47 protein-coding genes, 1 tRNA gene, 1 pseudogene and 2 riboswitches (1 of these 51 only partly in view) are annotated in these 56,253 nt (G+C 69.3%); of the genes and pseudogenes, 26 read left to right on the top strand and 23 right to left on the bottom strand.

What is annotated here, in order from left to right; translation table 11 throughout:
- On the top strand, positions 1–648 hold the 3' portion of the coding sequence (tolA, locus tag JJ685_RS27145; protein WP_201677516.1) for a cell envelope integrity protein TolA. 228 nt of this gene lie to the left of the window's left edge; the window shows 648 of its 876 coding nt (coding positions 229–876); its start codon lies beyond the left edge, outside the window; the stop codon is at positions 646–648.
- A 197-nt stretch (positions 649–845) separates the two neighbouring features.
- On the top strand, positions 846–1,565 hold the full coding sequence (locus JJ685_RS27140; protein WP_201677515.1) for a TauD/TfdA dioxygenase family protein: 720 nt from the start codon (positions 846–848) through the stop codon (positions 1,563–1,565).
- A gap of 143 nt (positions 1,566–1,708) precedes the next feature.
- On the opposite strand, the gene dnaE is transcribed toward JJ685_RS27140, so the two are convergent.
- The 4 genes from dnaE to JJ685_RS27120 all read right to left on the bottom strand — a co-directional run bounded on the left by dnaE (position 1,709) and on the right by JJ685_RS27120 (position 7,812).
- Positions 1,709–5,176, bottom strand: a complete 3,468-nt coding sequence (dnaE, locus tag JJ685_RS27135) for a DNA polymerase III subunit alpha (RefSeq protein WP_201677514.1) — start codon at positions 5,174–5,176, stop codon at positions 1,709–1,711.
- 499 nt (positions 5,177–5,675) lie between these two features.
- Positions 5,676–6,572 (bottom strand): pirin family protein, encoded by an 897-nt coding sequence (locus tag JJ685_RS27130; RefSeq protein ID WP_201677513.1) that lies wholly within the window; start codon positions 6,570–6,572, stop codon positions 5,676–5,678.
- Positions 6,573–6,608: 36 nt separating this feature from the next.
- The gene (locus JJ685_RS27125; RefSeq protein WP_201677617.1) at positions 6,609–7,037 is read right to left on the bottom strand and encodes a DoxX family protein; all 429 of its coding nucleotides are present in this window, start codon (positions 7,035–7,037) and stop codon (positions 6,609–6,611) included.
- 70 nt (positions 7,038–7,107) lie between these two features.
- Positions 7,108–7,812, bottom strand: coding sequence for a pirin family protein (locus JJ685_RS27120; RefSeq protein ID WP_201677512.1), 705 nt, complete (start codon positions 7,810–7,812; stop codon positions 7,108–7,110).
- Between the two features lie 106 nt (positions 7,813–7,918).
- On the opposite strand from JJ685_RS27120, the gene JJ685_RS27115 reads away from it, so the two are divergent.
- The 3 genes from JJ685_RS27115 to trmB are packed head-to-tail and all read left to right on the top strand — an operon-like array spanning position 7,919 to position 10,459.
- Positions 7,919–8,866, top strand: coding sequence for a LysR family transcriptional regulator (locus JJ685_RS27115; RefSeq protein ID WP_201677511.1), 948 nt, complete (start codon positions 7,919–7,921; stop codon positions 8,864–8,866).
- A gap of 7 nt (positions 8,867–8,873) precedes the next feature.
- Positions 8,874–9,743 carry a tRNA glutamyl-Q(34) synthetase GluQRS gene (gene gluQRS, locus JJ685_RS27110; RefSeq protein WP_201677510.1) on the top strand — a complete coding sequence of 290 codons (870 nt, stop codon included), beginning with the start codon at positions 8,874–8,876 and terminating at the stop codon, positions 9,741–9,743.
- A gap of 14 nt (positions 9,744–9,757) precedes the next feature.
- Positions 9,758–10,459: a tRNA (guanosine(46)-N7)-methyltransferase TrmB gene (trmB, locus tag JJ685_RS27105; RefSeq protein WP_201677509.1), complete on the top strand. Its 702-nt coding sequence runs from the start codon at positions 9,758–9,760 to the stop codon at positions 10,457–10,459.
- Positions 10,460–10,529: 70 nt separating this feature from the next.
- Here trmB and alaS read toward each other — a convergent pair whose 3' ends face one another.
- Positions 10,530–13,154 (bottom strand): alanine--tRNA ligase, encoded by a 2,625-nt coding sequence (alaS, locus tag JJ685_RS27100; protein WP_201677508.1) that lies wholly within the window; start codon positions 13,152–13,154, stop codon positions 10,530–10,532.
- A 141-nt stretch (positions 13,155–13,295) separates the two neighbouring features.
- Positions 13,296–14,702, bottom strand: a complete 1,407-nt coding sequence (locus tag JJ685_RS27095) for an aminotransferase-like domain-containing protein (RefSeq protein WP_201677507.1) — start codon at positions 14,700–14,702, stop codon at positions 13,296–13,298.
- Positions 14,703–14,837: 135 nt separating this feature from the next.
- Between JJ685_RS27095 and gabT the strand changes: the two genes are divergently transcribed.
- The 8 genes from gabT to pncB all read left to right on the top strand — a co-directional run bounded on the left by gabT (position 14,838) and on the right by pncB (position 24,209).
- Positions 14,838–16,136, top strand: coding sequence for a 4-aminobutyrate--2-oxoglutarate transaminase (gene gabT / locus JJ685_RS27090; protein ID WP_201677506.1), 1,299 nt, complete (start codon positions 14,838–14,840; stop codon positions 16,134–16,136).
- Positions 16,120–17,259, top strand: a complete 1,140-nt coding sequence (locus tag JJ685_RS27085) for an ABC transporter ATP-binding protein (protein ID WP_201677505.1) — start codon at positions 16,120–16,122, stop codon at positions 17,257–17,259. Before gabT ends, JJ685_RS27085 begins: the two co-directional genes overlap by 17 nt.
- Before the next feature lie 27 nt (positions 17,260–17,286).
- Positions 17,287–18,324, top strand: a complete 1,038-nt coding sequence (locus JJ685_RS27080) for an ABC transporter substrate-binding protein (protein WP_201677504.1) — start codon at positions 17,287–17,289, stop codon at positions 18,322–18,324.
- A 9-nt stretch (positions 18,325–18,333) separates the two neighbouring features.
- Entirely contained in the window at positions 18,334–19,590 is a 1,257-nt protein-coding gene (locus tag JJ685_RS27075; RefSeq protein ID WP_201677503.1) for an ABC transporter permease, read from the top strand.
- 5 nt (positions 19,591–19,595) lie between these two features.
- Positions 19,596–20,411: an ABC transporter permease gene (locus JJ685_RS27070; RefSeq protein ID WP_201677502.1), complete on the top strand. Its 816-nt coding sequence runs from the start codon at positions 19,596–19,598 to the stop codon at positions 20,409–20,411.
- 79 nt (positions 20,412–20,490) lie between these two features.
- Positions 20,491–21,969 carry an NAD-dependent succinate-semialdehyde dehydrogenase gene (locus JJ685_RS27065; protein ID WP_201677501.1) on the top strand — a complete coding sequence of 493 codons (1,479 nt, stop codon included), beginning with the start codon at positions 20,491–20,493 and terminating at the stop codon, positions 21,967–21,969.
- 145 nt (positions 21,970–22,114) lie between these two features.
- Positions 22,115–22,957: a mechanosensitive ion channel family protein gene (locus JJ685_RS27060; protein ID WP_201677500.1), complete on the top strand. Its 843-nt coding sequence runs from the start codon at positions 22,115–22,117 to the stop codon at positions 22,955–22,957.
- Positions 22,958–23,018: 61 nt separating this feature from the next.
- A complete protein-coding gene (gene pncB, locus JJ685_RS27055; protein WP_201677499.1) occupies positions 23,019–24,209 on the top strand; it encodes a nicotinate phosphoribosyltransferase in 1,191 nt (396 codons plus the stop codon).
- A 7-nt stretch (positions 24,210–24,216) separates the two neighbouring features.
- On the opposite strand, the gene JJ685_RS27050 is transcribed toward pncB, so the two are convergent.
- From JJ685_RS27050 to JJ685_RS27025, 6 genes are all read right to left on the bottom strand, one after another.
- Entirely contained in the window at positions 24,217–25,302 is a 1,086-nt protein-coding gene (locus tag JJ685_RS27050) for a histidine kinase (RefSeq protein ID WP_201677498.1), read from the bottom strand.
- Positions 25,303–25,453: 151 nt separating this feature from the next.
- A tRNA-Gly gene (locus tag JJ685_RS27045) sits at positions 25,454–25,527 on the bottom strand.
- Between the two features lie 98 nt (positions 25,528–25,625).
- On the bottom strand, positions 25,626–26,411 hold the full coding sequence (locus JJ685_RS27040; RefSeq protein WP_201677497.1) for a hypothetical protein: 786 nt from the start codon (positions 26,409–26,411) through the stop codon (positions 25,626–25,628).
- Between the two features lie 85 nt (positions 26,412–26,496).
- Entirely contained in the window at positions 26,497–26,982 is a 486-nt protein-coding gene (locus tag JJ685_RS27035) for an LEA type 2 family protein (RefSeq protein WP_236599325.1), read from the bottom strand.
- Positions 26,983–27,026: 44 nt separating this feature from the next.
- Positions 27,027–27,680 carry a 3-oxoacid CoA-transferase subunit B gene (locus JJ685_RS27030; RefSeq protein WP_201677496.1) on the bottom strand — a complete coding sequence of 218 codons (654 nt, stop codon included), beginning with the start codon at positions 27,678–27,680 and terminating at the stop codon, positions 27,027–27,029.
- Between the two features lie 2 nt (positions 27,681–27,682).
- Positions 27,683–28,330, bottom strand: coding sequence for a CoA transferase subunit A (locus JJ685_RS27025; RefSeq protein ID WP_201677495.1), 648 nt, complete (start codon positions 28,328–28,330; stop codon positions 27,683–27,685).
- A 239-nt stretch (positions 28,331–28,569) separates the two neighbouring features.
- Here JJ685_RS27025 and JJ685_RS27020 point away from each other — a divergent pair, with 239 nt between their 5' ends.
- Positions 28,570–29,640: a helix-turn-helix transcriptional regulator gene (locus JJ685_RS27020; protein WP_201677494.1), complete on the top strand. Its 1,071-nt coding sequence runs from the start codon at positions 28,570–28,572 to the stop codon at positions 29,638–29,640.
- A gap of 108 nt (positions 29,641–29,748) precedes the next feature.
- Here JJ685_RS27020 and JJ685_RS27015 read toward each other — a convergent pair whose 3' ends face one another.
- Genes JJ685_RS27015 through imuA form a run of 3 tightly spaced genes read right to left on the bottom strand, consistent with a single transcriptional unit; the run spans position 29,749 to position 34,988 of the window.
- Positions 29,749–32,955, bottom strand: coding sequence for an error-prone DNA polymerase (locus tag JJ685_RS27015; RefSeq protein ID WP_201677493.1), 3,207 nt, complete (start codon positions 32,953–32,955; stop codon positions 29,749–29,751).
- 10 nt (positions 32,956–32,965) lie between these two features.
- A complete protein-coding gene (locus tag JJ685_RS27010) occupies positions 32,966–34,285 on the bottom strand; it encodes a Y-family DNA polymerase (RefSeq protein ID WP_201677492.1) in 1,320 nt (439 codons plus the stop codon).
- Positions 34,251–34,988 (bottom strand): translesion DNA synthesis-associated protein ImuA, encoded by a 738-nt coding sequence (gene imuA, locus JJ685_RS27005; protein WP_201677491.1) that lies wholly within the window; start codon positions 34,986–34,988, stop codon positions 34,251–34,253. Before imuA ends, JJ685_RS27010 begins: the two co-directional genes overlap by 35 nt.
- Positions 34,989–35,116: 128 nt before the next feature.
- Between imuA and JJ685_RS27000 the strand changes: the two genes are divergently transcribed.
- Positions 35,117–36,970: an ABC transporter ATP-binding protein gene (locus JJ685_RS27000; RefSeq protein ID WP_201677490.1), complete on the top strand. Its 1,854-nt coding sequence runs from the start codon at positions 35,117–35,119 to the stop codon at positions 36,968–36,970.
- Positions 36,963–37,544 (top strand): DNA-3-methyladenine glycosylase, encoded by a 582-nt coding sequence (locus JJ685_RS26995; protein ID WP_201677489.1) that lies wholly within the window; start codon positions 36,963–36,965, stop codon positions 37,542–37,544. Before JJ685_RS27000 ends, JJ685_RS26995 begins: the two co-directional genes overlap by 8 nt.
- On the opposite strand, the gene JJ685_RS26990 is transcribed toward JJ685_RS26995, so the two are convergent.
- From JJ685_RS26990 to JJ685_RS26975, 4 genes are all read right to left on the bottom strand, one after another.
- A complete protein-coding gene (locus JJ685_RS26990; protein WP_201677488.1) occupies positions 37,531–38,136 on the bottom strand; it encodes a hypothetical protein in 606 nt (201 codons plus the stop codon). The two genes, JJ685_RS26995 and JJ685_RS26990, sit on opposite strands and share 14 nt — an antisense overlap.
- 131 nt (positions 38,137–38,267) lie before the next feature.
- Entirely contained in the window at positions 38,268–39,647 is a 1,380-nt protein-coding gene (locus JJ685_RS26985) for a CoA transferase (protein ID WP_201677487.1), read from the bottom strand.
- 1 nt (position 39,648) lies between these two features.
- Positions 39,649–40,287 (bottom strand): 3-oxoacid CoA-transferase subunit B, encoded by a 639-nt coding sequence (locus JJ685_RS26980; RefSeq protein WP_201677486.1) that lies wholly within the window; start codon positions 40,285–40,287, stop codon positions 39,649–39,651.
- A gap of 11 nt (positions 40,288–40,298) precedes the next feature.
- Positions 40,299–40,997, bottom strand: coding sequence for a CoA transferase subunit A (locus JJ685_RS26975; protein WP_201677485.1), 699 nt, complete (start codon positions 40,995–40,997; stop codon positions 40,299–40,301).
- A gap of 105 nt (positions 40,998–41,102) precedes the next feature.
- On the opposite strand from JJ685_RS26975, the gene JJ685_RS26970 reads away from it, so the two are divergent.
- Positions 41,103–41,648 carry a LuxR C-terminal-related transcriptional regulator gene (locus tag JJ685_RS26970; protein ID WP_201677484.1) on the top strand — a complete coding sequence of 182 codons (546 nt, stop codon included), beginning with the start codon at positions 41,103–41,105 and terminating at the stop codon, positions 41,646–41,648.
- Between the two features lie 3 nt (positions 41,649–41,651).
- On the opposite strand, the gene JJ685_RS26965 is transcribed toward JJ685_RS26970, so the two are convergent.
- Together JJ685_RS26965 and JJ685_RS26960 are read right to left on the bottom strand one after the other, a co-directional pair.
- Complete coding sequence (locus JJ685_RS26965; RefSeq protein ID WP_201677483.1) at positions 41,652–42,032, bottom strand: carboxymuconolactone decarboxylase family protein; 381 nt, start codon at positions 42,030–42,032, stop codon at positions 41,652–41,654.
- 37 nt (positions 42,033–42,069) lie between these two features.
- Positions 42,070–43,047 carry a lysozyme inhibitor LprI family protein gene (locus JJ685_RS26960; protein ID WP_201677482.1) on the bottom strand — a complete coding sequence of 326 codons (978 nt, stop codon included), beginning with the start codon at positions 43,045–43,047 and terminating at the stop codon, positions 42,070–42,072.
- 262 nt (positions 43,048–43,309) lie between these two features.
- Here JJ685_RS26960 and JJ685_RS26955 point away from each other — a divergent pair, with 262 nt between their 5' ends.
- Positions 43,310–43,891, top strand: a complete 582-nt coding sequence (locus tag JJ685_RS26955) for a peroxidase-related enzyme (RefSeq protein WP_201677481.1) — start codon at positions 43,310–43,312, stop codon at positions 43,889–43,891.
- Between the two features lie 19 nt (positions 43,892–43,910).
- Here JJ685_RS26955 and JJ685_RS26950 read toward each other — a convergent pair whose 3' ends face one another.
- Complete coding sequence (locus tag JJ685_RS26950) at positions 43,911–44,330, bottom strand: acyl-CoA thioesterase (protein ID WP_201677480.1); 420 nt, start codon at positions 44,328–44,330, stop codon at positions 43,911–43,913.
- 10 nt (positions 44,331–44,340) lie between these two features.
- The gene (locus JJ685_RS26945; protein WP_201677479.1) at positions 44,341–45,123 is read right to left on the bottom strand and encodes an SDR family oxidoreductase; all 783 of its coding nucleotides are present in this window, start codon (positions 45,121–45,123) and stop codon (positions 44,341–44,343) included.
- A 127-nt stretch (positions 45,124–45,250) separates the two neighbouring features.
- Here JJ685_RS26945 and JJ685_RS26940 point away from each other — a divergent pair, with 127 nt between their 5' ends.
- The 8 genes and pseudogenes from JJ685_RS26940 to JJ685_RS29970 form a co-directional block, all read left to right on the top strand.
- Positions 45,251–46,930 (top strand): electron transfer flavoprotein-ubiquinone oxidoreductase, encoded by a 1,680-nt coding sequence (locus JJ685_RS26940; RefSeq protein WP_201677478.1) that lies wholly within the window; start codon positions 45,251–45,253, stop codon positions 46,928–46,930.
- Positions 46,931–47,059: 129 nt separating this feature from the next.
- The gene (locus tag JJ685_RS26935) at positions 47,060–48,031 is read left to right on the top strand and encodes a TRAP transporter substrate-binding protein (RefSeq protein ID WP_201677477.1); all 972 of its coding nucleotides are present in this window, start codon (positions 47,060–47,062) and stop codon (positions 48,029–48,031) included.
- Between the two features lie 88 nt (positions 48,032–48,119).
- Positions 48,120–48,614, top strand: a complete 495-nt coding sequence (locus JJ685_RS26930) for a TRAP transporter small permease (protein ID WP_201677476.1) — start codon at positions 48,120–48,122, stop codon at positions 48,612–48,614.
- Positions 48,611–49,888: a TRAP transporter large permease gene (locus tag JJ685_RS26925; protein ID WP_201677475.1), complete on the top strand. Its 1,278-nt coding sequence runs from the start codon at positions 48,611–48,613 to the stop codon at positions 49,886–49,888. The genes JJ685_RS26930 and JJ685_RS26925 overlap by 4 nt, the downstream gene beginning before the upstream one ends.
- A gap of 147 nt (positions 49,889–50,035) precedes the next feature.
- Positions 50,036–50,120, top strand: a riboswitch (glycine riboswitch).
- Between the two features lie 11 nt (positions 50,121–50,131).
- Positions 50,132–50,237: riboswitch (glycine riboswitch) on the top strand.
- A 42-nt stretch (positions 50,238–50,279) separates the two neighbouring features.
- Positions 50,280–51,410 (top strand): glycine cleavage system aminomethyltransferase GcvT, encoded by a 1,131-nt coding sequence (gene gcvT, locus JJ685_RS26920; protein ID WP_408015503.1) that lies wholly within the window; start codon positions 50,280–50,282, stop codon positions 51,408–51,410.
- Between the two features lie 19 nt (positions 51,411–51,429).
- Positions 51,430–51,807, top strand: coding sequence for a glycine cleavage system protein GcvH (gene gcvH / locus JJ685_RS26915; protein ID WP_201677474.1), 378 nt, complete (start codon positions 51,430–51,432; stop codon positions 51,805–51,807).
- Positions 51,808–51,881: 74 nt separating this feature from the next.
- Positions 51,882–54,785 (top strand): aminomethyl-transferring glycine dehydrogenase, encoded by a 2,904-nt coding sequence (gene gcvP / locus JJ685_RS26910; RefSeq protein WP_201677473.1) that lies wholly within the window; start codon positions 51,882–51,884, stop codon positions 54,783–54,785.
- Positions 54,786–55,166: 381 nt separating this feature from the next.
- Positions 55,167–56,131, top strand: a pseudogene (locus JJ685_RS29970) (IS3 family transposase); the annotation flags it as partial.
- Positions 56,132–56,253 lie beyond the last annotated feature (122 nt).

The raw sequence follows: 56,253 nt of genomic DNA, 5'->3' as shown, positions 1-56,253 counted from the left end.
CAGCCCGTGGTGAAGCCGCCGCCGCCGCAACCGGACCCGCAGTTGCAGCGCGACGCGCAGATCGCGCGCGAGCGCGAGCTCAAGCGGGAGGTCGAAGAGAAGAAGCGGGCGGAGCTGGAACGCGAACGCGAGGAGCGCCGCAAGCTCGAGGCGAAGAAGAAGCGCGAGGAGGAGCTCGCGAAGAAGAAGGAAGAAGCCCGTCTCGCAGCCGAGGCGAAGCGCAAGGAAGAAGAGAAGAAGCACAAGGAGCAGGAAGCGAAGGAGGCTCGCGACGCGAAGAAGCTCGCGCAGCAGCGCGAGGACAACCTGCGGCGCATGCAGGCCCTGGCCGGCACCGGCGCGCCCGGCTCCACCGGCAGCGCCGCGAAGGCGTCCGGGCCTTCCGCGGGCTGGGGCGCGAAGGTCAACGCCCGGGTGCGCCCCAACATCACGTTCACCGACAACATCGACGGGAACCCGAAGGCGGAAGTCGAGGTCCGCACGTCGCCGGACGGCACGATCGTCTCGAGCAAGCTGGTGCGCTCCAGCGGCGTCAAGTCCTGGGACGACGCGGTGCTGCGGGCCCTGCAGAAGACCGAGTCCCTGCCCCGCGACGTGGACGGCCGCGTGCCCTCGCCGGTCGTCATCGAGTTCCGGCCCAAGGGCTGAGAGCCCGACCCCGTTGTGCCCGCGCACTGTCAGTTCTGACAGGGGCGGCGGGCATCGTGCCCCGATTCCCTGCATCCGCCGCTGGGCCTTGCCCTGCTATTTCTGACAGGGCCTGTTGCAAGCGTTGGTAAGGGGGCGCCGCCGGGCACTCGACCTGGCCAACACTCGCACTCAGAAGTGCAGATCAGAAGGGAGAAATGTCGATGGTCCAGGAACCCCTGGGGGCCGGTTTCGGAGCCCTGGTCGAAGACGTGGCGCTCGCCGATCTCGACGCGGCCGCCTTCCGCCAGCTCTATGCCCTGTGGCAGCGCCAGCACCTTCTGGTGTTCCGCGGCCACGGGCTGGATCGCGAGGGCCTGCTCGCCTTCGGCGCGCGCTTCGGCCAGGTCGATCCGCTGCCGGACCTGGGCGCCGGCGAAACGCGCTGGGGCGTGGACCTCGCCTGGACCGAGCGGCCGCCCTTCGGCTGCCTGCTGCATGCGCGCCAGGTGCCCGAAAGCGGCGGTGCGACCTGGTTCGCCTGCCTGCCCGCCGCGCTGCGCCTGATCGCGCCCGACCTCCAGGCACGGCTGCGCTGGCTGGCCGTGCAGCACGGCCCCAACGTGCATCCCATGGTGATCATGCAGCCCGAGACCGGCGAGCACTCGCTGTTCCTCGGCAGCCGCCGCGAGTCGCGCATCACGGACGTGCCGATCGCCGAATCCGAGCGGCTGCTGAACATCGCCTGGAGCTACGGCACGGCCGAAGCGGTGACCCTGTGCCACCCGTGGCAGCGCGGCGACATCGTGCTGTGGAACAACCTCACCGTGATGCACCGCCACGACGCCGCCCCGGCAGGCACGTCGCGCAAGCTGCAGCGCGCGCGGATCCAGGGGCGGTATACCTTGGCGGCGCCGATCGAGAAGGAGGCTGCGTAGGGGTTGGGGCTTAAACCAAAACAGCCGAACGCAGAGGGCGCAGAGGATTCGCAGAGGGCGCAGAAAATTCCTTAAGAGGTTTTTTCTGCGTCCTTTGCGTACCTCTGCGCCCTCTGCGTTCGGCTGTTTGGTTGAAAGACGGCCTAAGACTCGTACACCACCTGCGCCTGCCCCTGGTAGGCCTGGGCCATCCAGCTGGCCAGGGCGGCGTCGGTCGGGAAGAACCTGGCCTGCTCGCCGAGTTGCAGTTCCGCGCGGGCTTCGTCGCGCAGCACTTCCAGCCGCACGGGGAGGCCGCGCAGCAGTTCGCCCTGCTCCGTCATTTCCTTCTTCGGCGGGAATTCGCGCACCAGGCGCTGGATGTCCGGCGCGGTGCCGTTGACGGCCACCTTGAGGTACTTGCCGAAGCGGCAGCGCGCGGTGGCGAGGTCCCAGATCTGCTGCACGTTGAGGCGGAAGCCGCCGGAGAAGCGGTCCGGTTGCAGCTTCGCCTGCACCACGATCAGCTCGTCGTCCTTGAACCAGGCCGACTGCGGCTTGTACACCGACTCGTCGGCCGCGGCCTCGATCACGTCGCTCTTGTCGTCGAGCTTGAACAGCGCCAGCTTGCCGCGCTGGCCGTTGATCACGCGCAGGTCCGTCACGATGCCTGCCAGCAGCAGCGGCTCGCGGGTGTCCACCAGCTCCTCGATCTTGCGGCGGCAGAAGCGGCGCACCTCGCGCTCCACCTCGTCGAACAGGTGGCCCGAGAGGTAGAAGCCGATCGCCGTCTTCTCCTGCGACAGCCGCTCCTTCACGCCCCAGGGCGTGGCCTCCACCAGGTCCGGCTCCTGCGTGCTGGCGCCGTGAGAATCCTCTCCGCCCAGGTCGAACAGGCCGCCCTGGTTGGCGTTGGCCTCCTGCGCCGCCGCGAATTCGTAGGCGCGGTCGATGGTCGCCACCAGCGAAGCCCGATTGAGCTGCAGCGAATCGAAGGCGCCGGCCTTGATCAGCGCTTCCACCGTCCGCTTGTTGATGCGCGAGCGGTCCACGCGGCAGCAGAAGTCGTAGAGGCTCTTGAAGGCACCGCCCTCTTCGCGCGCGGCGACGATCGCCTCGATGGCCGACTGGCCGGTGCCCTTGATCGCGCCCAGGCCGTAGCGGATCACCTTGTCCGAGATCGGCTCGAAGCGCCAGGTGCCACGGTTGATGTCCGGCGCCTCGAAGCTCATGCCGAAGTTCTTGACCGCGTCCTCGTGCAACACCTTCAGCTTGTCGGTGTTGTCCATTTCGATGGTCATGTTGGCGCAGTAGAACTCCGCCGTGAAATGGACCTTCAACCAGCCCGTGTGGTAGGCCAGCAGCGAGTAGGCGGCGGCGTGCGACTTGTTGAAGCCGTAGCCGGCGAACTTCTCCATCAGGTCGAAGACCTCGTCGGCCTTGTCCTGGCTGAGGCCGTTCTTCGCCGCGCCCTCCCGGAAGATCGCGCGGTGCTGCGCCATCTCCTCGGCCTTCTTCTTGCCCATGGCCCGCCGCAGCAGGTCGGCGCCGCCGAGCGAATAGCCGCCCAGCACCTGCGCCGTCTGCATCACCTGCTCCTGGTAGACCATGATCCCGTAGGTCTCCGAGAGCACCTTCTCCACCATTGGGTGCGGGTACTCCACCTCCTCGCGGCCGTGCTTGCGGGCCACGAAGGTGGGAATCAGATCCATCGGGCCGGGCCGGTACAGCGCGTTCAGCGCGATCAGGTCCTCCAGCCGCGAGGGCCGCGCGTCGCGCAGCATGCCCTGCATGCCGCGGGATTCGAACTGGAACACCGCCTCGGTCTTGCCGTCGGTGAACAGCCGGTAGGTGGCCGCGTCGTCCAGCGGGATCGTCTCGAAGGCGAAGTCCTTGCGGCTTGGATGGCGGCGCACGATGAACTCGCGCGCCAGCTCCAGGATGGTCAGCGTGGCGAGGCCCAGGAAGTCGAACTTCACCAGGCCGGCCGCCTCCACGTCGTCCTTGTCGTACTGGCTCACCGCGGAATCGCTGCCCGGCTGCTGGTACAGCGGCGTGAAGTCGGTGAGCTTGCCCGGGGCGATCAGCACGCCGCCCGCGTGCATGCCGATGTTGCGGGTCATGCCTTCGAGCTTCTGCGCCAGGTCCAGCAGGGTGCGCACTTCCTCCTCGCGGTCGTAGCGCTCCTTGAGCATGGGCTCCTGCTCCAGCGCGTCCGCGATCGTGATGTGCGTGCCGGGCTTGTTCGGGATCAGCTTGCTGATGCCGTCGCAGAAGGTGTAGCTCATGTCGAGCACCCGGCCCACGTCGCGCACGGCGGCGCGCGCGGCCATCGTGCCGAAGGTCGCGATCTGCGACACGGCGTCGCGGCCGTACTTCTCCTTCACGTACTCGATCACGCGGTCGCGGTTGCCCTGGCAGAAGTCGATGTCGAAGTCGGGCATCGACACCCGTTCCGGGTTCAGGAAACGCTCGAACAGGAGGCTGTACTGCAGCGGGTCGAGATCGGTGATCTTCAGCGCGTAGGCCACGAGCGAGCCGGCGCCGGAGCCCCGGCCCGGGCCGACCGGGCAGCCGTGGTTCTTGGCCCAGTTGATGAAGTCGCCCACGATCAGGAAGTAGCCGGGGAACCCCATCTTCAGGATGATCCCGAGCTCGAACTCCAGCCGTTCCTCGTAGCGGGGGCGCACCTGCTCGCGCTCGGCCTCTTTCGGGAACAGGTGCAGCAGGCGCTCCTTCAGGCCCTCGTGCGAGGCGTAGCGGAAGTACTCCTCGGCCGGCATGCCGTTGGGCGTGGGGAAGTTGGGCAGGCGCGGCTTGCCCAGTTCCAGCACGAGGTTGCAGCGGCGCGCGATCTCCAGCGTGTTGGCGACGGCCGAGGGCAGATCCGCGAACAGCGCCTCCATCTGCGCCTGCGACTTGAAGTACTGCTCGCGCGTGAAGCGGCGCACCCGGCGCGGGTTGCCCAGGATCTCGCCTTCGGAAATGCAGACGCGGGCCTCGTGCGCCTCGTAGTCGTCTTCCTTCGTGAACTGCACCGGGTGGGTGGCCACCACCGGCAGGCTCAGCCGGGCGGCCAGTTGCACGGCGGCAGCCACGTGCGGCTCGTCGTCGGGCCGGCCGGCGCGCTGCAGCTCGATGTAGAAGCGGTGCGGGAACAGGCCGGCGAGCTGCAGCGCCAGTTCGGAGGCGCGGCCCTCGTCGCCCTGCAGCAGGGCCTGGCCGAGCGGGCCGGCCTGCGCCCCGGACAGCAGGATCAGCCCTTCGTTCAGTTCCTGCAGCCATTCGAGCCGGGCCACGCCCTGGGCCCGGACCACGTTCTTCGTCCAGGCCCGGGCAAGGATCTCGCAGAGGTTCAGGTAGCCCCGGTGGTTCTGCACCAGCAGCAGCACGCGGGTGACGACGGCCGGGTCGGCGCCCAGGCCCTGCAGCATCAGCTCGCAACCGATCACGGGCTTGACGCCCTTGCCGCGGCCTTCCTTGTAGAACTTGATGGCGCCAAAGAGGTTGTTCAGGTCCGACAGGCCCAGCGCCGGCTGGCCGTCCGCGGCCGCCGCCTTCATGACCTCGTCGATGCGGTTGGTGCCGTCGACGACGGAGAATTCGGAGTGCAGGCGGAGGTGGACGAACATGCCGTCATTCTAGAAAACGGATGTGGTGCGGCCGCCCTTGACAGCGACGGGAGCGGGGTGTCCGTGAAAAGTCCCTTTCCCCCGCTGTTGCGCCGCTTTGGACGCAGCCTTGCAGGCCGGTTGCCTCCGGGCCGGGCCGGAACGGGGCTGTCCGCCTCAGCGACTGTCCTCCGGCGCGGATGGGAGCCCCGGCCCGAACGAAGACCGCGCCCGCGCCTCCCCCTTTATGTCGCTGAGGCGGACAGCCCCGTCCCGGCCCTGCGACGCGCGGGCGCGACGTGCGATGCCTTCGGAACCGCTGTCAGTGGGCGCCCTTTCGCTGCCACTGCAAGGATCTGCGTCTACGCGGGCAGTGAACCCGCTTTCAGCCTCTGAGACTGCGGCGTGGAAGGCCAAGGCGTCCGACTCCGCGGAGCGCAGGACCGGGGCGGGCCCCGGAGGCAACAGGCCCTGACGACTGCGTCCAACTCGCAGCGGCGGATGCGCACTGCGAGGGCCGTCAAGACCGCGGTTCCGCCGGCGTCGGCGGCGTCGGCGGCAGCGGGATGAACTCCGGATCCCCCGGCACGCCCGCCATGCGCATCGCCTGCCAGTCGGCGCTCGCCTCCAGGATCCGCTCCCTCCGGCTGGACACGAAGTTCCACCACATGTGCCGCGGCGCATCGAGCGCATCGCCGCCGACCAGCACCAGCCGCGCGCCGGCAGGGGCCGCCAGCGCCACGGCCGTCCCCGGCTCCAGCACCGCCATGCGCCGGGTGGCCAGCGGCTCGCCGTCGACCTCCAGCGCGCCCTCGACTGCGTAGACCGCCTGCTGCTGCTCCAGGGCCGGCAGCTCCATGCGCCCGCCGGCGGGCAGCCGGATGTCGAGGTACAGCGTCCGCGACAAGGCCGGCACCGGCGAGCGCGCGCCGAAGGCCTCGCCCACCAGCACCCGCACCCCCGCGTCGCCCACGGCCACCTCCGGGATCGCGTCGGCCGGCGTGTGCGAGAACGCCGGCTCGGTTTCCTCGTGGGCCAGCGGCAGCGCGGTCCACAGCTGCAGCCCGTGGTTCACGTACGCCACCTCCCGCAGGTGCTCGGGCCGGCGCTCCGAATGCACGATCCCGCGGCCCGCCGTCATCCAGTTGATCGCGCCCGGCGCGATCAGCTGCGTGCTGCCGAGGCTGTCGCGATGCGTCATCGCGCCCTCGAACAGGTAGGTCACCGTGGCCAGGCCGATGTGCGGATGCGGCCGCACGTCGTGGTTCACCCCGGGCAGTTCCTGCGCCGGCCCGAAGTGGTCGAAGAAGATGAAGGGGCCGACGCTGCGCTGCCGCGCATCGGGCAGGAGCCGCCGCACGAGGAAACCTCCGCCGAGGTCCTTCTCGTGCCCGGAAAGCTGCAGGGCGATGCCCATGTCAGCGCCTCCCGCCAGCGGCGATGCCGGCCATCCTCAGGGCCTCTTGCGGCCGTCGACGCTCAAGGCGCCCGCCCCGAACGCGGCGACGACAAGCAGGCCGCCCACGATGGCCAGGTTCTTGTTGAAGGCCTGCTTCTGCATCATCACCTGCGCCTCGGGGGAGGCCCAGTAGTTGTGGAAGATCGGCGTGATCACCGCGACGAAGATGGCCAGGCCGATCGCCGCCCAGCGCGCCTTGAGGCCGACCAGCAGCGCCAGCCCGAGGCCGAGTTCCGCCGCGATCGCGATCGCGGCGCAGACCTCGGGCAGGGGCACGCCCTTGGACGCGATGTAGCCCACCGTGCCGCTGAATCCCATGATCTTGCCCCAGCCCGCGGGCACGAACAGCCAGGCCAGCAGCACGCGGCCGACCAAGGCCAGCGCGTTCTGCGCCGGCGAGAGCGGCGCCGTGTCGGCGTTCACCGCGAAACCGGAATGGGAGGGTGCGAGAGTTGCCACGAAAATCTCCTTTGCGGGTGGGGGTGGATGGAAATCACTGCCCGGTGAGCTCGAACACCAGGACCTCGGCGTCCTTGCCCTGGGCCAGGGCGAGCTGCGACTCGCGCCGCAGCCGGGCGGCGTCGCCCCCGGACAGCTTCGTGCCGTTGACGGACAGCTCGCCGCGCACGAGGTGCACGTAGACCGGCCGCGCGGGGTCGAGGGGGACGGTGGCGCTTTCCTCGCCGTCGAACAGGCCCGCGTACACCCGCGCGTCGGCGTGGATCCGCACCGAGCCCTCCGCGCCGTCCGGCGAGGCGACCAGGCGCAGCTTGCCGCGCTTGTCGGCCGCGTCGAAGCGCTTCTGCTCGTAGCTCGGCTCGATGCCCTGCACGTTCGGCTCGATCCAGATCTGCAGGAAGTGCGTGGTCTGGTCCTCCGCGTGGTTGAACTCGCTGTGCATCACGCCGCGGCCGGCGCTCATGCGCTGCACGTCGCCGGGCGGGATCGCCTTCACGTTGCCGAGCGTGTCGCGATGCGCGAGTTCGCCCGACAGCACGTAGCTGATGATCTCCATGTCGCGGTGGCCGTGCTGGCCGAAGCCGGTGCCGGGCGCGATGCGGTCCTCGTTGATCACGCGCAGGTTGCCGAAGCCCATGTGCTCGGGGTCGTAGTAGCCGGCGAACGAGAAGCTGTGGAACGACTTGAGCCAGCCGTGGTCGGCGAAGCCGCGCTCCTGGGATTTCCGCAAGGTGAGCATGTGGGGTGTGTCCTTTGAAGGAACGAATTTAGGGCTCGCCCGCCGTGCCGAAAGGGCCACGGATTTGATGGCATCATTCAAAAATCCTGACGACAACGGAAGAGATGTGGCCTCGCCGCGCGACGTGCTGACCCCCGACGCCTTCGGTCTCGTGCAGGCGGTGGCGGACCACGGCAGCTTCGCGGCGGCCGCGCGCGAACTCGGGCTGGTGCCCAGCGCCGTCACCTACCGCATCCGCCAGCTCGAGGACGCGCTGGACGTGCTGCTGTTCGACCGCAGCTCGCGCCAGGCGCGCCTCACCGCCGCCGGCAACGAGCTGCTCTGCGCCGGACAGCAGCTGCTGCAGGACATCGACGCGATGGCGCATCGCGTCCGCCGGGTCGCGACCGGCTGGGAAGTGGAGTTCACGGTCGCGGTCGACACGACCCTGTCGGGCACCACCGTCATGGAACTGGCGGACTCCTTCTACGGGTTGGCCCCGACGACGCGCCTGCGGCTGCGCGACGAGGCGCTGGGCGGAACGCTGGAGGCGCTGACCGCCGGCCGCGCGGACCTCGCGCTGGGCGTGCTGGTCGAGCCGGGGACCACGCCGGGCATCGCGAGCCATGAACTGGGCGACCTCGACTTCGTCTTCGCGGTCGCGCCGCAGCATCCGCTGGCCGCCGCCGGCGAGCCCATCCCGGACGAAGTGCTGATCAAGCACCGCGCCGTCGCCGTCGCCGATTCCGCGCAGCAGCGCGCCAACGCCCTCACCTACGGCCTGCTGGCGGGCCAGGACGTGCTCACCATGCCGAACATGCGGGCGAAGCTCGATGCGCAGCTGCGCGGGCTGGGCGGCGGCTTCCTGCCGGAGCCGCTCGCGCGGCCGTACATCGAGGCGGGCCGGCTGGTCGCGCGGGAGATCCAGCGGGGCAGCCGGCGGACCATCCGCCTGAGCTACGCGTGGCGCAATGCCGGCGCGCTGGGCCCGGGCCGCGCCCTGCAGTGGTGGCTGGCGCAGCTGGAAAGTCCCACGACGCGCACGGCGCTGCTCGAGCGCCACCGCGCCGGGTGAAGGCCTGATGCCTTACCGCGGCAGGTTCGCGCCCTCGCCGAGCGGGCCGCTGCACGCCGGCTCGCTGGTGGCGGCGCTGGCGAGCTGGCTGGACGCGCGCGCGCACGGCGGCCGCTGGCTGGTGCGCATCGAGGATGTCGACCGACCCCGCACGGTGCCCGGCGCCGACGAGGAGATCCTGCGCCAGCTCGCGGCCTGCGGCCTCGTGCCCGACGAAGCGCCCAAGTGGCAATCGCGCCGCGAGTCCCTATACCAGGCCGCGCTGGACCGCCTGGTGGCCGAAGGCAAGGCCTATCCCTGCGCCTGCTCGCGGCGGGACATCGAGCTCGCGCTGCGCGCGCAGGGCCGCGGCCGCACGCGCCACGGCGAGCTGGTCTATCCCGGCACCTGCCGCGGCGGCCTGCACGAGCGGGAGGCGCGGGCCTGGCGATTCCATGTGCGCGAGGGCGTGGTGCCGTGGACCGACCGGCGGGTCGGCGTGCACCTGCAGAACGTGGCCGAGGAGGTCGGCGACTTCGTGCTCAAGCGCGCCGACGGCCTGTTCGCCTACCAGCTCGCCGTGGTGGTCGACGATGCCGACCAGGGCATCACGCACGTGGTGCGCGGCGAAGACCTGGTCGACAACACGCCGCGGCAGATCCTGCTGCAGCATGCGCTGGGCTTCGCGACGCCGCTGTACCTGCACGCGCCGCTGGTGCTGGGGCCCAACGGCGAGAAGCTGTCCAAGCAGAACGGCGCGGCGGCGGTGGAGGTGGCCGATCCCGCGTCGGCGCTGGCCCGGGCGGCCGGCGTGCTGGGCATCCCCGTGGATGCGCACATCGGCGTGGCCGGCTTGCTGGAGCGGGCGGTGCGCGCCTGGGCCGCGCGCTATCCGTAGGGGACAATCGGGGCATGAGCCACGAATCGAACACGCCCGAGAGCGTGCCCCCGCGCCGCGGCATCCGCAGCTTCGTGCTGCGGACGGGCCGCACCACGGTCGGCCAGCAGCGCGCGCTGGACACGCTGGGCCCGCGGTACCTGCTGCCCTACGAACCGGCCCGCATCGACCTGGCCGAGGCCTTCGGCCGCGCCGCGCCCACGGTGCTGGAGATCGGCTTCGGCATGGGCGAGGCGACGGCGCACATCGCGGGCCTGATGCCGGAGAAGAACTTCCTGTGCTGCGAGGTGCACACGCCGGGCGTCGGCGCGCTGCTCAAGCGCATCGGCGACCTGGGCCTGACCAACATCCGGATCGTGCAGCACGATGCGGTGGAGGTGCTGGAGCACATGCTCGCCCCCGAGGCGCTGGCCGGCGTGCACATCTTCTTTCCCGACCCCTGGCACAAGGCCCGGCACAACAAGCGGCGGCTGGTGCAGCCCCACTTCCTGGCCAAGCTGCTGCCGCGGCTGCAGGCGGGCGGCTACCTCCACTGCGCGACCGACTGGGAGCCGTACGCGCAGCAGATGCTGGAGGTGCTGTCGGCGGAGCACCAGCTGCGCAACAGCGCGCATGCGTTCGCGCCGCGGCCGGAGTACCGGCCGCTGACGAAGTTCGAGAACCGCGGGATTCGCCTCGGGCACGGCGTGTGGGACGTCGTGTTCACGAAGAAGTAGCGGGCCCTCACCCGGCCCTCTCCCGCCAAGGGGAGAGGGAGCGCGAAGCGTAGCGCCCGCGGGGGTGGCGCTAGATGCGCTCGGCCACCCAGGCCTGCACCGACTCCAGCGCCCCCGGCAGCTTGCTCGCGTCGGTGCCGCCGGCCATGGCCATGTCGGGCTTGCCGCCGCCCTTGCCGCCGACCTGCTGCGCCACGAAGTTCACCAGGTCGCCGGCCTTGACCTTGCCCATGCGGTCGGCCGTGACGCCGGCCGCCAGCTGCACCTTCGCGCCGTCCACCGCCGCCAGCACGATGGCCGCAGTCTTCAGCTTGTCCTTCAGCTTGTCCATGGTCTCGCGCAGCGCCTTGGCATCGGCGCCGTCGAGCCGCGCCGCCAGCACCTTGACGCCCTTGACGTCCACGGCCTGGTTCACCAGCTCGTCGCCCTGGGAGGAAGCCAGCTTGCCCTTGAGCCCCGCCACTTCCTTTTCGAGCGCACGGACCTGCTCCAGCACCTGGCCGATGCGGGCCTGCAGTTCGGGCACCGGCGCCTTCAGGGCCCCGGCCGCGGAATTCACCGTGCTCTCCAGGTCCTGCAGGTAGGCCAGCGCATTGGCGCCGGTCACCGCCTCGATGCGGCGCACGCCGGCGGCCACGCCGCCTTCGCTCACGATCTTGAACAGGCCGATGTCGCCGGTGCGCCGCACGTGCGTGCCGCCGCACAGTTCGCGCGAGCTGCCGATGTCCAGCACGCGCACGGTGTCGCCGTACTTCTCGCCGAACAGCATCATCGCGCCAGTCGCCTTGGCGGCCTCGATCTCCAGCACGCGCGCCAGCGTTTCCTGGTTGGCCAGGATCTCGGCGTTCACGCGCTTCTCGATCTCGCGGATCTGGTCGTCGCTCACCGGCTGGTTGTGGGTGAAGTCGAAGCGGGTCTTGTCCGCGTCGACCAGCGAGCCCTTCTGCTGCACGTGCGCGCCCAGCACCTCGCGCAGGGCCTTGTGCATCAGGTGCGTGACGCTGTGGTTGCGCATGGTGGCCTGGCGCAGCGCCATGTCGACGGATGCCTTGACCCGGTCGCCGACCTTCAACGTGCCCTGCGTCTGCGTGCCGTGGTGGCCGAACACGTCGGCCTTGATCTTCTGCGTGTCGTCCACGCCGAACTGCACGCCCTCCGCGGCAAGCAAGCCGCTGTCGCCTACCTGGCCGCCGCTCTCGGCGTAGAAGGGCGTGGTGTCCAGCACCACGATGCCGGGCTGGCCTTCTTCCAGTTGCTGCACCGGCGTGCCTTCCCGGTAGAGGGCCAGCACCGTCGCCTCGTCCTCCAGCCGCTCGTAGCCGGTGAAGACGTTGCCGGCGCCGCCGTATTCCAGCGCGCGGTCCATCTTGAACTTGCCGGCGGCACGGCCCGCGGCCTTCTGCCGCTCCATTGCCGCGTCGAAGCCGGCCGCGTCCACCGCCACGCCGCGCTCGCGGCAGACGTCGTTGGTCAGGTCCAGCGGGAAGCCGTAGGTGTCGTGCAGCTTGAAGGCGACGTCGCCGGGCAGCACCTTCTGGTCGCCGGCCAGGGCCGCGTCCAGGATCTCCATGCCGTTGGCGAGCGTCTCGTAGAAGCGCTCTTCCTCGGCCTTCAGCACTTCCATCACGCGCTGCCCGGAGGCCTTGAGGTTCGGATAGGCCTCGCCCATCAGCGCCACCAGGTCCGGCACCAGCTTGTGGAAGAACGGCGTCTTGCGTCCGAGCTTGTAGCCGTGGCGGATCGCGCGGCGGATGATGCGGCGCTGCACATAGCCGCGGCCTTCGTTGGACGGGATCACGCCGTCGGCGACCAGGAAGGCCGTCGCGCGGATGTGGTCGGCGATCACCTTCAGCGAGGGATTGGCGAGGTCCGTGATGCCGGTCTCGCGCGCCGCCGCCTTGATCAGCGTGGCGAAGATGTCGATCTCGTAGTTGCTGTGCACGTGCTGCAGGATCGCCGCCAGGCGCTCCAGGCCCATGCCGGTATCGACGCAGGGCGCGGGCAGCTTCTTCACGCTGCCATCGGGCTGCATGTCGAACTGCATGAACACGTGGTTCCAGATCTCGATGTAGCGGTCGCCGTCCTGGTCCGGGCTGCCGGGGGGGCCGCCGGGGATGCCGGGACCGTGGTCGAAGAAGATCTCCGAGCAGGGGCCGCAGGGGCCGGTGTCGGCCATCATCCAGAAGTTGTCGCTGGCGTACTTCGCGCCCTTGTTGTCGCCGATGCGGACCACGCGCTCGGGCGGCAGGCCGATCTCCCGGGTCCAGATGTCGTAGGCCTCGTCGTCGTCGATGTAGACGGTGGCCCAGAGCCGGTCGGCCGGCAGCTTGTAGACCTGGGTCAGCAGCTCCCAGCCCCACTTCAGCGACTCGCGCTTGAAGTAGTCGCCGAAGGACCAGTTGCCCAGCATCTCGAAGAAGGTGTGGTGGCGGGCGGTGTAGCCCACGTTCTCCAGGTCGTTGTGCTTGCCGCCGGCGCGCAGGCAGGCCTGCACCGAGGCCGCGCGCACGTAGGGGCGCTTGTCCGTGCCGAGGAACACGTCCTTGAACTGCACCATCCCGGAGTTGGTGAACATCAGCGTCGGGTCGTTGCCCGGCACGAGGGGACTCGAGGCGACCACCGTGTGACCCTTGTCCCTGAAGAAGTCCAGGAAAGTCTGGCGGATGTCGGCGACGGTGAATTTGGGAGTGCTCATGGAGGGTCCAGCTGAACCTTTGATTATAGGTTTCGGCCCCTGTCCGCCCTGGCTCGGCCGCAATATCACCTCAGGGTGGCGAGATAGCCGGCCATGTCGCGGGCGTCCGGGCGCCCGGACGCCCGGTGGATGGGTGAAGGCTCAGGCGGCCTGGCGCTGCGCCGGGTCGACTTCGCCGCGCAGGAAGTCGATCACGCTGTCGGGGCAGAAAGCCACGTTGAACCGCAGCCACGGACTCGGCGCCAGGTCGGTGGTGAACAGGTGGCCCGGCCCCAGCAGGATGTCCTGTTCGGCCGCCTTGTAGGCCAGCTCCGCGGAATTCGCGATCGCCGGGTGCCGCGCCCACAGCAGCATCCCCGCCTTGGGTTCGCAGAACAGCTCGAAGCCGAGTCCCGCCAGTTGCGCGCTCGTGCGCAGGTGCGCCTCCGCGAGCCGCTCGCGCAGGTGCTTCACGTGCTTGCGCCAGCGCCCGTCCACCAACGCGCCATAGGCGAGCCGCTCGGTGAACTCGGAGGACGTCAGGCCGGAGAGCATCTTCAACTGCGCCAGTTCCTCCAGCAGGTCCGGCTGAGCCGCCAGGTAGCCGACCCGGATGTTGGGCGAAATCGTCTTGGAGAAGCTGCCGATGTGGACCACCCGCTGCAGCTGGTCGAGGCTGGCCAGCGAGGGCCTCTGTTCCGGATCGAGGTCGACGTAGATGTCGTTCTCCACGATCACGAAGTCGTACTTCTCGGCCAGCTGCAGCACGCGGTGCAGGTGCGCGAGCTGCGCGCTGCAGCCGGTGGGGCTCTGCAGCCGCGGCTGCACGAAGAACACCTTGGGCCGGTGTTCGCGGATCCGCGCCTCCAGCACCTCCAGGTCCCAGCCCTGGGACGTGCGCGGCGCGCCCACCAGCCGCGCGCGCAGGAAGCGCAGCGAGGACAGCAGGTTGGCGTAGCCGGGCTCCTCCACCAGCACCGGATCGCCGGCGCGCACCAGCCGGCGCGCCGCCAGGTCGAGCGCCTGGCTGGAGCCCTGCGTCAGCAGCACCTGGTCGGTGTGGGCGTTGACCTGGTGCTCCGCCAGCAGGTCGCGCACCAGCTGCCGCAGCGGGGGATAGCCCTTGGGCTCGCCGTAGCCGCCCAGGTCCGCCTCCTCCGCGGCCAGCGCGCGCAGGCTGCGCTTGACCCCGTCGCCGAACAGCCATTCGTTGGGCAGCCAGCCGCACCCGGGCTTGCTGCGCAGCGACCGGTTCTCGAAGATCCGGCGCATGTACCACATCGAGTCGAAGGTGTAGTTGCCGCGGGTGCTGGTCTGGGCCAGCGCGCCGGTCGCGCGGCTGCGCACGAAGAAGCCCGAATGCGGGCGCGAGGCGAAGAAGCCCAGCGCCACCAGCCGGTCGTAGGCATCGACCACGGTGTAGACGCTGACCGCGTGCGAGGCCGCGAACTGCCGGATCGAGGGCAGCTTGGCGCCGGGGCGCAGCGTCCCCTCCTCGATCAGGCGGCGAAAGCCCTCCACGATCTGGGTCACCAGGGGCGTGGCCGATCGCGGGTCGAGGGTGAACATGGGATCTGTACTGGGTCGGAGGCCTGCACAGTGCTTCCGCTGTGCGGGTCGAACTGTATATGTTAGACCTCGCCTTCGCTGCCTACAGTCTGCCCCACCCCGCTCGCGGGACTTGAGACAGATCAAAGGAGCGACATGCAAAGAGACCAGCACCTGACCAACGCCGCGCTGCTGGCGCGCCGGCAGGCAGCCGTCGTGCGCGGCGTAGGCCATGCCCACACGATCTTCGCCGAGCGGGCGTCCAACGCCGAGGTGTGGGACGTCGAAGGCCGGCGCTTCATCGACTTCGCCGGCGGCATCGCCGTCCTCAACACCGGCCACTGCCACCCCAAGGTGATCGCCGCGGTGAAGGCGCAGATGGACAAGTTCACGCACACCTGCTTCCAGGTGCTCGCCTACGAACCCTACGTCGAACTGGCGGAGCGCCTCAACGCGCTGGCGCCGGGGCAGTTCGCCAAGAAGACCCTGTTCCTGACCACCGGCGCGGAAGCGGTGGAGAACGCGATCAAGATCGCGCGTTCCCACACCGGCCGTCCCGGCGTGATCGCCTTCGGCGGCGGCTACCACGGCCGCACGATGATGACGCTGGGCCTCACGGGCAAGGTCGCTCCCTACAAGCTCGGCTTCGGCCCCTTCCCGGCCGACGTGTTCCACGCCACCTGGCCGATGCCCTCGCGCGGCATCTCCGTGGACGACGCCATCGCCTCGATCGAGGCGATCTTCCGCAACGACATCGAGGCCTCGCGGGTGGCGGCGATCATCGCCGAGCCGGTGCAGGGCGAAGGCGGCTTCCACGTCGCGCCGCCGGAGTTCTTCCCGCGGCTGCGCGCGCTGTGCGACCAGCACGGCATCCTGCTGATCGCCGACGAGGTGCAGACCGGCGCCGGTCGCACGGGCACCTGGTTCGCCAGCGAGCAGATGGGCGCGGCGCCCGACATGATCACGTCCGCGAAGTCGCTGGCGGGCGGCTTCCCGATCTCCGCCGTGACCGGCCGCGCCGAGGTGATGGACGCGCCGGCGCCCGGCGGCCTGGGCGGCACCTATGCCGGCAGCCCACTCGGCTGTGCCGCCGCGCTGGCGGTGCTGGAGGTGTTCGAGGAAGAGCAGCTGCTCGCCCGCGCCCGCCACCTGGGCGAGAAGATGATGACGTCCCTGCGCATCCTGGCCCGCCGCCACCGCAGCATGGCGGAAGTGCGGGGCCTGGGCGCGATGGTGGCCATCGAGTTCGGCCGCGACGGCGAGCTCGCGCAGCCCGATGCCGAGCTCGCGAAGAAGGTGGTCGCGGCCGCGGCGGAGCGTGGGCTCATCCTGCTGACCTGCGGCACCTGGGGCAACGTGGTGCGTATCCTGGTACCGCTCACGGCCAGCGATGCGGTCATCGACGAAGGCCTGGCCATCCTCGCGAGCGTGCTGGACCATGTCGGCGCGCCCTGAGCCCGCCGCGCGCGCCGACGGCTCCGGCCGCGCGCCGGCGCTGAAGCTCGTCCAGCCGCCGCTGGTGAGCTTCACCGGCGTGCAGAAGAGCTACGACGGCAGCAGCCTCGTGGTGCGCGACCTCGACCTGGAGATCCGGCGCGGCGAGTTCCTCACGCTGCTGGGCCCCTCCGGCTCCGGCAAGACCACCACGCTGATGATGCTGGCCGGCTTCGAATCGCCCACCCAGGGCGAGATCAGCCTGGCCGGCACGCCGATCACGCGCACGCCGCCGCACAAGCGCAACTTCGGCATGGTGTTCCAGAACTACGCGCTGTTCCCGCACATGACGGTGGAACAGAACGTGGCCTACCCGCTCACCGTGCGCAAGGTGCCGCGCGAGGAGCAGAAGAAGAAGGTGGCGCAGGCGCTCGAAAGCGTGCGGCTCGGGCCGCTCGGTTCGCGCTATCCCGCGCAGCTCTCCGGCGGCCAGCAGCAGCGCGTGGCGCTGGCCCGCGCGCTGGTGTTCGAGCCGCAGCTGGTACTGATGGACGAACCGCTCGGCGCCCTGGACAAGCAGCTGCGCGAGCACATGCAGGTGGAACTGAAGGAGTTGCACCGCCAGCTCGGACTCACCTTCGTCTACGTGACGCACGACCAATCGGAGGCGCTCACCATGTCGGACCGCGTCGCCGTGTTCAACGACGGCGCGATCCAGCAGATCGACCGCGTCGACCGCCTGTACGAGACGCCCTCCAACCGCTTCGTCGCCAGCTTCGTCGGCGACAGCACCCTGCTGGAAGGCGTGGTCACCGGCAGCTCGGGCAGCGGCTGCATCGTGGGCCTGCCCAATGGCGTGCGGGTGAGCGGCGTCAACGTCAACGGCGCGCAGCCCGGCGACCGCGTCGTCTGCTGCATCCGCCCCGAGCGGGTCGAGCTGACCGGCGTGCTGAACCAGGCCAACACCTTCGAGGCCACGGTGGTCGACGTGCTCTATTTCGGCGACCACCTGCGGCTGCGCTGCACCGTCCCCGGCCAGCCCGAGGCCATGGTCAAGCTGCCGCTGGGCCGCCACGAAGTTCCCTCTCTCGGCGAAACGGTGTTCCTGTACGCCGCCGAGGAACACCTGCGCATCTATCTCTGATCCCTTTCCAAACCCCGGAGACAAGACATGAACAAGACCCGCATCTTCATTGCCGCGGCCGTGGCCGCGATGGCGCTGCCCGCAGTGGCGCAGAGCACCCTCACGGTGGTCAACTTCGGCGGCGCCAACGGCGCGGCGCAGAAGAAGGCCTACGTGGAACCCTTCGAGAAGTCCGGCGCCGGCAAGATCGTCAGCGTCGAATACAACGGCGAGCAGGCCAAGATCAAGGCGATGGTCGAGACCCGCAAGGTGGTGTGGGACGTGGTCGAGGTCGAGAGCCCGGACATCACGCGCGGCTGCGATGAAGGCCTGTTCGAGAAGCTGGACTGGGCCAAGGTGGGCAACAAGTCCGACTACCAGCCGGCCGCCGTGCACGAGTGCGGCATCGGGGCCTTCGTGTGGTCCACCGTCCTGGCGTACAACGCCGACAAGCTGAAGAAGGCGCCCACGAGCTGGGCCGACTTCTGGGACGTGAAGACCTTCCCTGGCAAGCGCGGCATGCGCAAGGGCGCGCGCTACAACCTCGAGTTCGCGCTGATGGCCGACGGTGTCAAGCCGCAGGAGGTCTACAAGGTTCTCGCCACCAAGGCCGGCGCCGATCGCGCCTTCAAGAAGCTGACGGAACTGCGCCCGAACATCCAGTGGTGGGAAGCCGGCGCGCAGCCGCCGCAGTTCCTGGTGGCCGGCGACGTGGCCATGACCACCGCCTACAACGGCCGCATCGACGCCGCGCAGCGCGAAGGCCGCAACCTCAAGATCAGCTGGGGCGGCAGCATCTATGACCTGGACTACTGGGTGATCCCGAAGGGCGCGCCGAACAAGGAGCTGTCGCAGAAGTACATCGCCCTGGCCTCCTCGCCGGATGCGCAGGCCGAGTACGCGAAGAACATCTCCTACGGCCCGACCAACACCAAGGCGCTGGCCAAGCTGCCGCCCAACGTGCTGGCGCAGCTGCCGACGGCGCCCGCCAACGCCGCCAGCGCAGTGCAGCTCGATATCAAGTTCTGGGCCGACCAGGGCGAGGAACTCGAGAAGCGCTTCGCCTCCTGGTCCACGCAGCAGTAAGGTCCCGACGTGAGCGCCACCACGCTACCCGCCGTCCCCCTCGCGGACTCCGCGCGGCTGGCGCGCGCCCTCAGCCGCGGCGAGCGCGCCCGCCGCACCCGGGCGCTGGCGCTCACGCTGCCGCTGTTCCTGTTCCTGCTGTTCACGCTGCTGGTGCCGATCGGCGCCCTGCTGCTGCGCGCCGTGCAGAACCCGGAGGTGGTGCAGGCGCTGCCGCGCACCTCCGACGCGCTGGACGGCTGGGACGGGCGGGCCCAGCCGCCGGCCGCCGCCTTCGCGGCGCTGGCGCAGGACCTGTCCTCGCTGCGCGAAGGCTCCGATGCCGGCGCGTTGGCCCGGCGCCTCAACACCGAGGCGTCCGGCGCCCGCTCCCTGGTCATGGGCAGCTACCGCGCCATGCCCCTGCCCGCCGGCCTGAGCAATGAAGCCGTGCGGGACAAGCTGCTGGAGATCGACGGCCGCTGGGCCGACACGAAGTACTGGCAGGCCATCGCGAACAACGCCTCGCGCTGGACCGCCAACTACCTGCTCGCCTCGGTGGACTTCCGCCGCGGCGCCGACGGCGCGATCGAGCGCATGCCCGACGACCAGCAGGTGTTCGGCCGCATCCTGCTGCGCACCTTCGAGATCAGTGCGGAGGTCACCTTGCTGTGCCTGCTGCTCGGCTATCCGCTCGCCTGGTGGCTCTCCACCTTGCCGGCGCGGCGCGCCAACCTGCTGATGATCCTGGTACTGGTGCCGTTCTGGACTTCGATCCTGGTACGCGTGGCTGCCTGGATCGTGCTGCTGCAGCGCGAAGGGCTGGTGAACAAGACGCTGATGGCAGCGTCCCTCATCAACGAGCCGTTCACGTTGCTGTTCAACCGCACCGGCGTGCTGGTGTCCATGGTGCACATCCTGCTGCCGTTCATGATCCTGCCGATCTACAGCGTGATGAAGTCGGTGCCGGCCACCTACGTGCGCGCGGCCGTGTCGCTGGGGAGTCCGCCGCTGGCCGCCTTCTTCCGCGTCTACGTGCCGCAGACGCTGCCGGGCGTCGGCGCCGGTGCGCTGCTGGTGTTCATCCTCGCCATCGGCTACTACGTGACCCCGGCCCTGCTGGGCGGCGCGAACGACCAGATGCTCAGCTACTACATCGCCCAGTACACCAACGTGGACGTGAACTGGGGCATGGCCTGCGCGCTCGGCGCGATCCTCCTCGGTGCCACCCTGGTCCTGTACGCGCTGTACCGGCGCGTCGCGCAGGCCGACCTGAGCCTCGGCTGAAGACGATGAACTTCCCTGCCTACTACACCCTCGCGGACAAGGCCGGCTGGTGGGCCGTGCGCCTGTTCTGCGCCGCCGTGCTGCTGTACCTGCTGCTGCCGATCCTGGTGATCATGCCGCTGTCCTTTTCCAGCAGCAGCTTCCTCGCCTATCCCATGCCGGGCTGGTCGCTGCAGTGGTACGAGAACCTGTTCACCTCGCCGGACTGGACCCGCGCGGCGAAGAACAGCTTCATCGTCGCCCCGGCCGCGACGCTGGTCGCGACGGTGCTGGGGACGCTCACGGCCGTGGGGCTGGCGCGCACCAACTTCCCCGGCAAGGGGCTCCTCATGAGCCTGCTGATCGCGCCGATGGTGGTACCGGTGGTGGTGGTCGCGGTGGCCTGCTACCTGTTCTTCGCGAAGCTCGGGCTGTCGGACAGCTACACCGGGCTGATCCTGGTGCATGCCGCGCTGGGCGCGCCTTTCGTGGTGACGACGGTGCTGGCGACGCTGCAGGGCTTCAACCACAACCTCGTGCGGGCCTCGCTGAGCCTGGGCGCCGGGCCGCTGGAGACCTTCTTCCGCGTGACGCTGCCGGTGATCGCGCCGGGGGTGATCTCGGGGGCCTTGTTCGCCTTCGCGACCTCCTTTGACGAAGTGGTCGTGACGCTGTTCATCGCCGGGCCGGAACAGGCCACCTTGCCGCGGCAGATGTTCACGGGCATCCGGGAGAACATCAACCCGACGATCGCGGCGGCGGCGACCCTGCTGATCCTGTTCACGACCTCGCTGATGGGGGTGCTGGAGTGGCTGCGCGGCCGGCGACAGCAGATGAATTGAATCCGTCCTCTCCCGCAAGGCGGGAGAGGGAGTGCCGTATGCTTGACCGGACAGAACCGGACCCGCCAGGAGATAGACCATGGACATGAAAGCCTCGCCGCTCTCGCTTCTGAAAGACCCGACCCTCCTCAAGACCGATGCCCTCATCGACGGGCAATGGCTGAAGGGCCCCTCGCGCTTCGACGTGCACGACCCGGCCACCGGCATGAAGCTCGCCGACGTCGCCAACCTGGGCCCCAGGGACGCCGAGCAGGCCATCGCCGCCGCCAACGCCGCCTGGCCCGCCTGGCGCGGCAAGACGGCCAAGGAGCGCAGCCTCATCCTGCGCAAGTGGTACGACCTGCTGATGGCCAACCAGGAGGACCTGGGCCGCCTGATGACCGCGGAACAGGGCAAGCCCTTCGCCGAGGCCAAGGGCGAAGTCGCCTACGGCGCCAGCTTCGTCGAATGGTTCGCCGAGGAGGCCAAGCGCATCAACGGCGAGACCCTGCCGCAGTTCGACAACAACCGCCGCCTGCTGGTGATCCGCCAGCCGATCGGCGTCTGCGCCGCCATCACGCCCTGGAACTTCCCGCTGGCCATGATCACGCGCAAGGTGGCGCCGGCGCTGGCCGCCGGCTGCCCGGTGGTGATCAAGCCGGCCGAACTCACGCCGCTGACGGCGCTGGCCGCCGCCGAACTGGCGATGCGCGCCGGCATCCCGCCCGGCGTGCTGAACCTGTTGCCGGCCGACGGCGCCAACAGCATCGCCATCGGCAAGGTGATCTGCGCCAGCGACACCGTGCGCCACATCAGCTTCACCGGTTCCACCGAAGTGGGCCGCATCCTCATGGCGCAGAGCGCGCCCACCGTCAAGAAGCTGTCGCTGGAACTCGGGGGCAACGCGCCCTTCATCGTGTTCGACGACGCCGACATCGATTCGGCGGTGGAAGGCGCGATCGCCAGCAAGTACCGCAACGCGGGCCAGACCTGCGTCTGCGCCAACCGCCTCTACGTCCAGGAAGGCGTGTACGACCAGTTCGTGCAGAAGTTCGCCGCCAAGGTCAGGACGATGAAGGTGGGCAACGGCTTCGAGGAAGGCGTGGTGCAGGGCCCGCTGATCGAGCCGGCCGCGGTGGACAAGGTGCAGAAGCACCTCGACGACGCGAAGGCCAAGGGCGCGCAGGTCGTCACCGGCGGCAGCCGGCTGCAGGGCCAGTTCTTCGAGCCGACGGTGCTCTCCGGCGCCACCGGCGACATGCTGTGCGCGCGCGAGGAGACTTTCGGCCCGCTGGCGCCGGTCTTCAAGTTCAAGTCGGAGCAGGAAGCCATCGCCGCGGCGAACGACACCGAGTTCGGCCTGGCCAGCTACTTCTACAGCCGCGACGTGGGCCGGATCTTCCGCGTGAGCGAAGCGCTGGAGTACGGCATGGTGGGCATCAACGTCGGCATCATCGCCACCGAGCACGTGCCCTTCGGCGGCGTCAAGCAGTCGGGCCTGGGCCGCGAAGGCTCGCACCATGGCATCGACGAGTACGTGGAGATCAAGTACCTCTGCGTGGGCGACGTCCTGAAGTGACTGTGCGGGCGGTGCCGGACACCGCCCTTCCGTTTTGTAAAGAACTCCTACAGCCGTCGCTGACCGGCGCCGACTTGGGTGATGCCTCCAGCGGACGACAGTGTGCGGAAGTCCCGCAACGTTCCCGCATCTGGAGGTCCCTTTCATGCCCACCGCAGTCACCCACTGGAGCGACGCCATGTTCACGTCGCTCGCAGCAGCCATGGCGCTGCTGTTCTCCGCCATACCGAAGATCATCGGCTTCGCGCTGATCGTCATCGCGGGCTGGTTCATCGCCTCGCTGATCGAGCGCGGGCTGGCGGCCATCCTGCGCAAGATCCGCTTCAACGACCTGGCCCAGCGAGCCGGGCTGACGGACTTCGTCCACAGGATGGGGATGGATACCGATGCGGCCGGCATGATCGGCCTCGTCGTCAAGTGGTTCGTGCGCCTGATCGCACTGGTGGTCGCCTTCGACGCGCTGGGCCTGCCGGCGGTGTCCGAAGTGCTGCGCCAACTGCTGCTGTGGCTCCCGAACGTGGTCGTCGCGATGGTGGTGCTGGTGATCGGTGGACTGGCAGCCCGTGCGCTGGGCAACCTGGTGCGCGGCACGGCGAGCGAAGCGGGCCTGTCCAACAGCAACTTCCTGGCCAGGACGGCGGCGGTGATCGTCTGGGCCTTCGCCCTGGTGGTCGCGGTCAACCAGCTGGGCATCGCCACCGAACTGGTCAACACCCTGTTCATGGCGGTGGTGGGTGCGATTGCACTCGGCATGGGCCTGGCCTTCGGCCTCGGTGGCCGCGAGACTGCCGGCGAGATCCTGCGCAAGTGGTACGCGAAGGCGCAGGAGAAGTCCGGCGAGATGAAGCAGATGGCCGAGAACATGGGCGAGCGGGCGCGCGAGCAGGCGGAGCGCGCGCAGTGGCCCACCGGCGGCTATCCGCAGGGCGGCGGTACGCAGGGCGGCCCGGTCCCCGCGGACCGGAAGCACGACGCGGAAGGCGGCTGATCACCGCCCCTCCCCGACGAAGGAGCCCCATGCGGGGCTCCTTTTTACTTACCCTCGCGCCATGGCCACCGATCCCGTCGTCCTGAGCCTGCTGGACACCGACCTCTACAAGTTCACGATGTGGCAGCCCATGCTGCACCGGCACCCGGGGACGCGGGCGCTGTACCGCTTCGTGCTGCGCAACGCGCCGGCGTACCCGCTGGCGGACCTGCTGGGCGAGGTGGAAGCGCAGCTGGACCACCTGTGCAGCCTGCGTTTCCGGCACGACGAGCTGGAGTTCCTGGGCACGCTGCGCTTCCTCCGCGGCGACTTCATCGACTTCCTGCGGATCTTCCAGTTCCAGCGCGAGTTCATCCGGGCCTGGGCCGAAGGCGGGCAGCTGCGCATCGACGCGCGCGGCCCGCAGGTGCACGTGATGAGCTTCGAGATCTTCGTGCTGGCGATCGTCAACGAGCTGTACTTCCGCCGCTTCGACGCGGAGGCGGCGCGCTCCGAGGGCCGGCGCCGCCTCGCCGCGAAGATCGCCGTGCTGCGAGCCTTCGCGCACGAGCCCGCCCTGGCCCATCCCTTCGAGTTCTTCGACTTCGGCGTGCGGCGCCGCTATGCGCGCGAGTGGCAGCGCGAAGTGGTGGGCACGCTGGCGCGCGAGCTGCCGCAGTTCTTCAAGGGCACGTCCAACGTGCTGCTGGCGCGCGAGTTCGGCCTCACGCCGATCGGCACCATGGGCCACGAGTACCTGCAGACCTTCCAGGCCACGGGCGTGCGGCTGCGCGACTTCCAGCGGGCCGCCCTGGAGGAATGGGTGCAGGAGTACCGCGGCGACCTGGGCATCGCGCTCACCGACACGGTGGGCATGGACGCCTTCCTGGCCGATTTCGACCTCTACTTCGCCAAGCTGTTCGACGGCCTGCGCCACGATTCCGGGGACCCCGTCGCCTGGGGCGAGAAGGCGCTGGCGCACTACGCGCGGCTGCGCATCGACGCGCACGGCAAGCGGCTGGTGTTCTCCGACGGCCTCGACGTGGAGAAGATGCTCACCCTGTACCGCCACTTCGCCGACCGCGTGAGCATGGGCTTCGGCATCGGCACCCAGCTCACCAACGACGTGGGGATCACGCCGCTGAACATCGTGATGAAGCTGGTGGAGGTGAATGACCAGCCGGTGGCGAAGCTGTCGGATGCGCCGGGAAAGACGCTGGCAACCGACGAGACCTTCCTGGCCTACCTGCGCCAGGTGTTCGGGGTCGCGTAGGCCGCCCTCACAACACCTTCCCGAGTTCCATCGCCAGCAGCGGCTGCAATTGCTGCCGCAGTTCCGCGCGGCTCACGCGGCTGCTCGCGCCGTCGTGCCACGTGCCGAGCTCGACGACGTTCGCCGCCTCCACGATCTCCAGGCAGGGGAAGTTGATGCTCTCGCGCAGCATCTTCTGGCGCAAGGCCTCGAACTGCGCCGCGTCGCGCCCCGCTTCGTCGATCACGATCATGTCCGGCATCTCGAGTTCGCAGAAACGCAGGGCCTGCGCGCAATCCTGCACCTCGTCCAGCACCAGCCGCATCTGCCGGCACACGTGGCCGACCTGCCAGGCCGTTTCGCGATGGGTGGTGACCAGCAGGACGTGGTGGCCGGCGAGCCTGGCGGAGTCCTGCGCGTCGCCGCCCGCGTCGAGCTCCATGGCCGTCAGGCCGCCCAGCTGCCGCACGGTGCGCGGGAACTCCACCGTGATCTGCACGAACTCGGTCTCGCTGGTGCGCCGCACCGTCGCGCCGGTGGCTTCGGCCAGCCGGCACAGGTAGATCCAGTGCAGGTTGTGCGAGGCCTCCACGTCGCGGCCGTCGCGCGAATGCGGCCGCGAGCGGATCGTGAGCAGCGCGTTCTCCGGCCAGTGCTGCATGGCCAGCCACACCTGCAGGCGTTCGCCGTCGCAGGCGGCGCACTCCAGGGCGATCTCGCACAGGCTCACCAGCAGGGCCGGGTCGGTGACCACCTCGATAGGATGCAGGTGCGGCTCGATCGCGATGCCCAGGCGCCGGTAGCGCCGCTCGTTCTCCGACAGCACCTGGCGCACGACCGCGGACAGGTCCACGCACTCGTGCGCCTGGCGCATGCGCCCGTGCGCGAGGCGGGTGATCTGCTGGCTGGTGAGGGCGATGCGCTGCAGGTGGTCCGCGGCCTCGGTGAAGGCGCGGGCCTCGGAATGCGTCATCAGGCCGGCGGCGCGCAGCCGCCGGACGACTTCGAGCGCGGGCGAGACGTGGTGCGCGAGCTCCGCACCGATCAACCCCGGAACCTCCCATGCGTCGATGCCCGCGACCTCGCGCGGTGCCACCGCTACTTCTTGTTTCATGCGGGCCAATATAGGTGGGCCGCCTTCCCGAGGGTGAGAAAAGCCCGCCCGTGGAGCGCGGGCGCGGCGCCGCGTGCACGGAGTTTGACCGTGCTCAAGGTTGGCAGGGGGTGGATTTGCGCCGGGAATTGCCGCGAAGGGCGCGAAGCGCTGGAGCGGGCGATGGGAATCGAACCCACGTCTTGAGCTTGGGAAGCTCAGGTCCTACCATTGAACGACGCCCGCGGTTCGGAAACGGATTCTAAGCCGTTTCCCGGAACGCCCATTCACACGCCGGCCGCGATTCTCCCGGCCAGTGCCAATCCCTCGGCCGAAAACCGTTCCTACTCAGGCCTGAACGCGATGGGTGACTGCCCCGGCAGGGCATGCTGCGCGCGCACATCCGCCCGCACGCCCCAGCGCCTCCACAGATCCGCGATCGTCAGGAAGACCAGCGTCATGGCCAGCGCGCTCCACCACTCCGTCAGGTTCTCGAGGCGGTGCACCCAGGACTTCTCCCCGGAGATCAGCACCGACGCATGGACAAGGCACACGCAGGTGATGAACAGCAGCAGGATCTGCAGCAGTACCAGGTGCAGGCGCGGGACCGCGAGGCCATCGGACCGATGGAGACGCTCGGCCGACCGGGCGAACAGGAGCATGGCGAAATAGGTGCCCGAAAAGTAGGTGGCCGTGCCCCAGTGGCGCAGCCACTGGTACGCCGCCCCGTCGCTGCCCAGGAAGGACCCGTACACCACCAGCATGGCCGCGGCAGCGATCCCGAGGCGGGACATGAGCTTCGCCTGCCGCCGCGGCAGGCCGGCCGCGGCCAGGGCGTGGACCGCCATCATCCAGGTGAGCAGTTGCAGGGCGGCGCCCGGCAGGACCCCGGCGCGGAAGACCTGGTTGGCCAGGCCGGTCTTGGCCATGCGACTGATCGAGATGCAATCCTGGACGAAGGGGTTGCAGAACACCCCTTTCTGCCCCGTGTAAAGGGTGAGAACCAGCACGACGGCAAGCGCCGGCAACAGCGCCGCCACGGCCGGCAGGGGCCACAAGGGAACCGACACCGCCATGGATTCGCTCGTCGCCATGGGAGCGGGAACCAGCCCGCGAGCAATCTCGCTCATGGAACCACCTCCGGTCGAGGCGCCGACGTTGCCAGATCGCACGGCGTCCGGCAAGCGGGGTTTTCGAATGTTTACGCGATGGTGTTCAGCCGCCGCCCGCGCCCGCCTTCTTGCCCCCGAGGTTCAACACCCCGCGCGACTCGAAGCGCACCGTCCCGAACATCGGCCCGCCCAGCTTTCCCAGCAGCACGTAGTCGATCGGGCCCTGCAGGCCGTCCCCCATGGCCATCCCGATGGCCTGGCGCGCCACGCGCAGCGCCGAGATCGTGACCGGCACCTCCACCAGCGCCTCGCCGAAGGGCGGCACCGTCCCCTCCACGTCGCTGACGCCATAGGCCAGGGTCGTGCCGCGCACCTGCAGGTCGATGACCGCGCCGCGGAACGCGATCGCGCTGTCGTTGGGGTTCTGCAGGCGCAGCTTGCACAGGAAGCGCAACTCGAGGCTCTCGCCCTCGATGGGATCGATGTTCACCACCGTCACCTGCACGGGGTCGTGCCCCGGCACGGCGGCGCAACCCGCCAGGCCGCACAGGGCGGTGGTGTACAGCAGCGCGCGACGACGGTTCATCATGGGGCCTCCGCTGGGTCCGGACTCCGGCCGGCCGACCGGCCGCTTCATTCGAGCGGCATGGGTCGCACGTCGTCGGCGACCTCGAGCTTCGCTTCCGTGGCCGCCAGCACCTGTTCGACGCTGACGCCCGGCGCCGTCTCGACCAGCCGCAGGCGCCCGCCCTGCTGCGCGATCACGGCCAGTTCGGTGACCACCAGGTCCACCGGCCGCACCGAGGTGAGCGGCAGGCTGCACTGCGGCACGATCTTGGACTTGCCCTTGGCGGTGTGCTGCATCGCCACGACCACGCGCCGCGCCCCGGTTACGAGGTCCATCGCGCCGCCCATGCCGGGCACCATCTTGCCCGGGATCATCCAGTTGGCCAACAGGCCGCCGGCGTCGACCTGCAGGCCGCCAAGGACCGTCATGTCGACGTGGCCGCCGCGGATCAGCCCGAAGGAAATGGCGCTGTCGAAGGTGGCGGCCCCCGGGAGGGCGGTCACCGGGCGACCGCCCGCATCGGTGAGCCGGGGCTGCGCCATCGCCTGCTCGGGAATCGGGCCGGTGCCGATGAGGCCGTTCTCCGACTGGAAGTGCACGTGCATGCCGGCGGGCACGTAGCCTGCCACCAGCGTCGGGATGCCGATGCCGAGGTTGACGAGCATGCCTTCCCGCAGTTCCAGCGCGATGCGGCGGGCGATGAGGGTCTGCGCATCCATGGTCAAGCCCTCCCGACGAGATAGTCGACCAGCACCGAAGGCGTGACGACGTGGTCCGGCGAGATCATGCCGACCGGCACGATCTGTTCGACTTCCGCGATCACGGTGGCGCCGGCCATGGCGATCACCGGGTTGAAGTTGCGGGCCGTGAGGGCATAGACCAGGTTGCCGGCGTAGTCGGCCATGAAGGCCTGGACCAGGGCGAAGTCGGCGCGCAGGGGAGTCTCCAGCAGGAAGGCCCGGCCGTCGACCTCGATCCGGCGCTTGCCTTCTTCCACCACGGTGCCGACACCGGTGGGCGTGAGGATGCCGCCCAGCCCGTGCCCGCCGGCGCGGATGCGTTCGATGAGGGTGCCCTGCGGCACCAGCTCGACCTCCAGTTCGCCCGCCAGCATCTGCTTCTGCGTTTCCGGGTTGAGGCCGATGTGGCTGGCCACCAGCTTGCGCAGGGCCCGGGCGGCGACCAGCTTGCCGATGCCCAGGCCGGGGATCGCACTGTCGTTGGCGATGACGGTGAGCCCGCGCCGCCCCTGCCGCACGAGTTCGTCGATCACGCGCTCGGGCGTGCCCACGCCCATGAATCCCCCGATCATCAGGCTCGCGCCGTCGGGGATGAGGGCGACTGCCTCTTCCGGCGTGCTTGGCTTCATGGGAGCTCCCCTCTCGTGCGCAGCAACTTGCGGCAAGTGAACACTAGGCTTCGCCCCCCGCCGCGTGCATTGGACTTTCGGGCCATGTCGTGGCCGCTCATGGACGAGCAGAGGCCCCTGGCCAGCGGGTAAGCCCTGCCCCGCCGCGAACGCTTCCCCCCAGCCGGCGCCGCTAAACTGGACCGTGGCGCCCCACCCGGCGGGCCGTCGAGAACGCACAAGAACAGCGAAGGCCTTCCATGGACTTGTCGGAACCGTCGTTCCACCGGCTCCTCGATCTCGCTTACGAAGCCGCCGAACATCCGGGGCGCTGGCGCTTCGTCTACGGGGAGCTGCAGAAGGCGCTCGGCGTGAAGTCGATCCACATGCTGGGGATCGACAAGCTCCACGGGACGCTCTCGTACAGCGACGGCGCCGAACTGCCCGTCGAGGGCGAGCTGGCCTACCTGCAGCGCTACCGCTTCGAGGATCCGCGGCTGCCGATGCTGATGCAGCGGCCGACCGGCGACTGGATGCACTGCCCGGACGACCTGCCGCCCGGCACCCTGGGGGCGCCGATCTACCAGGACTTCCTGCTGCCCTACGACCGTCGCTACCTGAGCGCCTGCAAGCTGGTGGACACGGAGCAGGCCGCCGTCATCTTCTCCACCCACGGCGGGGAGTCCGAGGGCCCGCTCACGGGCGCGGCGCTCGCCTTCGCCGATCGCCTGCTGCCGCACCTGCAGCGCGCCTGCCGCATCAGCCTGCAGAACTTCGTCTATTCGACCCAGGCGCTGGTGGGCCACCTGCTGGTGAACAAGCTGCGGCAGCCGGTGATCCTCGCCAGCCCCGACGGCAAGGTGATCCACACCAACGAGGCCGCGCAGGAGCTGATGCGGTCGACGCGGCTGGTGCAGGTCATGGAGGGCCGGCTGGAGCTGCCGCAGCCGCAGCTGCGCGAGTTGCTGCGGCAGTGCGCCGAACTGGAACAGGGCGTCAAGGCCGGCGGGGCGGGCGAGGATTCCAAGGGGGCCCTGGCCGGCGAATTCCGTTCGCTGCACATCGCGCCGCCGGGCAGCGGCGAATCGGTGTACGCCTTCTTCACCGGGCTGTCGCCGCAGGGCGCGATGGGCACCTTCGGCCTGCGGCCGGTGGTGATGCTGCTGTTCTACCACCCGGCCTCCGCGCCCGCGATCGACTCCGGCCTGCTCTATGCGGTGTTCGGCCTCACGCCGGCGGAGGCGCGCATCGCGACGCTGCTCGCCGAGGGCCAGTCGCTCAAGCAGATCGCCGCGCTGCAGGGCACGCAGCACGACACGGTGCGCAAGTAGCTGCGGTCGGTCTACGAGAAGACCTCCACCAACCGCCAGCCGGAACTGATCCGGCTGCTGCTGCACCTGCCGCACAACGCGATCCAGCACTGAGGGCGCAGCCCGCCGTCAGTGGAAGTCCCGCGAGCCCCGATGGCCCCCCAGGCGTCCGAGCAGGGGCGTGAGGTCTTCCAGCTGCTCGGCGATCAGGTGCTTCACCTGGCCGCCGCTGTCGACGTCGCGCTGCCACACGCCGCGCACGGCCATCAGCTTCGAATGCAGCAGTGCCTCGCGCTGGCGCTCGCGCACGTGCTTCCACACGATCACGTTGACGGGCCCCGTCTCGTCTTCCAGGGTGACGAAGATCGTGCCGTTGGCGGTCTGCGGCTGCTGGCGCACGGTGACGAGGCCGCAGGCGGCGGCGCGCCGGTTGTGCGGCAACTGGTCCAGCTCCCGGGCGGTCAGCAGCTTCAGGCGCGCCAGGCGCGAGCGCAGCAGCGCCACCGGGTGGCGGCGCAGCGTGAAGCCCATCGCGCTGTAGTCGAAGAAGATCTCCTCGCCCTCCTTCGCGGCGGGCAGGAGCAGCTGCTGCTCGTCGATCGGCGCGTCGCGCAGCATGTCGGGCGCCTTCTGCTGCGCGGAGGCTTCCCACACCTGCTGGCGGCGGTGCCCGGCCAGCGACCGCAGCGCGTCGGCCGCCGCGAGCGCGTTGAGGTCCTTCAGATCGAGCTGCGCGCGCAGCGCGAGGTCTTCGACGTTCGCGAACGGACGCGCGGCGCGCGCCTGCACGATGCGCTGTGCGCCGGCTTCGCTGAGCGAGCCGACCTGGCGCAGGCCGAGGCGGACGGCGGGCCGCAAATTGGGGTGCAAATGGGGCCGCAAATTGGGGTCAGATTCCAATTTCTCCGAGGAGAAATTGGAATCTGACCCCAATTTGCTATCCGCCCACAACTTGCTATCCCAGTCGCTGAAGGAAACATCCGGCGGCAGCACCGTCACGCCATGCCGCTGCGCGTCCTGGATCAACTGCGCGGGCGCATAGAAGCCCATGGGCTGCGAGTTGAGCATGGCGGCGAGGAAGGCCTCGGGTTCGTGGCACTTGAGCCAGCTGCTGTCGTAGGCCAGCAGGGCGAAGCTGTAGGCATGGCTTTCGGGGAAGCCGTATTCGCCGAAGCCCAGGATCTGCTTGAAGATGCTCTCGGCGAATTCCTGGCGGTAGCCGTTCTTCAGCATGCCCTGGATCAGGCGGTCCTGGAACCGGTGCACGCCGCCGCTGCGCTTCCACGCGGCCATGGAGCGGCGCAGCTGGTCGGCCTCGTCGGCGGAGAAGCCGGCGGCGATCATCGAGATCTGCATCACCTGCTCCTGGAAGATCGGGATGCCCAGCGTGCGCTCCAGCGCCGGCCGCAGCGCCTCGCTTTCGAAGCGGACCTGCCCGCCCTCGCGCAGGCGCTCGCGCGCCTTCAGGTAGGGATGGATCATGCCGCCCTGGATCGGCCCCGGCCGCACGATCGCGACCTCGATCACGAGGTCGTAGAACTTCTCCGGCTTCAGCCGCGGCAGCATCGACATCTGCGCCCGGCTCTCGATCTGGAACACGCCCACCGTGTCGGCGCGGCAGATCATGGCGTAGGTGGCCGGGTCCTTGTCCGGGATGTCGGTGAGAGCGAAGGGACGGCCGCGCCGCTGGCCCACGAAATCGAGGCAGCGGCGGATCGCGGTGAGCATGCCCAGGGCCAGCACGTCCACCTTCAGCAGGCCCATCTCGTCGAGGTCGTCCTTGTCCCACTGGATCACCGAGCGGTCCGGCATCGCCGCGTTCTCCACCGGCACCAGCCGCGTGAGCTTGCCCTGCGTGAGCACGAAGCCGCCCACGTGCTGCGACAGGTGGCGCGGGAATCCCATCAGCTCCTCGGACAGCTCCATCCACAGCGCCAGCGTCTTCGCGGGCACCTCCACGCCCAGGTCCGCCGCCAGCTCGCCCATCTTGCCCACGCGCAGCTCGCGCTCGTCGAACCAGAAGTGGTCCTTGGCGAAGGCGTCCACCAGCGCCTCGGGCACGCCCAGCGCCTTGCCCACGTCGCGGATCGCGCTGCGCGTGCGGTAGCTCGCCACCACCGCGGCGATGGCGGAGCGCTCGCGGCCGTACTTGCGGTAGATGTACTGGATCACCTCCTCGCGCCGCTCGTGCTCGAAGTCGACGTCGATGTCGGGCGGCTCCTTGCGCTCGCGGCTGATGAAGCGCTCGAACAGCAGGTCGGAGCGCGCCGGGTCGACCGCCGTGATGCCCAGGCAGTAGCAGACGGCGGAATTGGCCGCCGAGCCGCGGCCCTGGCACAGGATCTTCAGCGAGCGCGCGTGGCGCACGATGTCGTGCACCGTCAGGAAGTACATCTCGTAGGCGCAGTCGGAGATCAGGTCCAGCTCGCGCACCAGCTGCCGGCGCACGCGCCAGGGCACGCCCTGCGGATAGCGCTCGCGCGCGCCCTCGATGGTGAAGCGGCGCAAGGCCTGGCGCGGGGTCAGCCCCGCCGGCACGGTCTCCTGCGGGTACTGGTACCTGATCTCCTCCAGGCTGAAGCCGCAGCGGTCCGCCACCGCGATGGTGTTCTCCAGCCACCCGGCGGGATAGAGGGTGGCCAGGCGCATGCGGTGGCGCAGGTGGCGTTCGGCATTCGGCTGCAGTTCGAAGCCGCACTCCGACACCGCCTTGCCCAGCCGGACGGCCGTCATCACGTCCTGCAGCGGCTTGCGCGAACGCGCATGCATGTGCACGTCGCCGGCCGCGACGATGGCGATGCCGGTCGCCTCCGCGGCCTGCTGCAGGGTCTGCTGCCACAGTTCGTCGGCGCCTTCGAGCAGCAGTTCGGCGGCGAGCCAGGCGCTGCGGCCGAAGCGCTCCTGCGCCCAGTCGATGCGCTCGCACAGGTCTTCGAAGGGCAGGCCGTGCTCCGGCGCGAGCAGGATCTCGCAGCCGGCCAGCAGCGCGAAATCGCTGCCCGCGCGCGAGCAGAGGTATTCGCCCTTCTCCGCCTGCCGGCGCGCCAGCGTGACGAACTCGCACAGGTTGCCCCAGCCCCGCACGTCGCGCGCCAGCGCCACCAGCCGGAAGCCGTCGAGCGCGAATTCCGAGCCCAGGAGCAGCTTGAGCCCGAGCTTCTTCGCCTCGCCGTGCGCGCGCACCACCCCGGCCACCGAACATTCGTCGGTGATCGCCAGCGCCGTGTAGCCCAGTTCGTGGGCCCGCTGCACCAGTTCCTGCGGATGCGAGGCGCCGCGCTGGAAGCTGAAATTGGAAAGGCAATGCAGCTCGGCGTAATCGGGCAGCCAGGCCATGGCGGCTCCTTCAGGCGTACAGGCCGTGCAGGAACCAGCGGGCGCGGTCCTGGTCGGCGGCGAGCCGCTCGCGGAAGATCCACAGCAGGCCCGCCGAGGCGCTGCGGGCGATGAAGTAGTCGCGCAGGACCGGGGCTTCCTCCCGCGCGTCCCACCAGGCGGCTTCCAGCCGGCGCGCGCGCGTGAGCAGCTGCAGCGGACCCTGGTAGCAGGGCTTGTCGGCCTTGACCTGCAGCTTCAGGGGTTCGCGCAGGATCCAGGGCGGATACAGGGCTTCCTGGTTCGTCCAGGGGTCCGCCGCTGGAGCGCCTTCCGCAAGCCCTGGATTCCCCCCTGCGCGGGAAGGACGGGTGCGCGCCGGCACCCGCTTCTGCATGCATTCCGGCCGGTGGTCCTGCACCGGCTGCAGCAGGCTCACGTTCTCCTCCCCCAGCCGTACGCTCAGCCGCTCCACCAGCTGGTGCAGCTTCTCCCCCGGCTTGCTGTCCTCCGGCAGCAGGCTGGTCGTGACGCCGCCCCAGGGCACCGTCTCCAGCGTGCGCAGGCGCAGCGCATTGGCGGGCGCGGAGAGCGTGGTGCGGGCGAGCTGCTCGGTCGCCAGCCGCCGCAGGTGCTGGATCTCCTGCGTCGGCTGCGAGGTCCGCAGTGCGAGCCGCTCGCTGGGCGGCAGCGGCCTGCCATCGAGCCGGCGCAGGTCCAGCGTCCATTCCAGTTCCAGCGCCAGCACGCCGAGGTTGCGCGCCTGCAGCCAGGACTGCAATCGCGTCAGCAGGTGCTGGCCCGTGAACAGCAAGTCCGGCGCCGAGGTGGCGAGCGCCGGCAGCTCCAGCTTCTGGTCGAACTCCGGCGGCAGCGTGAGCCAGGGATAGCGCTCGGGCCGCTGCCCATGGGCGCTGTCCAGGGCCTGCAGCAGTTCCGCGCCGAAGCGGCGGCTCACGCCGGCGCGCGGAAGCGAGCGCAGCTGGCCGAAGGTGGTGCAGCCGATGCGCTCCAGGGTCGCGAGATGGGGCGCGGCGGCGCTCAGGGTGGCCAGCGGCAGGTCCTCGGGGACCTCCTCCGGAGCATCCCGGCCGGCGCGCTTGAGCCGCAGCAGCGACAGCGCCACCAGCGCGGTGGGCCCGGCAGCCCACGCATCGAACCGCAGCTCGCAGCCTTCCTTCAGCAGCCGCCGCAGCAGGCGCCTGCGGCCGCCGAACAGGCGCTCGGACGCGCCCGCCTCGAGCAGGATCGCCTCGTCGACCGACGCCACCCGGGGAGTGAACTGCAAGGCGCGCCAGCCCCAGGCGATGCGGTCTTCATCCGGCGAGGGTTGCAGTGCGATCCAGTACATGCGATCCACTCCTCGAAACGGTGACCGGCTCGGGCTGGCGCCGGGACTTGCGCGCGGCCAGCAGCGCCGACAGCCGCGCGGGCTGGGCCTGCAGCGCCAGCGGCTGCAGCAGCGGCGGGCCGCGGCGCTTGAGGATCCGCACCTGCAGCTCCTCCGCGCCCTGCACCAGCAGCCGCAGCCGCGCCGGGGAGGCGTGGTTGCGGGCCGGCACGGGGCGGAACACCACCAGCAGCTTCTCGGAAGCCTGGGCGCACAGGTGCAGGCGGCGCAGGTCCTCGCTGCGGGCCTGCGGCAGCCAGGCCAGCACGGCGCACACATCGGCGCAGCGCAGGGACTGTTCGGCCGCCCACAGCCGGGCGGCCGGCTTGTCGGCCCGCACGCACAGCAGCCGCTCCGGCACGATGCCCAGCGCGCGCAGGGAAGGCCCGAACGGCTGGTAAGGCGCGTCGACCAGCACCGCGGGCTCGCCCCGGGCCTGCATGGCCTGCGCCAGCGCCGGCCCGAGCAATTGCCAGACGTGCTGCTGCTGTTCCTCCTGCAGCACTTCGACCAGGCTGCCCAGGGGCCAGCCGCCGCCCGGAAGCTGGGCATCGAGCGCGGCATGGCCGGTGGCCAGGGTGCGTTCCTGCGCCTGCGCGAGCTCGCGGCCGCGCCAGACCTGAGGCGGCAGGGGACACTCGGGGGCAGGGGCAGCGGCGGTCATGGCAGTTAAACTACTGTCTGTTTATACAGCTTTTTCGGCCGATCGACCACGAAGCCCGGCACTCCGCCCTCACGCGGGCCGGATTCCGTACAAACTTCCCACACCTTCACCCCCGCGGAGTCCCTGGCTTGTTCCGGCTGTTCGAAAAACTGGTCCCCCCCTATCCGGAACAGGTTCCGCAGGATCTCCCCAAGGGCTTCTTCGCCTTCCTGTGGGCCTGCACGGCCGGCCTGCGCGGCTACCTGCTGCTGCTGGCCGTGCTGGCCGCGGGCCTGAATGCCTACGAGGCCTGGCTGTTCTCGGTGCTGGGGCGCATCGTCGACTGGCTCACGCGCACCCACCCGGGCCAGCTGTGGCAGGAACAACGCACCACCGTCCTCGCCTTCGCGGCCATCCTGCTGGCGAGCACCGCGTTGCTCGCGGGCTACACCACGCTCAAGCACCAGACCCTGTCGATCAACTTCACCCTGCGGCTGCGCTGGAACTTCCACCGCATGATGCTCGGCCAGAGCATCGGCTTCTACTCCGACGAATTCGCCGGCCGCATCACGACCAAGGTGATGCAGACCGGCCTGGCGGTACGCGAGCTGCTGTTCACCTTCATCGAGATCGTCATCGGGCTGGGCGTCTACTTCGTGGCGATCCTCGGGCTCACGGCGGGCTTCGATTCCAGGCTGATGCTGCCCTTCCTGGCCTGGATGGTCCTCTACGGCCTCTCGGTCTGGTACTTCGTGCCGCGCCTGGGCCGCATCGGCAAGAAGCAGGCCGATGCCCGCGCGCTGATGACCGGCCGCATCACCGACGCCTACACCAACATCTCCACGGTCAAGCTGTTCTCGCACACGAACCGCGAGGCCGGCTTCGCCCGCCAGGCCATGACCGAGTTCATGAACACCGGCTACCGCCAGATGCGGCTGGTGAGCAGCCTGAACATCGTCAACCACCTGGTCACGGTGTTCCTGATCCTCGCCTCCTGCGGCTATGCCCTGGCGCTGTGGAACGCCGGCGAGGTCGGCCCCGGCGCGGTGGCCGCCGTCACCGCCATGGCCCTGCGCATCAGCGGCATGGGCACCAACATCATGTGGGAGATGGCCTCGCTGTTCGAGAACATCGGCACCATCCAGGACGGCATCGCCACCCTCACCCGCCCCCAGCTGGTGGTGGACCGGCCCGCCGCGCCCGCCCTGCACGTGACGCGCGGCGAGGTCCGCTTCGAGCACGTGCGCTTCGGCTACGGCAAGGTGCCGCCGGTGATCGACGATTTCTCCCTGGTGATCCGCCCCGGCGAGAAGGTGGGCCTGATCGGCCGCTCGGGCGCCGGCAAGTCGACGCTGGTGAACCTGCTGCTGCGCTTCTACGACGTGGAGGGCGGCCGCATCCTGATCGACGGGCAGGAGATCGCCGGCGTCACGCAGGACAGCCTGCGCGCCTGCATCGGCATGGTCACGCAGGACACCTCGCTGCTGCACCGCTCGGTGCGCGACAACATCGCCTACGGCCGGCCGACGGCGACCGAAGAGGAGATGGTGCGGGCGGCGAAGCGGGCGCAGGCCCACGAATTCATCGCCACGCTCGGCGACCCGCAGGGCCGCAAGGGCTACGACGCGCACGTCGGCGAACGCGGCGTGAAGCTCTCGGGCGGGCAGCGCCAGCGCGTGGCGATCGCCCGCGTGATGCTCAAGGACGCGCCCATCCTGCTGCTGGACGAGGCCACCAGCGCGCTGGATTCCGAGGTGGAAGCGGCGATCCAGGCCAGCCTGCAGGAACTGATGCAGGGCAAGACGGTGATCGCGATCGCGCACCGCCTGTCCACCATCGCCGCGCTCGACCGGCTGGTGGTGCTGGACCAGGGCCGCATCGTGGAGGAAGGCGACCACCGCACGCTGCTGGCGCGCGGCGGCCTGTATGCGCGCCTGTGGGCGCACCAGAGCGGCGGCTTCCTCGGCGAGAGCACCGACGAGGAGGAAGCCGAGCATGCCTAGGCCGCTGAGGCCGGCCGACTTCCTGCGCGACGCGCCCGAAGTGGCGCGCATGCTGATCGGCGCGGTGCTGCTGGTCGATGGGGTCGGCGGGCGGATCGTCGAGACCGAGGCTTACGACCGCGAGGACCCCGCCTCGCACAGCCACTCGGGGCCGACGCCGCGCAACCAGGCGATGTTCGGGCCGCCCGGGCGCGCCTACGTGTACCGCTCGTACGGCATCCATTGGTGCCTCAACTTCGTGTGCCGCGAGGAAGGGCATGGCGCGGGGGTGCTGATCCGCGCCATCGAGCCGCTGGAGGGCGTGGCCGAGATGTGCGAGCGGCGCGGGGTGCACGAGCCGCGGCTGCTGTGCTCGGGGCCGGGGCGCGTGGGTCAGGCGCTGGGGATCGTGCACGCGATGAACGGGCACCGGCTGGACCAGCGGCCGTTCGCGGTGCACGCGGCGGAGCGCGAGCACGCCGTGGTGGTGGGGCCGCGCATCGGAATCTCGAAGGCGGCGGAGGTGCCGTGGCGCTTCGGGATGGCCGGGTCGAGGTTCCTGAGCCGGCCGTTCCCCAAGGCTACTGCGGCGTGATGATCCGCGTGCCGTCGGTCTCGATGACGGTCAGCGGCGGATCGCGCATCTCGGTGATCACGACCTTCGGGCGCGCGGTGGACGGACGCGCCGGCCCCGCGCCCAGGGACCTCGTGTCCGGGGCGGCCGGCGCGGCGGCGACAGTGGTCGCCGGCAGCACGGTCACCGCCGCGTGCATCGCGCGGTCGGCGGCCAGCGGCGGCACCACCACGATGTCGCCCGCCACCTGCGTGTGCGGCAGCTGCGCGCGTTCGGCGGTGAGGCGGTCGGTGAACAGCGGCGAGGGCCCGGACGAGGAAGACGGCGCATTCGTGCGCTCCATCCGGATCGTGTTCGGCGGCACGTCGGCGCCCGTCGGGCGCGGTACCTGCCCGAGGCCGACCGGCTGGCAGTTGGCGCTCTGGTTGAAGACCATCTGCACGCCGCGCGGGAAGCGTTGCGCCAGGGCCTCGTGCAGCGGCAGGCTCATGTCGACCGGCGCCAGGGGACCCTGGTAGACGACGCGGTTGCCCGAGTCGTACACCGTGTAGCAGGCCATGGCATTGGCGCCCACGAGGAGCAGGCCACCCAGCAGTGCAAGCTTCAGTTTCATCTTTCGTCCTTTCGCCACGCGCACGCGGCGCGGAATTCATGGCGCGATGATGAGCACCCGATGGTGCAAAGCGCGCAGGTCAAGCCACCGATCGATTGTCAGCGCCCATCCCGCCCCTCCTGCAGCGGGCGTCACCAGCAGGCTGGCGAGCGGCCGGGCGGTTCCGATGGCCGGACCCACGCGGCGGCCGTCCGGCTCAGCCTGGCGCTGTGGCGCAGGGCGCAGAGTAGCCCGAAACCGGAGGGCCGTGTTTCGAGGAAGGGCTCCAGCGACGGCGGCGCGACGGCGAAGCCGCCGGCCACGCGGCCGAGATGGCGGATCCAGTGGCCGGTCTGCGCCAGCGAGAGTTGCACGTGCCAGCTGCCGCCTTCCAGCTGCTGCCGGCGCAGCGCGGCGGCGGCACCCAGGGCGATCAGGTAGCCGCTCGCCTCGTCGAGGATCTGCATGGGCAGCGGGCGCGGACGCTGCGCATCGCCCGCCGCTTCGGCCTCCGCCTGGTTGAAGCCCATGGCGGTCTGCACCAGCGAGTCGAAGCCGCGGCGGTCCTTCCACGGGCCTTGCGTGCCGTAGGCGCTCAGCGAGACGTAGACGATGCCGGGCCGTTGCGCGGCCGCCTGCTCCGCCCCGTAGCCGAGGCCGGCCAGGCCGCCGGGACGGTAGCCCTGCACCATGACGTGGGTGTCCGCCAGCAGCCGGTCCATGGCCGCACGGTCCTCGGGCGCGCGCAGGTCCAGCAGCACCGACCGCTTGCCGCGGCTCGTGTCCGCGATGGCCTCGATGTTGGGCAGGTGCGGCGCATTGACCAGCATCACGTCGGCGCCGTAGGCCGCGAGCGCCCGGCCGCCCACCGGGCCGGCGAGGATGCGCGTGAAGTCGAGCACGCGCAGGCCTTCGAGCGGACGCTGCGCCGGCCCGAGCGGCGGCAGCGCGCGCGGCGGCGCCTCGCCGATGCGGGTGAGCGTGAACAGCGGCTGCGCGGCGACGGCCTGCCCCTGCGGCGTCGCGTCCCACTGCGCGAAGGAACGCAGGGCCGTCGCCACCAGCCCGGCCTCGGCCGCGGCCTGCTCGAAGTCGAATGCATCCCAGCGCGCCAGGGCCTGCTCGGCCGCCTGGCGCTCGGCCGTTTCCGGCGGCAGCCCCAGCAGGCGCAGCGCGCCCTCGCGGTGGTGGCGGAAGTTGGCGTGCACGCGCACCCAGCCGTCGTGGGCGCGGTAGAGGCCGGAGAACTTGTCCCAGAGCTGGGGTTCGCGCCCGTCGAGGCTGAACCAGCCCAGGCACTCGGCCGCCGCATGGACCGCGTCGACGGCGACGCGCTGCCGGGGCGTGCCCCGCAGGTGGCCGAGCTCGCAGGCGGCGAGCGCCGCCGCCGCGATGGTGGATTGGGCCGCGGTGGCGACCGCGAAGGACGAGGGATAGACCGGATCGCCGCCGGCCAGGTCGGCGCAGCCCAGCGCCTCCTCCGGCAGCCCGGCGAGCTGCCAGAGGCCGGCGAGGGCCTGCGCCCCGTCCACGTCAGCGGACCAGCTTGACGCCCGTCTTCGACTGCAGGAATTCGAACTCGACGCCCGGCGCCAGCTCGACGACCTTCAGGCCCTGCGGCGTCACGTCCATCACGGCGAGGTCGGTGATGATGCGGTCGACCACGGCCTTGCCGGTGAGCGGCAGCGTGCAGTCCGGGAGGATCTTCAGGTCCTCGGTGCCGTCCTTCTTCTTCGCCACGTGCTCCATCAGCACGATCACGCGCGGCACGCCGGCGACGAGGTCCATCGCGCCGCCCATGCCCTTGACCATCTTGCCGGGGATCATCCAGTTGGCGAGGTCGCCCTTCTCGCTGACCTGCAGCGCGCCCAGGATGGACAGGTTGATCTTGCCGCCGCGGATCATCGCGAAGCTGTCGTGGCTGCCGAAGATCGACGAGCCCTTGATGGTGGTGACGGTCTGCTTGCCGGCGTTGATCAGGTCGGCGTCGACCTCCGACTCGGTCGGGAAGGGGCCGATACCCAGCATGCCGTTCTCGGACTGCAGCCACACTTCCTTGTGGCCCGTGTAGTTCGCCACCAGCGTCGGGATGCCGATGCCGAGGTTCACGTAGAAGCCGTCCTGCAGTTCCTCGGCCGCGCGCGCGGCCATCTGTTCTTGGGTCCAGGGCATGTCTTTCCTCCTCAGACGGGACGCGTGGTGCGCTTCTCGATGCGCTTCTCGGGCGTGGGGTTGTGCACGATGCGGTGCACGTAGATGCCGGGCAGGTGGATGTCGTCCGGCGCGATCTCGCCGGTGGCCACGATGCGCTCCACTTCCACGATGCAGACCTTGCCGGCCATGGCGACGGCCGGGTTGAAGTTGCGCGCCGTCAGGTTGAAGCGCAGGTTGCCGGAGCGGTCGGCGACGTCCGCCTTGACCAGCGACACCTCGGGGAACAGCGCATGCTCCATCACGTAGGTGTCGCCGCCAAACTCGCGCAGTTCCTTGCCTTCGGCGACCATGGTGCCCACGCCGGTCTTGGTGAAGAAGGCCGGGATGCCCGCGCCGCCGGCGCGCAGCTTCTCGGCCAGCGTGCCCTGCGGGGTGAATTCCAGCTCGAGCTCGCCGGCCAGGAACTGGCGCTCGAACTCCTTGTTCTCGCCCACGTAGGACGAGATCATCTTCTTGATCTGCCGGGTCTCCAGCAGCTTGCCGAGGCCGAAGCCGTCGACGCCGGCGTTGTTCGAGATGGCCGTGAGGTCGCGCACGCCGCTCTCCTTCACCGCCTCGATCAGCGCCTCCGGGATGCCGCACAGGCCGAAACCGCCGACGGCGATCAGCTGGCCGCTCTTGATCACGCCGGCCAGCGCCGCTGCCGCATTGGGATAGATCTTGTTCACTCCGCTCTCCTGCTGGTGCCCTTCGTCGCCCGTCAGGGAAGTCGGGCAAATGGCCCGCTACGATACTACCTATGATGTTACGTAGTAATTCGTAGAGGGGTGGTCATGGACGTCGACTACCGACTCGCCTTCGAGCTTGCGCCCGTGGGACTTTGCGTTTCGCGCAACCGCGCCATCGTGGACTGCAACACCGCATTGTGCGAGATGTTCGGCTGGTCGCACCAATTGCTCAAGGGCGAGTCCTTCCTGGTGCTCTACCCCAGCGCCGACGAATACGAGCGGCTGGGCGCCCGCATGGCCCCCATTCTCAATGCCAAGGGGCACTACGCGGATGACCGCATCATGAAGCGGGCCAATGGCGAGGTGTTCTGGTGCCACGTGACCGGCCGCGCGCTCAACCGGCACGAGCCGCACGAAGCGGGGATCTGGGCCTTCGAGGACCTCAGCGCGCAGCGGCCGGTGAAGGCCGAACTCACCGCGCGCGAACGCGAGGTGGCGGCGCGGCTGCTGGACGGGCTGACGTCCAAGGAAATCGGCAAGACGCTGGCGATCAGCCACCGGACGGTCGAGATCTACCGCGCGCGCCTGATGCGCAAGTACCGCGCGAACACCACCGCCGATCTCGTGCACAAGCTGATGGCCGGGTCCTGAGCGCTACTTCGCGTCCACCACCTCGGACGCCGTGCGCAGCGCATCGATCGCCGCCGGGAAGCCGCAATAGACGCTCGCGTGCAGGAAGATCTCCTGCAGTTCCTCGCGCGTCACGCCGTTGTTCAGCGCGCCGCGCACGTGCGCCTTCAGTTCGTGCGGCCGGTTCAGCGCCACCAGCATCGAGACGGTCACGATGCTGCGGGTCTTCAGGTCCAGGCCCGGGCGCTGCCAGGTATTGCCCCAGGCGTGCTTCGTCACCAGCTCCTGCATCGGATCGGTGAACGCCGTGGTTCGGCTCAGCGCGCCCTCCACGTACTCGTCGCCGAGCACCTTGCGGCGGGTGGCCAGGCCGGCCTGGGTTTCGGGGTCCTGCGACAGGGGCATGGCGGCTCCTTCTGGAAGAAGCCGCGAGCATATACGGCTAGAACTCGTCGAGCAGTTGGTGGCGCCTTTGCGCATACCAGCGCAGGAGGCAGGCCTTGTCCTCGCAAGCGGCGTCGCGCTGCGCGAGCGCCTGGCTGTCGCGCCGGCGCAGGCCGGCGGGGTCGCGCGTGACGCTGCTCGCCTGCGCATGCAGCCGCCGCAGGTCGCTTTCGAGCTGCGCCAGCTCCGGGTCCGAGGAGACCAGCCGCGACGCCTCACCGCGCGGGCCCGTGGTCCGCTCCGAGGCCTCCTCGGACGAGCGCGGCGCGGCGCCCATCACGCTCGTGCCGGGGTCGGCGTTCGCATCCGTCCGCGCCCGTTGCAGCGTGGCCGGGTCGTGCAGGGACGCCAGGCGCTGCTCCGCGAGCCGGGTCTTGGAGGCCTCGCGGCCCAGCGCCGCCGAATAGGTGATCGCGCTCTTCGACAGCAGCGTGGCCGCGCGTTTCAGCAGTTCGTCGCGCGCGGCGCCCGCGGCCTCGGAGGCCGCCAGGGCGACGTACTGCTGCGCGATCCGGGTCTTGAGGTCCGCCACGGCGACCGAGTGGCTGCCGGAAACCCTCTCCGCCGCGTGGCAGGCGGCCAGCAGGGCCACTTCCGCGTCGTGCAGCTGCCCGTGCTGGGCGGATTCGCGCGCCACCGCCAGGTAGGCGGACGGTTCCACCTGCGCCGCCGAGGACAGCACGGCTTCCAGCGCGAAGCGGCCGTCGCCGCCTCCGCCCGGCGCCAGCAGCACCTGCGACGGACAACTCGCGGCGAGATCCGCGTCCTGGGCCGGCGTGGCAACGGCCGCGCCGACCTGCGGCGGCGGCACGGGCGCGCCGTCGCCCTGCGCGGCCACCGCCGCTCGATGCGTGGACGTGGGAGCCGGCGCCGGCTCGGGCGCGCGCGTGAACGCGCCGAACCAGGCCGCCAGGAGCAGGGCCCCGGCGAGCGATCCTCCCACGAAGGTCGCCGGGCTGAGGAAGACCTTGGACATGCCCCAAGATAAACGGCCCGGCGCGCGCGCGCCGGGCCGGATCACATCCTGGCGTAGGCGTCACATTCGGCGACGCCAGCGCAGAGCCTCATGAGGCAGAGGCAGCATCAGCCGCCGGCGGCGAGTGCCAGCTTGCGGGCCACTTCGGTGCCGATTTTGGTGGTGGGCATTGCGGTCGCCGCGGTGGAAGCAGGCGAGGCAAATCCCCTTATGCTGACGAGCCAAAATCCGAGAATCACCCTTGCGCCACGAGGAGGCCCCCATGAGCCGCTACCCGATGCCCGAACTGAAGGACCTGCCGGAGGACATGCGCCAGCGCATCCTGGAAGTGCAGGAGAAGAGCGGCTTCGTGCCGAACGTGTTCCTGGCGCTGGCGCGCCGGCCCGCCGAATGGCGCGCCTTCTTCGCCTACCACGACGCGCTGATGCTGAAGGAAACCGGCTCGCTCACCAAGGGCGAGCGCGAGATGATCGTCACGGCCACCAGCGCGGCCAACAACTGCCTCTACTGCGTGGTCGCCCACGGCGCCATCCTGCGCATCTACGAGAAGAAGCCGCTGGTGGCCGACCAGGTGGCGGTGAACTACCGCAAGGCCGACATCACGCCGCGCCAGCGCGCGATGCTCGACTTCGCGATGAAGGTGTGCCTGCGCTCGCACGAGATCGAGGAAGCCGACTTCGAGGCCCTGCACCCGCACGGCTTCGACGACGAGGACATCTGGGACATCGCGGCGATCACGGCCTTCTTCGGCCTCTCCAACCGCATGGCGAGCTTCTCGAACATGATGCCCAACCCCGAGTTCTACCTGCTGGGGCGGGTGCCGCGCGAAAAGAAGAAGGAATGACGCCCGGGCGGGGAAGCGCCTACTCGACCAGCGCGCGGAACCACCCTGGCATCGGAATGGACTTCTGGCGCGGGAAGTCCACCCACACGGTGGTGGCTCCGCCGGCCGCGTAGAGCGTGCCGGGGTCGTCGTCGCGCTCGATCGTGGCCCAGCTCTCGAAGCTGCTGCGCCCCGGGTCGCTGGCGTACATCTTCACCGTGATGTCGCCGGGGTACTCGAGCTGCTTGTAGAAATTGCAGAAGGCGTTGACGATCAGCGGCCCTTCCCCCTGCGGGTTCACCGGGCAGCCGATCGACTGGAACCAGTCGATGCGGGCGACTTCGAGGTAGCGGAAGTACAGGGTGTTGTTGACGTGGCCCATCGCGTCCATGTCGCCCCAGCGGATCGGCATGCGCAGCGCGTGCACCAGCTTCTTCTTCTCCGGCAGTTCCAGCTTCATTCGTGCCTTCTCAGATCCCGAAACCGTCGTCGGCGGCGATCACCGCGCCGTTCACGAAGTGGCTCTCGTTGGACGCCAGCATCACCAGCAGCGCGTCGAGGTCCTCGGGCTTGCCCACGCGCTTGCGCGGCAGCATGTTGATCAGCTTCTGGCCCTGCTCGCCGGACCAGTGGTGGTGGTTGATCTCGGTGTCGATGTAGCCGGGGCACAGCGCGTTGACGTTGATGCCGAAGCGGCCCCATTCCAGCGCGAAGGCCCGGGTCATCTGGACCACCGCCGCCTTGCTGATGGCGTACACGCCGATCTGCGGCAGCGGCCGCAGCCCCGCCATGGAGGCGATGTTGATGATGCGTCCGCCGGTGTAGGTGCCCGGCGCCGAGCCCTGGGCGCGCGCCAGCATGCGCTTGCCGACCTCCTGCGCGACGAAGAAGGCGCCCCTGACGTTGGTGTTGAAGACGTAGTCGAAGTCCTCCTCGCCCACCTCCTGGATGCGCTGCGTGGTGCTCACGCCGGAGTTGTTCACCAGGATGTCGATGGAGCCGACCTCCGTCTCCGCGTGCGCCACCGCGGCGCGGATGCTCTCGAGGCTGGTCACGTCGAGCCCGACGACGTGGGCGTCGCCGCCCTCGCCCTCGATCTGCGCGCGCAGGTCCTTGAGCTTCTCGATGCGGCGCGCGGCGAGCACGACGGCGGCGCCCGAGCGGGCCAGCACGCGCGCGAATTGCGCGCCGAGTCCGCTGGACGCGCCGGTCACCAGGGCGACACGCCCGGACAGGTCGATGCTGTAAGCCAAAGGGCACTCCTCTCCTCAAGCGCGAAGCGAACGGTCGTTCGGGCCCCTTCCCCGCGGGGAATAGAATCCCCGTCGGAGCGCGGGACATCACACGCGCGGTATGCGGACCATTATCAACGACACTCCCATGACCCAAGAAGAGATCCTGGCCCAGTTCGGCCCGCGCGAAGCGATGGAATACGACGTGGTGGTCGTCGGCGGCGGGCCGGCCGGCCTGGCCACCGCCATCCACCTGAAGCAACTCGCCGCGGAGGAAGGCAAGGAGGTCTCGGTCGTCGTGCTGGAGAAGGGTTCCGAGCCCGGCGCCCACATCCTCTCCGGCGCGGTGATGGACCCGATCGCGCTGGACGAACTCATCCCCGACTGGAAGGAAAAGGGCGCGCCCCTGAACCAGCCGGTGACGGAAGACGTGTTCCTCATGCTGGGCGAGCGCGGCGCCACCCGCATCCCCAACCTGCTGCTGCCGCCGAACTTCGTCAGCCACGGCTGCTACATCGTGAGCCTGGCCAACGTCACGCGCTGGATGGCGCAGCAGGCCGAAGCCCTGGGCGTGGAGATCTTCCCCGGCTTCGCCGCCGCCGAAGTGCTGTACGACGAGAACGGCGCCGTCAAGGGCGTCGCCACCGGCAACATGGGCATCGGCAAGGAGGGCGAGCCCACCGACAGCTTCCAGCTCGGGATGGAACTGCACGCCAAGTACACCATCTTCGCCGAAGGCGCGCGCGGCCACCTGGGCAAGCAGGTGATCGGCCGCTACAAGCTCGACGCCGACCGCGACCCGCAGACCTACAGCATCGGCATCAAGGAGTTGTGGGAGATCGATCCCTCGCGCCACCAGCCGGGCCTCACGCTGCACAGCTCGGGCTGGCCGCTGGACGAGATGACCTACGGCGGCACCTTCATGTACCACATGGAGGACAACCTGATGGCGGTCGGCTTCGTCGTCGGCCTCGACTACCAGAACCCGTACCTGTCGCCGTTCGAGGAATTCCAGCGCTGGAAGACGCACCCCAACATCCGCTGGTACTTCGAGGGCGCCAAGGCCAAGCGCCTGGCCTACGGCGCCCGCGCGCTCACCGTCGGCGGCATCCTGTCGCTGCCCAAGCTGGTGTTCCCGGGCGGCGCGCTGGTGGGCGACGACGCCGGCTTCCTCAACGCCTCGCGCATCAAGGGCAGCCACGCCGCGATCAAGTCGGGCATGCTGGCCGCGCGCGCCGCCTTCGACGCGGTGACGGCGGGCCGCCAGCACGACGAACTCGCGGCCTACCCCGAAGCCTTCGAGCAGTCCTGGCTCTACAAGGAGCTGAACAAGTCGCGCAACTTCAAGCAGTGGTTCAAGAAGGGCCGCACCGTCGCCACCGTGATGACGGGCATCGAGCAGTTCCTGCTGCGCGGCACGGTGCCGTGGACCATCCACCGCGAGAAGCCGGACCACGTCTACCTGAAGCCGGCGGCGGAGTGCAAGCCGATCGTCTACCCGAAGCCGGACGGCAAGCTGACCTTCGACCGCCTCTCCTCGGTGTTCCTGTCCAATACCAACCATGCCGAGGACCAGCCTTCGCACCTGACGCTGAAGGATGCGTCGGTGCCGGTGAACGTGAACCTCAGCAAGTTCGCCGGCCCGGAGAGCCGCTACTGCCCCGCGGGCGTGTACGAGTTCGTGCAGACGGAGGGCGGCGGCGAGCGGCTGCAGATCAACGCGCAGAACTGCGTGCACTGCAAGACCTGCGACATCAAGGACCCGACGCAGAACATCGTGTGGATCACGCCGGAAGGCGGCGGCGGGCCGAACTACACCAACATGTGACGACTTCACGGGCTGCCGCCCCTGGCTGACATCAGCTTGACGGCGGCCGTCCGTACATCCCCCGTGGCGGCGGCGTGCGACGGCGGGGCATGATCGCCAGGTTTGTCCGAACATCGCTCAGGAGACCCCATGAAGTTCACGAAGCTCGTCGCCGTCATGGCTGCCGGCCTGCTGGCCAGCTCGCTGGCCGCCGCCCAGACGACGATGAAGATCAGCATTTCCACCGCCCAGAACTCGCACCAGGGCATCGCGATCGACACGTTCGCGAAGGAAGTGGAGAAGCGCACCGCCGGCCGCTACAAGGTCCAGACCTTCTACAACGGCTCCCTGGGCGGCGAGCGCGAGTCCATCGAGGCCGTGCAACTCGGCACGCAGGAACTGGCCTTCTCCTCCACGGGCCCGGTGCCGAACTTCGTGCCCGAGACCAAGATCCTCGACGTGCCCTTCCTGTTCCGCGACAAGGCCCATGCCCGCGCCGTGCTGGACGGCCCGATCGGCCAGGAACTGCTGGGCAAGTTCGACTCCAAGGGCTTCAAGGCGCTGGCGTGGGCCGAGAACGGCTTCCGCCACATGACCAACAGCAAGCGCGACGTGAAGGCGCCGGAGGACCTCAAGGGCCTGAAGATGCGCACCATGGAAAATCCGGTGCACATCGCCGCGTACAAGGGCTTCGGCATCATCACCACGCCCATGGCCTTCCCCGAGGTGTTCACCGCCCTGCAGCAGGGGACCGTGGACGGCCAGGAGAACCCGCTGTCGGTGATCATCTCCGCCAAGTTCGACCAGGTGCAGAAGCACCTGTCGCTGACCGGCCACGTGTACTCGCCCTGCCTCTTCCTGATGAACAAGGGCACCTTCGACAAGCTGTCGGCCGCCGACAAGCAGGCCTTCCTCGATGCCGCCAGGGAGGCCACCAAGGCCAACCGCGCGCGCGTGGACGAGGACGACGCCAAGGGCGTGGCCGACCTGCGCGCCAAGGGGATGACCGTGATCGACAACGTCGACAAGGCGAAGTTCGTGCAGGCGCTGGCGCCGGTGAACGCCGAATTCGAGAAGCAGTTCGGCAAGGCGAACCTGGATCGGATCCGCAACTTCAAGTAAGCCGCCGCGTTGCGGGCGCCGCCCGCCGGGAAAAGAATGGGAAGGCCCGCCGCGCGCGGGCCTTTCCGCGAATGACAAAGAGGCGACCGTGAAAGAAACCTTCCTGCGCGTCGAGCGCTTCACCAGCGGCCTGGCCATGGCCGGCGCCTGCCTCATGCTGGTCGTGGCCAGCACGCTCGGCATGTTCCAGATCGTCACCCGCTTCGTGCTGGAGCAGCCGGCCGAGTGGAGCGAGATCCTGATCCGCCTGTCGCTGATCTGGATGGTCTTCCTGGGCATTCCCGCGGCCTTCCGCCAGGGCGCCATGGTCAGCGTGGACGTCCTGTACCGCACGGTTCCCGCCGGCGCGCGGCGCGCGCTCGACTGGGTGGTGGCCTTCCTCTCGCTCGTGCTCGTCGCCGTGATCCTCTGGTGGGGCTGGGACTACGCGGTGCGCGGGCAGGTGCAGTCGATGGCCGGCCTGGAATCGATCTCGATGTTCTGGGGCTACCTGGCGCTGCCGGTGGGCGCCCTCTTCTGCATCCTCGGCGTGATCGGCAACCTGATCGACCCGCAGCGCCACGAACTGGAGACCGCGCAATGACCACTGCCATGCTCGGGACCATGGTGCTGTGCTTCGCGCTCAGCGTCTCGGTCGCCGTCTCGATCGGCCTGTCCGCCATCCTGGGGATCCAGGTCACGAACGCCAACATGCTCATCTCCGTCAAGGAGATGTTCAACTCGATCAACAAGTTTCCGCTGGCCGCCATCCCGTTCTTCATCCTGGCGGGCAACCTGATGGAGACCGGCGGCATCTCGCGCCGGCTGGTGGAATTCGCCAAGAGCATCGTCGGCGGCGTGCAGGGCGGCCTGCCCATGACCTGCGTGCTGACCTGCATGATCTTCGCGGCGGTGTCGGGCTCCTCGGTCGCGACCACCTTCGCGATCGGCGCGATCCTGATCCCGGCCCTGATCAAGCACGGCTACCCGACCAACTACGCGGCGGCCCTGCAGGCCACGGCGGCCGAACTGGGCGTGATCATCCCGCCGTCGATCCCCATGATCCTGTACGGCGTGAGCGCCGAGGTGTCCATCGGCGAGCTGTTCATCGCCGGCTTCGGTCCGGGCCTGCTGATCGGCGGCGCGCTGATGCTGTTCGTGTGGCTGTGGTGCAAGTGGAAAGGCCTCGGCAAGAACGACGGCGACGGCCGGCTGTCCTTCTTCCCGGCGCTGAAGCAGGCCGGCTGGGCCCTGCTGATGCCGGTGATCATCCTGGGCGGCATCTACGGCGGCGTGTTCACGCCGACCGAAGCTTCGGCCGTGGCGGTGTTCTATGCGCTGGTGGTGGGCATGCTGGTCTACCGCGAGATCGACGTCGGCGACCTGTACGCGATCCTGCGCAAGTCGGTGATCTCGTCGGCGGTGATCATGTTCATCATCGCCAACGCCGGCCTGTTCGCGTTCCTGATCACGCGCGCCGGTGTGCCGGAGGCCATCGGCCAATGGCTGCAGGAGGTGCTGAAGAACCCGACGATGTTCCTGCTGGGCGTGAACGCGGCGCTGTTCGTGATCGGCATGTTCATCGAGACCAGCGCGTCGATCATCGTGCTGGCGCCGATCCTGGCGCCGGTGGCGCAGCACTTCGGCATCGACCCGGTGCACTTCGGCCTGATCATGGTGGTGAACCTGGCGCTGGGCATGATCACGCCGCCGTTCGGCGTGAACCTGTTCGCGGCCTGCACGGTGGCGAAGATCTCGCTGGACCGCATCGTCACGCAGCTGATCCCCTTCGTGCTGGTGGTGCTGGGCTGTTTGATGATCATCACCTACGTGCCGGGCTTGTCGCTGGGGCTGCGGGACCTGGTGTACGCGAAGTAGGAATTCCAATCCGGACAGCCGAACGCAGAGGGCGCGAAAGATACGCAAAGGACGCAGAAAAACACCTTCAAAAGGATGTTCTTTTGCGTCCTCTGCGTAACCTCTGCGCCCTCTGCGTTCGGTATCTGGTTTTCGCCTCGGCTAGAATCGCCCCCGTCAGGAGAGAGCTTCGCTCCACGCGAAGCCGCCGAAGGCGCAGCAACGCTCAGGCACCCAGGACTGACGAGCGCCCCGTCCGCGGGGCGTCACCTTGCTGGAGAGAGGCGGCTGCCGCAGTGCAGTCGTCCACCGAAGGAGCAAGCCCCCGCAAAGGGTGAATCTCTCAGGTAAAGCGGACAGCATGGCCCGACCCATCGTGTGTACGATGGTCCGCAAGCCTGTTGGAGTCCGCGTGTCCGCCCCCCTGGAAGAGCTACAGAAGACCCCCCTGCATGCCCTGCACCTCGAGCTCGGTGCGCGCATGGTCCCCTTCGCCGGCTACTCGATGCCGGTGCAATACCCGGCCGGCCTGATGGCCGAGCACCACCACACACGCAACAGCGCCGGCTTGTTCGACGTCTCGCACATGGGCCAGCTGCGGCTGGTCGGGCCCGACGCGGCCGCGGCCTTCGAGACGCTGATGCCGGTGGACGTGATCGACCTCGCTCCCGGCAAGCAGCGCTACGGCCTGCTGCTCACCGACGAGGGCACCATCATCGACGACCTGATGTTCGTCAACCGCGGCGGCGAACTGTTCGTGATCGTCAACGGCGCCTGCAAGGCTGGCGACATCGCCCACATCCAGGAACGCATCGGCTCGCGCTGCCAGGTCATCCCGATGCCTGAGCGCGCCCTCCTCGCGGTGCAGGGACCGAAGGCGGTCGATGCGCTGCAGCGCCTGCTGCCCGGCGTCGAGAAGCTCGTGTTCATGACCGGCGCCGGCGTCCAGTGGAAGGGCGTGGACCTGTTCGTCACGCGCAGCGGGTACACCGGCGAGGACGGCTTCGAGATCTCCGTGCCCGCCATCCAGGCCGAGACCTTCGCGCGCGAACTGCTCGCCCAGCCGGAGGTGAAGCCGGTGGGCCTCGGCGCCCGCAACTCGCTGCGCCTGGAAGCGGGCCTGTGCCTCTACGGCAACGACATCGACACGACGACGACGCCCGTCGAGGCCTCCCTGCAGTGGGCGATCCAGAAGGTGCGGCGCACCGGCGGCGCGCGCGCGGGCGGCTTCCCCGGCGCCGCGCGCGTGCTGGCGCAGCTCGACGGCCAGGAGCCGATCGCGCGCAAGCGCGTGGGCCTGACTGCGCTGGAGCGCGTGCCCGTGCGCGAGCACGTCGAACTGAAGGACGCGCGCGGCCAGACCGTGGGCGAAGTGACCAGCGGCCTGCTCGGTCCCACCGTGGACGAACCGGTCGCCATGGCGTACGTGCCGCCACAGCTCGCGGCCGCCGGCACCCGGCTGCAGGCGATCGTCCGCGGCAAGCCCGTTCCCATGGAGGTCAGCCCGATGCCGTTCGTTCCCAATCGTTACTACCGCGGCTGATGCCGCCAGGAGAAGAAGCATGACCGTCAAGTACACGCCCGAGCACGAGTGGATCCAGCTGGAGGACCACGAGTACGCCGTCGTCGGCATCACGCTGCATGCGCAGGATGCGCTGGGCGACGTCGTATTCGTGGACCTGCCGGAAGTCGGGAAGGCCTACGCGAAGGGCGAGATCGCGGGCGTCGTGGAATCGGTGAAGGCCGCCGCCGACGTGTACATGCCGATCGCCGGCGAGGTCTCCGAGGTGAACGAGGACCTGCGCGCCGACCCCTCCATGGCCAACAAGGACCCGATGGGCACCGGCTGGTTCTTCAAGATCCTGATCAAGGACATGGCCGAATTCGACGACCTCATGGACGCGCCGGCCTACGAGAAGTTCGTCCAGGCGAACAGCTGATCGCGGCCCGCCGCCTGCCGTCCTGAATCCCGGGTCCCGCCCGGGATGACCCCGCTTCCAAACCCCCTATCCCCATGCTGATGCAATCCGCCCGGCCGCTCGGCGAGCTGGAAAACCCCACCGAGTTCCTTCCGCGCCACATCGGCATCGACGAAGCGGACGAGCGCCACATGCTGTCCGTGATCGGCGAGGCTTCGCGCCGCGCGCTGGTCGAGAGCATCGTGCCGCGCTCCATCGCCCGCTCCCGCGCGATGCGGCTGCCGCCGCCGGCCACCGAGGCGGCCGCGCTGCTGGAACTGCGCCACATCGCGCGCAAGAACCAGGTTTTCCGCAGCTTCATCGGGCAGGGCTACTACGGCACCTTCACCCCGGGCGTCATCCTGCGCAACATCCTCGAGAACCCGGCCTGGTACACCGCCTACACGCCCTACCAGGCGGAGATCAGCCAGGGCCGCATGGAGGCGCTGGTCAACTTCCAGACCATGGTGTGCGACCTCACCGCCATGCCGATCGCCAACGCCTCCATGCTGGACGAGGCCACGGCCGCGGCCGAGGCGATGACGCTCGCCAAGCGCATGGTCAAGAGCAAGAGCGCCAACTTCCTCGTGGCCGGCGACTGCCATCCGCAGACGATCGAGGTGGTGCAGACCCGCGCGAAGCCGCTCGGCATCCAGGTGCTGCTGGCCAATTCGGCGGAGGAATGGAAGCAGCTGCTGGCGGGCGACTACTTCGCCGTGCTGGCGCAGTACCCGGCCACCAGCGGCCGCATCGACGACCTGCGTGCCGACGTGCAGCAGGCCCATGACAAGCAGGCCGCCTTCATCGTGGCCGCCGACCTGCTGGCGCTCACCCTGCTGGTGCCGCCCGGCGAGTTCGGCGCCGACATCGTCTGCGGCACCACCCAGCGCTTCGGCATGCCGATGGGCGCCGGCGGCCCGCACGCGGGCTACCTGGCCTGCCGCGACGAGTTCAAGCGCTCCATGCCGGGCCGGCTGGTCGGCGTGAGCGTCGATTCGCACGGCAACCCGGCGTACCGGCTCGCGCTGCAGACGCGCGAGCAGCACATCCGCCGCGAGAAGGCCACGTCCAACATCTGCACGGCCCAGGTGCTGCCGGCGGTGGTTGCGAGCATGTACGCGGTCTACCACGGGCCGCAGGGACTCAAGCGCATCGCGCTGCGCGTCGCCAGCTACACGGCCCTCCTGGCGAAGGGCCTGGAGCAGTTGGGCCACAAGCCACGGCGCGAGGCCTTCTTCGACACGCTCTCGCTGCACACGGGCGAGGCGACGCAGAACTACATCTCGCGCGCCCATGCGATGCACCTGAACCTGCGCCAGGCCTGGCAGGAGTACATCTGCATCTCGCTGGACGAGACCACCACGCGCGAGGACATCCAGCGCCTGTGGCAGGTCTTCGCCACGCCGGGCCAGGCGCTGCCGGATTTCGCCGCCTTCGAGAAGGGCATCGAGCCCGGGATCCCGCAGGCGCTGCGCCGCACCAGCGAGTTCCTGGCGCACCCGGTCTTCAACACGCACCACAGCGAAACCGGCATGCTGCGCTACCTCCGCAGCCTGTCCGACAAGGACCTGGCGCTGGACCGCAGCATGATCCCGCTGGGCAGCTGCACGATGAAGCTGAACGCGACCAGCGAGATGATCCCCATCACCTGGCCCGAGTTCGCCCACGTGCATCCCTTCGCGCCGCGCGACCAGCTGCAAGGCTACGCGGAGCTCGACGAGCAGCTGCGCGCGTGGCTGTGCGAGGCCACGGGCTATGCCGGCATCAGCCTGCAGCCCAACGCCGGCTCGCAGGGCGAATACGCCGGCCTGCTGGCGATCAAGGCCTGGCACGAGAGCCGCGGCCAGGCGCACCGCAACATCTGCCTGATCCCCTCGTCCGCGCACGGCACCAACCCGGCCAGCGCCCAGATGGCGGGCCTGCAGGTGGTGGTGACCGCCTGCGACGACAGCGGCAACGTGGACCTCGCGGACCTGCGGGCCAAGTGCGAGAAGCACAGCGGGAACCTCGCCTGCATCATGATCACCTACCCGAGCACGCACGGCGTGTTCGAGATGCAGGTGAAGGAGCTGTGCGAGCTGGTGCACAGTCATGGCGGCCGGGTCTACGTGGACGGGGCCAACATGAACGCGCTGGTCGGCGTGGCCGCCCCGGGCGAGTTCGGCGGCGACGTGAGCCACCTCAACCTGCACAAGACCTTCTGCATCCCGCACGGCGGCGGCGGCCCCGGCGTCGGCCCCGTGTGCGTGGTCGAGGACCTGGTGCCCTTCCTGCCGGGGCACCAGACCGGCAGCGGCATCCAGCACGCCGTCGGCGCCGTGTCGGCCGCGCCCTGGGGCAATGCGGCCGTGCTTCCGATCAGCTGGATGTACTGCCGCATGATGGGCGCCGAGGGCCTGACGCAGGCCACCGAGGTCGCGATCCTGAGCGCCAACTACGTGAGCGCCCGCCTGCGCGACCACTACCCGACGCTGTACGCGAGCGCCAACGGCCACGTCGCGCACGAGTGCATCCTGGACCTGCGGCCGCTGAAGGAGACCAGCGGCGTGATGGCCGAGGACGTCGCCAAGCGGCTGATGGACTACGGCTTCCATGCGCCTACCCTGAGCTTCCCGGTGCCCAACACGCTGATGGTGGAGCCCACCGAAAGCGAGACGCTGGAGGAGCTCGATCGCTTCTGCGACGCGATGATCGCGATCCGCGAGGAGGTCCGCCGCATCGAGCGTGGCGAATGGCCGCAGGAGGACAACCCGCTGAAGAACGCGCCGCACACGGCGGAGTCGCTGCTCAAGGCGGAATGGCCGCATCCGTATGCCCGCGAACTGGGCGCCGCCATGGCCGACCCGAAGACCGGCTCGGGCCGCCAGCTGAAATACTGGCCGCCGGTGGGCCGCGTGGACAACGTGTACGGAGACAGGAACCTGTTCTGCAGCTGCGTGCCGATGTCGGCGTATGAGTGACTGAGACGTCGCGCCTGGGCACGCGCAGCGCAACGCACGCAACGCAGCGCAACGCGACGCATCCGAAGTAGCGTTGCCCTTGGGCCGGACCAGGGATGGGACAGTCCGCCTCTGCGACTGTCCCCCGGCGCGGATGAGAGCCCTGCCCCGCACCATGGCCGCGCCCGCGCCTCCTCCTTTATGTCGCAGAGTCGGACTGTCCCATCCCTGGTCCTGCGCTGCGGCTGGGGGAACGCAGCGTCCTCCCCTGACCCTGGTGCACGTGCGGCGATCTCGAACGAAGCCGCTGCTTTCGAACCCGCACGCTGCAGGATCAGACCGGGGCTGTGACCCGTCCTAAAATGGGTTGACACCTTTCTGGCCACCAGAAAGGAAAGTCAATTGACGGAATGGACCAAGAGAACACAGAACGACTACACGCTTGCGTTCAAGCTTGCGGTGGTTGAACAGGTTGAGAAGGGCGAACTGACGACCGGCCAAGCACAAAGGCGCTACGGCATACAGGGGTCATCGACCGTTCTGACCTGGATGCGAAGGCATGGCAGCTCGCGGTGGCGCAAGGCATCATCCATGGGCAAATCAGTCCAGAAGATGTCAGACCCCAGCAAACCCGTGCCGCCGGAGCAGCGGATCAAGGAGCTCGAGCTGCAGCTCAAGGAAGCCCAGCAGAAGGCGGCTTTCTTCGAGGCAGTCGTGGGCGTGCTCAAGCGCGACTATGGAGTGCAGATCGGAAAAAAGCCTGTGGGCAAGTCGTCGCGGAAAAGCTCGTCCAAGGGCTGAGCATCGCGACGGCTTGCCGCTTCATGGGCATCAGCCGGCAGGCGTATTACAAGCGAGTCGCGTGCGAGCGCCACCGCCAGGACAAGCACTCCACCGTCGTGGCGCTGGTGCGCGACGAGCGCCGCAACCAGCCCCGCATTGGCACGCGCAAGCTGCACCACATGCTGCACGAACCCCTGCAGCGCCAAGGCATCAAGATCGGACGCGACGCGATGTTCGACTTGCTGCGCCAGACAAGCATGCTGGTGCGACCGCTGCGAGCGTTCCACAAGACGACGAACAGCCGCCATTTCTACCGCCGCCACCCCAATTTGCTCAAGGATGGACCGGCCAAGGTGGTGGCCACAGGATGCGAGCAGGTGTGGGTGGCAGATATCACGTACCTGCGCACCAGGGACAAGATAGTGTACGTCAGTCTCATCACCGATGCCTACTCGCGCAAGATCATGGGATGGCATGTGCACGACGGCCTGGGCACCGAGCAGGTCAGCCAGGCCTTCAAAATGGCGCTGCGTCAAAGGCAAACGAAACAGTCGCTGGTGCACCACTCGGACCGCGGCATCCAGCCCGAGTTCAACTGGTCGTCGCAACGCTGTTTCGTTGTGCCGAGCGTAGCAGTTCATTGAAAGCTTCAGCTGGTGTGCGCCAGCCGAGTGTCTTGCGCGGCCGCGTGTTCAAGGCGAGTGCC

The sequence above is a fragment of the Ramlibacter monticola genome (assembly GCF_016722785.1).
In the GTDB taxonomy this organism is placed as follows: Bacteria; Pseudomonadota; Gammaproteobacteria; order Burkholderiales; family Burkholderiaceae_C; genus Ramlibacter; species Ramlibacter monticola.
This window is presented reverse-complemented; position numbering and strand designations above follow the sequence as displayed.

Excerpts from the sequence above, each read along its gene's own strand:
- JJ685_RS27140 (WP_201677515.1), top strand. The coding sequence starts at position 846 with ATGTCGATGGTCCAGGAACCCCTGGGGGCCGGTTTCGGAGCCCTGGTC.
- dnaE (WP_201677514.1), bottom strand. The coding sequence starts at position 5,176 with ATGTTCGTCCACCTCCGCCTGCACTCCGAATTCTCCGTCGTCGACGGC.
- JJ685_RS27130 (WP_201677513.1), bottom strand. The coding sequence starts at position 6,572 with ATGGGCATCGCCCTGCAGCTTTCCGGGCACGAGAAGGACCTCGGCGGA.
- JJ685_RS27120 (WP_201677512.1), bottom strand. The coding sequence starts at position 7,812 with ATGCTCACCTTGCGGAAATCCCAGGAGCGCGGCTTCGCCGACCACGGC.
- gluQRS (WP_201677510.1), top strand. The coding sequence starts at position 8,874 with ATGCCTTACCGCGGCAGGTTCGCGCCCTCGCCGAGCGGGCCGCTGCAC.
- trmB (WP_201677509.1), top strand. The coding sequence starts at position 9,758 with ATGAGCCACGAATCGAACACGCCCGAGAGCGTGCCCCCGCGCCGCGGC.
- alaS (WP_201677508.1), bottom strand. The coding sequence starts at position 13,154 with ATGAGCACTCCCAAATTCACCGTCGCCGACATCCGCCAGACTTTCCTG.
- JJ685_RS27095 (WP_201677507.1), bottom strand. The coding sequence starts at position 14,702 with ATGTTCACCCTCGACCCGCGATCGGCCACGCCCCTGGTGACCCAGATC.
- gabT (WP_201677506.1), top strand. The coding sequence starts at position 14,838 with ATGCAAAGAGACCAGCACCTGACCAACGCCGCGCTGCTGGCGCGCCGG.
- JJ685_RS27085 (WP_201677505.1), top strand. The coding sequence starts at position 16,120 with ATGTCGGCGCGCCCTGAGCCCGCCGCGCGCGCCGACGGCTCCGGCCGC.
- JJ685_RS27080 (WP_201677504.1), top strand. The coding sequence starts at position 17,287 with ATGAACAAGACCCGCATCTTCATTGCCGCGGCCGTGGCCGCGATGGCG.
- JJ685_RS27070 (WP_201677502.1), top strand. The coding sequence starts at position 19,596 with ATGAACTTCCCTGCCTACTACACCCTCGCGGACAAGGCCGGCTGGTGG.
- JJ685_RS27065 (WP_201677501.1), top strand. The coding sequence starts at position 20,491 with ATGGACATGAAAGCCTCGCCGCTCTCGCTTCTGAAAGACCCGACCCTC.
- JJ685_RS27060 (WP_201677500.1), top strand. The coding sequence starts at position 22,115 with ATGCCCACCGCAGTCACCCACTGGAGCGACGCCATGTTCACGTCGCTC.
- pncB (WP_201677499.1), top strand. The coding sequence starts at position 23,019 with ATGGCCACCGATCCCGTCGTCCTGAGCCTGCTGGACACCGACCTCTAC.
- JJ685_RS27050 (WP_201677498.1), bottom strand. The coding sequence starts at position 25,302 with ATGAAACAAGAAGTAGCGGTGGCACCGCGCGAGGTCGCGGGCATCGAC.
- JJ685_RS27040 (WP_201677497.1), bottom strand. The coding sequence starts at position 26,411 with ATGAGCGAGATTGCTCGCGGGCTGGTTCCCGCTCCCATGGCGACGAGC.
- JJ685_RS27035 (WP_236599325.1), bottom strand. The coding sequence starts at position 26,982 with ATGATGAACCGTCGTCGCGCGCTGCTGTACACCACCGCCCTGTGCGGC.
- JJ685_RS27030 (WP_201677496.1), bottom strand. The coding sequence starts at position 27,680 with ATGGATGCGCAGACCCTCATCGCCCGCCGCATCGCGCTGGAACTGCGG.
- JJ685_RS27025 (WP_201677495.1), bottom strand. The coding sequence starts at position 28,330 with ATGAAGCCAAGCACGCCGGAAGAGGCAGTCGCCCTCATCCCCGACGGC.
- JJ685_RS27020 (WP_201677494.1), top strand. The coding sequence starts at position 28,570 with ATGGACTTGTCGGAACCGTCGTTCCACCGGCTCCTCGATCTCGCTTAC.
- JJ685_RS27015 (WP_201677493.1), bottom strand. The coding sequence starts at position 32,955 with ATGGCCTGGCTGCCCGATTACGCCGAGCTGCATTGCCTTTCCAATTTC.
- JJ685_RS27010 (WP_201677492.1), bottom strand. The coding sequence starts at position 34,285 with ATGTACTGGATCGCACTGCAACCCTCGCCGGATGAAGACCGCATCGCC.
- imuA (WP_201677491.1), bottom strand. The coding sequence starts at position 34,988 with ATGACCGCCGCTGCCCCTGCCCCCGAGTGTCCCCTGCCGCCTCAGGTC.
- JJ685_RS26995 (WP_201677489.1), top strand. The coding sequence starts at position 36,963 with ATGCCTAGGCCGCTGAGGCCGGCCGACTTCCTGCGCGACGCGCCCGAA.
- JJ685_RS26990 (WP_201677488.1), bottom strand. The coding sequence starts at position 38,136 with ATGAAACTGAAGCTTGCACTGCTGGGTGGCCTGCTCCTCGTGGGCGCC.
- JJ685_RS26980 (WP_201677486.1), bottom strand. The coding sequence starts at position 40,287 with ATGCCCTGGACCCAAGAACAGATGGCCGCGCGCGCGGCCGAGGAACTG.
- JJ685_RS26970 (WP_201677484.1), top strand. The coding sequence starts at position 41,103 with ATGGACGTCGACTACCGACTCGCCTTCGAGCTTGCGCCCGTGGGACTT.
- JJ685_RS26965 (WP_201677483.1), bottom strand. The coding sequence starts at position 42,032 with ATGCCCCTGTCGCAGGACCCCGAAACCCAGGCCGGCCTGGCCACCCGC.
- JJ685_RS26960 (WP_201677482.1), bottom strand. The coding sequence starts at position 43,047 with ATGTCCAAGGTCTTCCTCAGCCCGGCGACCTTCGTGGGAGGATCGCTC.
- JJ685_RS26955 (WP_201677481.1), top strand. The coding sequence starts at position 43,310 with ATGAGCCGCTACCCGATGCCCGAACTGAAGGACCTGCCGGAGGACATG.
- JJ685_RS26950 (WP_201677480.1), bottom strand. The coding sequence starts at position 44,330 with ATGAAGCTGGAACTGCCGGAGAAGAAGAAGCTGGTGCACGCGCTGCGC.
- JJ685_RS26940 (WP_201677478.1), top strand. The coding sequence starts at position 45,251 with ATGACCCAAGAAGAGATCCTGGCCCAGTTCGGCCCGCGCGAAGCGATG.
- JJ685_RS26935 (WP_201677477.1), top strand. The coding sequence starts at position 47,060 with ATGAAGTTCACGAAGCTCGTCGCCGTCATGGCTGCCGGCCTGCTGGCC.
- JJ685_RS26925 (WP_201677475.1), top strand. The coding sequence starts at position 48,611 with ATGACCACTGCCATGCTCGGGACCATGGTGCTGTGCTTCGCGCTCAGC.
- gcvH (WP_201677474.1), top strand. The coding sequence starts at position 51,430 with ATGACCGTCAAGTACACGCCCGAGCACGAGTGGATCCAGCTGGAGGAC.
- gcvP (WP_201677473.1), top strand. The coding sequence starts at position 51,882 with ATGCTGATGCAATCCGCCCGGCCGCTCGGCGAGCTGGAAAACCCCACC.